Annotated in this window: 36 protein-coding genes and 8 pseudogenes (1 of these 44 only partly in view); 27 read left to right on the top strand and 17 right to left on the bottom strand. The window is 72.2% G+C overall.

The features are described 5' to 3' along the window. Together ABD363_RS11365 and ABD363_RS11370 are read right to left on the bottom strand one after the other, a co-directional pair. Nucleotides 1-625: the start of a hypothetical protein gene (locus ABD363_RS11365; protein ID WP_344602288.1), read on the bottom strand. It extends 1,955 nt beyond the left edge of the window; 625 of the gene's 2,580 nt are visible here — the first part of the coding sequence; its start codon is at nt 623-625; its stop codon lies beyond the left edge, outside the window. 110 nt (nt 626-735) lie between these two features. Beyond that, entirely contained in the window at nt 736-1,227 is a 492-nt protein-coding gene (locus ABD363_RS11370) for a hypothetical protein (protein ID WP_344602290.1), read from the bottom strand. Here ABD363_RS11370 and ABD363_RS32630 point away from each other — a divergent pair. The 4 genes and pseudogenes from ABD363_RS32630 to ABD363_RS11385 form a co-directional block, all read left to right on the top strand. Beyond that, nucleotides 1,189-1,307, top strand: a pseudogene (locus ABD363_RS32630) (IS630 family transposase); the annotation flags it as partial. The gene ABD363_RS11370 and the pseudogene ABD363_RS32630 overlap by 39 nt on opposite strands. Nucleotides 1,308-1,309: 2 nt before the next feature. Beyond that, nucleotides 1,310-1,478 (top strand): annotated as a pseudogene (locus ABD363_RS11375) (amidohydrolase); the annotation flags it as partial. Between the two features lie 535 nt (nt 1,479-2,013). Next, the gene (locus ABD363_RS11380; protein ID WP_344602292.1) at nt 2,014-3,174 is read left to right on the top strand and encodes a cytochrome P450; all 1,161 of its coding nucleotides are present in this window, start codon (nt 2,014-2,016) and stop codon (nt 3,172-3,174) included. 1,345 nt (nt 3,175-4,519) lie between these two features. Continuing rightward, nucleotides 4,520-4,882, top strand: a pseudogene (locus ABD363_RS11385) (IS6 family transposase); the annotation flags it as partial. Nucleotides 4,883-4,896: 14 nt separating this feature from the next. On the opposite strand, the gene ABD363_RS11390 reads toward ABD363_RS11385, so the two are convergent. The 3 genes from ABD363_RS11390 to ABD363_RS11400 all read right to left on the bottom strand — a co-directional run bounded on the left by ABD363_RS11390 (nt 4,897) and on the right by ABD363_RS11400 (nt 7,498). After that, nucleotides 4,897-5,696, bottom strand: a protein-coding gene (locus tag ABD363_RS11390; protein ID WP_344602354.1) for an IS5 family transposase whose coding sequence is annotated in 2 segments (ribosomal slippage) — nt 4,897-5,358 and nt 5,361-5,696 — 798 coding nt in all. Because the reading frame shifts where the segments join, the coding sequence is not laid out codon by codon here. A gap of 43 nt (nt 5,697-5,739) precedes the next feature. Next, nucleotides 5,740-5,994 (bottom strand): DUF6332 family protein, encoded by a 255-nt coding sequence (locus ABD363_RS11395; protein WP_344602294.1) that lies wholly within the window; start codon nt 5,992-5,994, stop codon nt 5,740-5,742. A gap of 670 nt (nt 5,995-6,664) precedes the next feature. Beyond that, nucleotides 6,665-7,498 carry an IS5 family transposase gene (locus ABD363_RS11400; RefSeq protein ID WP_344602356.1) on the bottom strand — a complete coding sequence of 278 codons (834 nt, stop codon included), beginning with the start codon at nt 7,496-7,498 and terminating at the stop codon, nt 6,665-6,667. 76 nt (nt 7,499-7,574) lie between these two features. Between ABD363_RS11400 and ABD363_RS11405 the strand changes: the two are divergent. From ABD363_RS11405 to ABD363_RS11425, 5 genes and pseudogenes are all read left to right on the top strand, one after another. Beyond that, nucleotides 7,575-7,751 (top strand): annotated as a pseudogene (locus ABD363_RS11405) (DDE-type integrase/transposase/recombinase); the annotation flags it as partial. Nucleotides 7,752-8,066: 315 nt separating this feature from the next. Next, a complete protein-coding gene (locus ABD363_RS11410) occupies nt 8,067-8,492 on the top strand; it encodes a hypothetical protein (protein ID WP_344602296.1) in 426 nt (141 codons plus the stop codon). 256 nt (nt 8,493-8,748) lie between these two features. Further along, a complete protein-coding gene (locus ABD363_RS11415) occupies nt 8,749-9,177 on the top strand; it encodes a hypothetical protein (protein WP_344602298.1) in 429 nt (142 codons plus the stop codon). A gap of 1,536 nt (nt 9,178-10,713) precedes the next feature. Beyond that, the gene (locus ABD363_RS11420) at nt 10,714-11,286 is read left to right on the top strand and encodes a transposase (RefSeq protein ID WP_344602300.1); all 573 of its coding nucleotides are present in this window, start codon (nt 10,714-10,716) and stop codon (nt 11,284-11,286) included. 52 nt (nt 11,287-11,338) lie between these two features. Then, the gene (locus tag ABD363_RS11425) at nt 11,339-11,680 is read left to right on the top strand and encodes a TetR family transcriptional regulator C-terminal domain-containing protein (RefSeq protein ID WP_344602357.1); all 342 of its coding nucleotides are present in this window, start codon (nt 11,339-11,341) and stop codon (nt 11,678-11,680) included. A 250-nt stretch (nt 11,681-11,930) separates the two neighbouring features. Here the strand turns inward: ABD363_RS11425 and ABD363_RS11430 are convergent, their stop codons facing one another. After that, the gene (locus ABD363_RS11430) at nt 11,931-12,563 is read right to left on the bottom strand and encodes a TetR/AcrR family transcriptional regulator (protein ID WP_344602302.1); all 633 of its coding nucleotides are present in this window, start codon (nt 12,561-12,563) and stop codon (nt 11,931-11,933) included. Between the two features lie 101 nt (nt 12,564-12,664). On the opposite strand from ABD363_RS11430, the gene ABD363_RS11435 reads away from it, so the two are divergent. From ABD363_RS11435 to ABD363_RS11450, 4 genes and pseudogenes are all read left to right on the top strand, one after another. Next, nucleotides 12,665-13,579: an NmrA/HSCARG family protein gene (locus tag ABD363_RS11435; RefSeq protein WP_344602304.1), complete on the top strand. Its 915-nt coding sequence runs from the start codon at nt 12,665-12,667 to the stop codon at nt 13,577-13,579. 41 nt (nt 13,580-13,620) lie between these two features. After that, nucleotides 13,621-14,274: pseudogene (locus tag ABD363_RS11440) on the top strand (IS5 family transposase); the annotation flags it as partial. A gap of 246 nt (nt 14,275-14,520) precedes the next feature. Continuing rightward, nucleotides 14,521-15,207 (top strand): hypothetical protein, encoded by a 687-nt coding sequence (locus ABD363_RS11445; RefSeq protein ID WP_344602358.1) that lies wholly within the window; start codon nt 14,521-14,523, stop codon nt 15,205-15,207. A 303-nt stretch (nt 15,208-15,510) separates the two neighbouring features. Further along, nucleotides 15,511-16,118 (top strand): annotated as a pseudogene (locus ABD363_RS11450) (transposase). A 9-nt stretch (nt 16,119-16,127) separates the two neighbouring features. Here ABD363_RS11450 and ABD363_RS11455 read toward each other — a convergent pair. Continuing rightward, on the bottom strand, nt 16,128-16,862 hold the full coding sequence (locus tag ABD363_RS11455) for a D-Ala-D-Ala carboxypeptidase family metallohydrolase (RefSeq protein ID WP_344602306.1): 735 nt from the start codon (nt 16,860-16,862) through the stop codon (nt 16,128-16,130). Between the two features lie 165 nt (nt 16,863-17,027). On the opposite strand from ABD363_RS11455, the pseudogene ABD363_RS11460 reads away from it, so the two are divergent. Next, a pseudogene (locus ABD363_RS11460) lies at nt 17,028-17,196 on the top strand (IS5/IS1182 family transposase); the annotation flags it as partial. A gap of 1,419 nt (nt 17,197-18,615) precedes the next feature. Continuing rightward, entirely contained in the window at nt 18,616-19,083 is a 468-nt protein-coding gene (locus tag ABD363_RS11470; RefSeq protein ID WP_344602308.1) for a hypothetical protein, read from the top strand. Between the two features lie 11 nt (nt 19,084-19,094). Here ABD363_RS11470 and istB read toward each other — a convergent pair whose 3' ends face one another. Together istB and ABD363_RS11480 are read right to left on the bottom strand one after the other, a co-directional pair. Beyond that, on the bottom strand, nt 19,095-19,889 hold the full coding sequence (gene istB / locus ABD363_RS11475) for an IS21-like element helper ATPase IstB (RefSeq protein WP_425577974.1): 795 nt from the start codon (nt 19,887-19,889) through the stop codon (nt 19,095-19,097). Nucleotides 19,890-20,201: 312 nt separating this feature from the next. Next, nucleotides 20,202-20,525: pseudogene (locus ABD363_RS11480) on the bottom strand (cysteine hydrolase family protein); the annotation flags it as partial. A 276-nt stretch (nt 20,526-20,801) separates the two neighbouring features. Between ABD363_RS11480 and ABD363_RS11485 the strand changes: the two are divergent. Beyond that, nucleotides 20,802-21,344: a GNAT family N-acetyltransferase gene (locus ABD363_RS11485; RefSeq protein ID WP_344602310.1), complete on the top strand. Its 543-nt coding sequence runs from the start codon at nt 20,802-20,804 to the stop codon at nt 21,342-21,344. A 384-nt stretch (nt 21,345-21,728) separates the two neighbouring features. Here the strand turns inward: ABD363_RS11485 and ABD363_RS11490 are convergent, their stop codons facing one another. Together ABD363_RS11490 and ABD363_RS11495 are read right to left on the bottom strand one after the other, a co-directional pair. Further along, nucleotides 21,729-22,145 (bottom strand): SDR family NAD(P)-dependent oxidoreductase, encoded by a 417-nt coding sequence (locus tag ABD363_RS11490; protein ID WP_344602312.1) that lies wholly within the window; start codon nt 22,143-22,145, stop codon nt 21,729-21,731. Nucleotides 22,146-22,258: 113 nt separating this feature from the next. Further along, entirely contained in the window at nt 22,259-23,098 is an 840-nt protein-coding gene (locus tag ABD363_RS11495; RefSeq protein WP_344602314.1) for an SDR family NAD(P)-dependent oxidoreductase, read from the bottom strand. A gap of 162 nt (nt 23,099-23,260) precedes the next feature. Here ABD363_RS11495 and ABD363_RS11500 point away from each other — a divergent pair, with 162 nt between their 5' ends. Together ABD363_RS11500 and ABD363_RS11505 are read left to right on the top strand one after the other, a co-directional pair. Beyond that, nucleotides 23,261-23,737, top strand: a complete 477-nt coding sequence (locus tag ABD363_RS11500) for a MarR family winged helix-turn-helix transcriptional regulator (protein WP_344602316.1) — start codon at nt 23,261-23,263, stop codon at nt 23,735-23,737. Nucleotides 23,738-24,085: 348 nt separating this feature from the next. Beyond that, nucleotides 24,086-24,370, top strand: a complete 285-nt coding sequence (locus tag ABD363_RS11505; RefSeq protein ID WP_344602318.1) for a hypothetical protein — start codon at nt 24,086-24,088, stop codon at nt 24,368-24,370. Between the two features lie 67 nt (nt 24,371-24,437). On the opposite strand, the gene ABD363_RS11510 is transcribed toward ABD363_RS11505, so the two are convergent. Beyond that, nucleotides 24,438-24,764, bottom strand: coding sequence for an ArsR/SmtB family transcription factor (locus ABD363_RS11510; protein ID WP_344602320.1), 327 nt, complete (start codon nt 24,762-24,764; stop codon nt 24,438-24,440). Nucleotides 24,765-24,908: 144 nt separating this feature from the next. Between ABD363_RS11510 and ABD363_RS11515 the strand changes: the two genes are divergently transcribed. The 5 genes from ABD363_RS11515 (at nt 24,909) to ABD363_RS11535 (ending at nt 40,193) form a co-directional block, all read left to right on the top strand. Beyond that, nucleotides 24,909-25,373 carry a hypothetical protein gene (locus tag ABD363_RS11515; protein ID WP_344602322.1) on the top strand — a complete coding sequence of 155 codons (465 nt, stop codon included), beginning with the start codon at nt 24,909-24,911 and terminating at the stop codon, nt 25,371-25,373. 98 nt (nt 25,374-25,471) lie between these two features. Next, complete coding sequence (locus ABD363_RS11520) at nt 25,472-25,789, top strand: GNAT family N-acetyltransferase (RefSeq protein ID WP_344602323.1); 318 nt, start codon at nt 25,472-25,474, stop codon at nt 25,787-25,789. 197 nt (nt 25,790-25,986) lie between these two features. After that, nucleotides 25,987-26,841 (top strand): helix-turn-helix transcriptional regulator, encoded by an 855-nt coding sequence (locus ABD363_RS11525; protein WP_344602324.1) that lies wholly within the window; start codon nt 25,987-25,989, stop codon nt 26,839-26,841. Nucleotides 26,842-27,192: 351 nt separating this feature from the next. Beyond that, the gene (locus ABD363_RS11530) at nt 27,193-39,396 is read left to right on the top strand and encodes a non-ribosomal peptide synthetase/type I polyketide synthase (protein WP_344602325.1); all 12,204 of its coding nucleotides are present in this window, start codon (nt 27,193-27,195) and stop codon (nt 39,394-39,396) included. Between the two features lie 164 nt (nt 39,397-39,560). Next, the gene (locus tag ABD363_RS11535) at nt 39,561-40,193 is read left to right on the top strand and encodes an alpha-L-rhamnosidase C-terminal domain-containing protein (protein ID WP_344602326.1); all 633 of its coding nucleotides are present in this window, start codon (nt 39,561-39,563) and stop codon (nt 40,191-40,193) included. Between the two features lie 87 nt (nt 40,194-40,280). On the opposite strand, the gene ABD363_RS11540 is transcribed toward ABD363_RS11535, so the two are convergent. Continuing rightward, nucleotides 40,281-41,477: a serine hydrolase domain-containing protein gene (locus ABD363_RS11540; protein WP_344602327.1), complete on the bottom strand. Its 1,197-nt coding sequence runs from the start codon at nt 41,475-41,477 to the stop codon at nt 40,281-40,283. 291 nt (nt 41,478-41,768) lie between these two features. On the opposite strand from ABD363_RS11540, the gene ABD363_RS11545 reads away from it, so the two are divergent. Beyond that, on the top strand, nt 41,769-42,056 hold the full coding sequence (locus ABD363_RS11545) for a DUF1330 domain-containing protein (protein WP_344602329.1): 288 nt from the start codon (nt 41,769-41,771) through the stop codon (nt 42,054-42,056). Here the strand turns inward: ABD363_RS11545 and ABD363_RS11550 are convergent. The 3 genes from ABD363_RS11550 to ABD363_RS11560 form a co-directional block, all read right to left on the bottom strand. After that, on the bottom strand, nt 42,011-42,610 hold the full coding sequence (locus tag ABD363_RS11550) for a cytochrome P450 family protein (protein ID WP_344602331.1): 600 nt from the start codon (nt 42,608-42,610) through the stop codon (nt 42,011-42,013). The genes ABD363_RS11545 and ABD363_RS11550 overlap by 46 nt on opposite strands. Nucleotides 42,611-42,833: 223 nt before the next feature. Then, nucleotides 42,834-43,109: a hypothetical protein gene (locus ABD363_RS11555; RefSeq protein ID WP_344602333.1), complete on the bottom strand. Its 276-nt coding sequence runs from the start codon at nt 43,107-43,109 to the stop codon at nt 42,834-42,836. 103 nt (nt 43,110-43,212) lie between these two features. Continuing rightward, on the bottom strand, nt 43,213-44,097 hold the full coding sequence (locus ABD363_RS11560) for a helix-turn-helix transcriptional regulator (RefSeq protein ID WP_344602335.1): 885 nt from the start codon (nt 44,095-44,097) through the stop codon (nt 43,213-43,215). Between the two features lie 595 nt (nt 44,098-44,692). Here ABD363_RS11560 and ABD363_RS11565 point away from each other — a divergent pair. Continuing rightward, complete coding sequence (locus ABD363_RS11565; RefSeq protein ID WP_344602337.1) at nt 44,693-44,932, top strand: hypothetical protein; 240 nt, start codon at nt 44,693-44,695, stop codon at nt 44,930-44,932. A 566-nt stretch (nt 44,933-45,498) separates the two neighbouring features. Next, on the top strand, nt 45,499-46,008 hold the full coding sequence (locus ABD363_RS11570; RefSeq protein ID WP_344602338.1) for a hypothetical protein: 510 nt from the start codon (nt 45,499-45,501) through the stop codon (nt 46,006-46,008). 499 nt (nt 46,009-46,507) lie between these two features. Here ABD363_RS11570 and ABD363_RS11575 read toward each other — a convergent pair whose 3' ends face one another. Beyond that, the gene (locus ABD363_RS11575) at nt 46,508-47,227 is read right to left on the bottom strand and encodes an IS6 family transposase (RefSeq protein WP_344602340.1); all 720 of its coding nucleotides are present in this window, start codon (nt 47,225-47,227) and stop codon (nt 46,508-46,510) included. 885 nt (nt 47,228-48,112) lie between these two features. Here ABD363_RS11575 and ABD363_RS11580 point away from each other — a divergent pair. Next, a complete protein-coding gene (locus ABD363_RS11580) occupies nt 48,113-48,448 on the top strand; it encodes a hypothetical protein (RefSeq protein ID WP_344602342.1) in 336 nt (111 codons plus the stop codon). The last annotated feature ends 804 nt before the right edge of the window (nt 48,449-49,252 follow it).

Here is a 49,252-nt window from a genome sequence, read left to right on the forward strand (position 1 = left end):
TCAGGTACCTGTCGTGGGCCGACCAGTCCTGCGAGTCGGACAGCCAGAAACCCGCGGCCAGTGCCACCATCGCGCCACCGAGGGCCCAGGCCGCCCACAGGGGCCCCTCGACCGCGAAGCGGGCGGTGAGCCAGGCGCCGCACGCCTCGGACAGGACGAAGGGAGCGATCGTGAGGATGCCGTCGGACGGGGTGTGGCCACTGGCCGATCCATAGCGGTCGCTGACGTCGGCGGTGCGCCAGGACGCCGCGCCGAGCAGCGCGAGGAACAGCCCTCCGGCCGCCCAGGCCGTCGCGTCCTCCTGTCCACGGGTCAGCCTGGCGACGATCAAGGTCAGTTCGCCCACGAAGGCCGTCGCCACGATCCCGGTCGTGTACAGGTGCAGCGTCCGCGTTTCCCCTTGGCGAGTGGACCGGCGGCTGCGCCGGACGCGGGCGACGGCCGCCTCGGCGCACCACACGGCGGCCGCCGCGATCACCGACCAGCCGCCGAACAGCCACAGACCGTGCGCCGCAGCGCCGTGCACGGGAATGAGAACGGCAGCCGCGCCAGCAAGGGCGACCAGGAACGTCGCGGCCGTCGCGAAGAGGACGAAACCTCGCGTCGTGCCCGTGCTGCCCGCCATCACGTCCCCGTCGGTCGGTTCGAGTCCGGAAACTCAACAACCAGTATGGCCAGTTGTGAGGCGGCCCGCGACGCCCCGGACAAAGGCGTTCATGGAAGTGGTACCGGGGATTACGCAGTTCTTCGGCCGGGCACGGGGGAGGCATCGCCGCCGGGCGGGGGCCTGGTTCGGGCCGGAGCGGCCTGCTTGGTCGGCGCGGCGAGCGGGGAGCACCGGCCTTTCCCCATCGTGCGCAGCTGCTCCCAGTCGACTTCGGGGCGGGCGGCGGGGATCGCGTCGACGGACGCGGTGGCGTAGAGGGCGACGTCGACGGCCCCGGCCCGGTTGGCGCCGAAACGGACCTCGATCGACTGCGGGGAGCGGATCCAGCCGAGCCGCACCATCCAGTCGATCCCGATCCTGCGCACCCTGAGCCGTGCGGCCGCCTGCTCGGGGCCGAGGGGGGTGTCGGCGGCGATCAGGGCCGCCAGGTCCTCGCGCCGGCAGACCTGGTCGACCTGGCCGGGACGGTGCAGCGTCCCGGCCGGGACCGCGCTCAGGTCGACCAGCAGGCCCCGGTCCACCAGTTGGGGGCGGAGTTGGCCAAGGGACCGGTTGCACATGGCTGGGGGGACCAGCGATGGACGCTGGAGCCGGCCAGGACGGTGATCGGCCGGCGTTCCACCTGAGCTACACGATCCAGGAGCCGCCCGCGCGGCCGACGTCCGTACGACCGTCGTCGACGGCCGCGTCCTGATGCGGGACCCCGTCCCGCTCACCCCGGACGTGCAGGCCGTCCTCAGGGAACTGACGGACCGGTTGCCCGGGCTGACCGCGCGCCCACGGACGGCGCGTCCAGGAGTACGACACCTGACCCGGTCGCCCACCGGGACCCGACTGTTGTCCGGGCTCACCGGGACTGATCGAAGCGGGCGACGACGCGGTCCCGGAGTGAGCCGCGCCGACCGCTGCCCGAACCGCTGGGCGTCGGCTCCGGCCGGTGCGGGGGTGTCGGAACGGGCAAGGCGGACCGGCGAGGGCGGGACCGACTGCTGCCACCGGACGCCGACGAACACACCGCAGACAGAGACCCCTCACGCCGGTTGCGATCGAGTACCTCGGCCAAGCAGGACGGCTGCGGGGCGCGCCCGACTGCCCGCCGGCGTCCGCCGAGTCGGCGAGCGCCGGCCATGCCTCCGCATCTCGCTTGACGTCATCTCGCTTGACGTCCTTCATGAAGGCCCGCAGCCAGGCTTCGCCTCCGGCTGGTCACTTCGGCCGGTCCCTCACTCGAGTGACAGCGTTGCCAGGTCGGTTTTCCGCCGGCGGGGGTGGGGATTTCTCGGGCGGGGGAGGGCGACGCCGGAAACGCTGTGGCCCCGGGAAGAACTCGCTGAGGAGGCGGCTCGATGAGGGTCGGGGAAAGGCGCCGATTCCTGCGCGACCCACTGGAATCCATTGACACTGCCCGCCGCCACTGCACGACGGACGTCTTCAGGCTTCCCTGGGGCGGTTACTGCGTCAGGGACGCGGACCTCGCGCAGACGCTGTTGCGAAGCCCGGAGTACAACACCGGCAAGTCGGGATTCTTCGGCGAACTGCTGCCCACGCGACAGGCACAGCTAGAAGTCGGCCACGCGGTACGGAATTTCATGCGGGCAGGCCTGCCGCGGTACCGGGCCGAGTTGACCCGTGCGGTGACCGAACTCCCCGCGGTCAGCCGATGGCCCGCCGCCGGCAACAAGCTCGTGCACCGCTGCCTGGATGACCTGCTCCTGCACCCTGACAGCTCCGCCACCACACGCGAGCGGGCCCGGCGCGCGGTGCGTGGAGGGGTGGTGTTCCACGCACCGCACACATGGCAGCGTGCGCGGGCCGAGATCCTGCGCGCCAGGCTGCTCACCGCTCTGACCGACGAGGTGCGACACCGTCGGCAGCAACCCGTCGGTGAGCCGCGTGATGTGCTGGATGCCCTGCTCGGCGTCTGCCCCAGCACCGACATGGCCGACCGGACCGTGGCCGAGCTGCACTTGATGATGTACCGGGCCATCGTGGTCCCCGTCAGCGCCTCACTCGCGTGGTCGGTCCTCCTGGCCTGCCTGCACCACAAGGCCGACTCGCCGTGGCCCTGGCCCGCCGACCAGATCGTGCGCGAGGCGCTGCGGCACCGCCCCGTCCCCTGGCTGCTCGGGCGGACCGTCTGCCGCACCGTCGAGTTCGGCGGGGTCGTCTTCCGGCCCGGGGATCTGCTCTCCGTCAGCCCGTACCTGATGCACCACGAGACGGACCGGTGGGCCGACCCTGACGTGTTCCGGCCCGAGCGCTGGGACGAGCCAGGCCGACACGGCTCCTACATGCCGTTCGGCGCGGGCCCTTACATCTGCGCCGGCGCGGTGGTCGCCCAGACGCTGCTGTCCGAGTCGCTGACCGCCCTTGTGCAAGACGCCCGCCTGACCGTTGTCGACGGTGACCCGCGTGCGGTGATGGCCGAAGGCAACGTCCCACGGCCCTTCACCCTCCACCGCACACCACGCCACGGCGGACCCGGACACGACACCGGAAGGAGGTGAGCAGCCATGGCCGCAGCGATGCGACGCATCTTCCACAGCAAGCCTTCCCGCGTCTGGTACTGGTACTGAGGAGCCGTTGTCCCTATCCGATCACGAGGACGGTACTGATCGGCCAGGGTGCCTGGCCGGGCGTCGGTCGGGTCGGTGCGTGAAGGCAGGGCCTCCGGCGCAGCGCGGAGTTCGCGATGCCAACTCGACTGCACGGAGACCCTGTCTCGGCCCGGTCTCGGCAGCCGGTTCCCCCTCCAACTCGCATCTGCCGACTGCGATCGCGGGGACACGCGGTCGGGACGGGGCGGCCGGTTCCATACCGTGCCCGGCGGACGCGCACGGAGTGCGGCAGACCAACGCCTTGCGTCACCGGCGCTCGATTCCCCGTGGCCGTCCGCGAGACCTGTCCGGTTGTCATCGGTGCCTGAGCGCCGTGCCTGCTCCGCCTGCCAGCGCCGTGCCTGATGCAACGCACCCCGTAGGCACTGTTCGGCCGAGGCCCGCTCAGCGGACGCCCGGCAGGCCTGCTCGGCGGCTCTGGAACGTGCCGCGGCTTCGGTATCCGCCTGCAGCTGGGCGCGGACGGCCGCCGGTTGCACGGATGCGCCGGCCGTCCACCACACTGTGTCGCCCAGGCCGCTATGCGGGTGCACACGCCCCTGGCGGCCGACGGCTCCGGCAGGTATTCGGCCGGCAACCGGTCGTAGGCGACGCCGTTCCGCGCGGTCACGGCCTGTTCGTCGCGTTTCCCGTCGCACGGTGCACGCCGCCGACGGCCGCACACCAGGTGAAGCCGCGCCGCCAGCGGCTGCCCAAGCCTGGGCGACGCCGGACCGGGCTCCGGCGGGCCCCGCGCTGCGCCGGCCGGCCCGCCCTCGGGGCGCCGTCCGGGCGGATGACCGTGCGCCTCGGTCGACCAGAGCACGAGGTTGCGACAAGAGGTGCGCCCGGCTGTTGCGTCGGAGGTTGTGCCAGGGGGTGCTCCTGCTGTTGCGCGACCCGACAAGCCGCCCTCGCGTTCGCGCAGGTCACCACGCTGTTTCGCCGTGGTCGGACCGCTGGCATCCCCGTTGCCGCCGCTTGGCCCATGTCCCCTGGCTCGAGTGAAGGAGCAAGGGACGGGCGGAATGGGCGGTACGGCCGCGGCCGGGGACCAGGGTGCGTTCAGACCGTTGCGCGTCGGCCGGAGCCGCTGCGCCGCACCCGCCGTCGGCCCGGCGGCCGGGCCGGGACACCAAACCGTAGGCACTCCGGTGCTGTCCTCCGGGCGCTGAGCCCCGCCAAGGGCGTTGTCACGTTGGCTGACCGGCCTGGGATGATCTTGGAGTTGATCGTGCCGGGGAGGGTTTCGCTCGTGTCGTCCGCGCCGCCGTCGTACGAGGGTCACCGGTACCCGGTGGAGATCATCTCCCACTGCGTACGGCTGTACCACCGCTTCCCCCTCAGCTTCCGCTAGGGCGGGGAACTGATGCTCGAGCGCGGCGTCATCGTCTCCCATGAGACGATGACGCCGCTGGTGCGCGAAGTTCGGGCAGGGCTACGCGAACGACCTGCGCCGACGGCGGCCCCGGCCCGGCGGACATGGCACCCGGACGAGGTCTTCATCAAGATAGGCGGAGAGCAGAAGTACCTGTGGCGGGCCGTCGACGCCGGCGGCGACGTGCTCGACATCCTCATACAGAACCGGCGGGACAAGGCTGCTGCCCGCTGCTTCTTCCTTAACAAGTCATCTCATTTGGTGAGTCGGCGGTAGCAGATGAGGGTGCAGGCGAGGCTGGTGAAGGCGAGGAAGTGTTCGGCTTTGCGTTCGTAGCGGCGGTGCAGTCGGCGGCAGCCCGCCAGCCAGGCCATGGTGCGTTCGATGGACCAGCGGTGTCGCCCGAGTCGCTGTGAGTTCTCGACGCCCTTGCGGGCGATGCGGTGCCGGATGCCTCGCGGTGACAGCCATTGCCGCAGATGGCGGTAGTCGTAGCCCTTGTCGCCGTGGAGCTTGCCGGGCTTGCGCCGGCGAGGGTCTCGACGGGACCGGATCGGGGGTATGCCCTTCACGAGCGGGATCAGGGCCTGGCTGTCGTGGACGTTGGCCCCGGAGATGCCGACGGACAGGGGCAGACCGGTCCGCTCGGTGATCAGATGGATCTTCGAGCCGTTCTTGCCCCGGTCGACAGGATTCGGACCTGTCAGGTCCCCCTTTTCAGGGCCCGCATGTTCACCGAATCGATCGCACACCGCGACCAGTCCAGGTCACCGCGGACACCGAGTTCGTCGAGGACCAGGCGGTGGAGCTTGGCCCACACCCGGGCCTTCGTCCACTCGGCGAACCGACGGTGGGCCGTCGCGCCGGACGGCCCGAACGACACCGCGGGCAACTGTTGCCACGTGCAGCCCGAGGTCGCGACGAACACGATCGCGGCCAAGACCTCGCGGTCACCGTGGCGTCGCCGGCCACCACCCTGCGGCCGCGACGGCGCCTCCGGCACCACCTGCTGGAACAACTCCCACAGCTCATCCGGCACCAGCCGCTCAACGATCCCCACGCTGAGAGGCTACCGGCCGTAAAGGAAAGGCCCGTGGTCAGCGGCCCATGCGGCGCTGCTTGTCGAACCGCAGCAGCACCCGTACAAGACGCCACACCCCGGCCACCGCTCCGAGCAGTGCGCCCCCCGCCAACACGCGTCTCTCTACCGAACCAGAGAGGTCAAGGGTCAGGGCGAGAGTCCAGGCGACGACAAAAATTAACCCAGCCAGCACGGCGGCAGTCACCAGAGCGAAGACGATCTCCACCGTCATTGCGTCCTTTTCCCATCGCGACTCACGCCCCATGTCCATGCTGCAAGTCTCACATCGCGGTTAAACCACCGTGCCTGCGCTGACCGCTGACTCACACGGGCAGCTCGACCACCAGTTGAGATGACTTCTAGCAACTCGCGCGGATAGGCGGGTGGGCTGGTAGATGCTGACGGATCACGGCCGCTGTGACGGGCTGTGACGAGGTGGCCGTCAGGTTAGTGGCAGCAAGGTGAGGGCCTGGATCCGCGACGCTGCGAAATCGCTACCGCAGCGGGGGCAGCCGTTGGTCAGTTGGTGTGCTCCGATGTGCCGTCCGAAGATCGGGAGTCCGGTGTCGGGGTAGACGGCTCGAAAGCGTGCTGTGCAGGCGTGGCAGGTCAGGGTGTGGATTTCCGCGAGGACGACTTCTTCCAGGGCATGCGGGTCCGGTGTGGCGTTCCCGGTGAGGTCGGGTGCTGGTCGGTTCGCGGGCCAGACCGCCACGTAGGGAGCTTCTGGTCGCAGGTGCGGCCGGAGGAGTGCCGGACGGAAGCGGTTCTCGAGCTGTGCGAGGGCCTCGGTGGTGGGTCGCAGGGCCGCGGGGACGGGCTCAGTGGCGGCGAACACCTCAAGTTCGCCCCAGGGCAGTGCGAATCGCCGCATGTGTTGTCCTGTCCTCCGGGGCTGTCATTGTCGCCCGAAGCCGTGGGCAGTGCCGCCAGCAGGGAGGTCACGGACGTCGGCGGGGGCGCTCGTCCCAGCGGCGGGTCGTCCAGGCTCGGCGGATGAGGCTGCGGACAGTGATGATCGTGTCTGCCAGGCCGAAGAAGGCGTCGATCACGGTGGTGCGGCGCTCGAAGCAGCGGGCAAGGCGGTGGAAGGCGTTCTGCCAGGCATGGGTGCGCTCCACGTGCCGGCGTCGGCTCGCCTGGATCGGTGTCTTCTCGCCCTCGTGGGCGATCCGGCCGCGCAGGCCTCGTCCGGCGAGGAGTGCACGGGTCCTGGTCGAGTCGTAGCCGGCGTCCAGATGCACGGTGATCTCATCGGGCAGCGGGCCGGGATCGCCCAGACGGTCCAGAGGGGGTGCCAGCAGCGGGGAGTCGTGGCGGTTCGCGCCGGCCGGAACCCGGCCAAGCGGGATGCCGTAGCCGTCGGTCGTCCCGGAGTGCTTCAGGCCCTGCTTTCCGCGGTCGACAGGCGAGCGCCCGGCCGCCTCGCCGCCGCCCGGCGCCTTGGTGATGGCGCCGTCCACCGCGATCTGCCCCAGCACGAGACCGACGATCCGGTCGTAGCCCTCGAGCGCGATCTGCTTGAACCGGCTGAGTACCCCGAGCCGGATCCATTCGTCGCGACGGCTTCGGATCGTGCTGGCCGAGCACGTGGCGTCGGCTATCGCCTCGTAGGAGCACCCGAAGCGCAGCAACTGCAGAAGCTTGTCGAACACGATCCGGTCACCAATACGCGGGCGGTGACACCGCAGCGGATGGTTCGGGTGGTACACCGGCCGCTCGGGCAGAAGCACCGAGAATTGGTCCCACAGCGGTTCGGTCAGCCATGATGGCAGGACAGGCGCAGGTCTCTCCGGTGGTCACAGACCATCGCAACTCCATGATCGCCAGGACCTGTGCCTGTTGTACGGCCGGGACACCCCAGCCCCTATCCGCGCGAGTTCTGAGCTGTTCAAGAAGACGCGTACAGTGCCCCGGGTGATCGCCACCGACAAGCTCCGCTCCTACCGAGCGGCCCACCGCGAGGTCATGCCCCGCGTCGAGCACCGGCGGTCGAAGTACCTCAACAACCGGGTGGAGAACAGCCACCAGCTCACCGGCAGCCGCAAGACGCTGTGCAGGCCCGATGTCCCGTCGACGTTCGCGCTGGGCGACCTCAATCCAGGCGACGGCGAAAACGTTCCTGGAGGACCAGATGGACGACTCGCGGCTGTCTGCCGCCCGTGCGCTCCTCATCCACAGGAACTGCCCGGCGGGGCAAGGAACCATGGAACGAGTCCGACGCGGTGATGAGCGATTTCTGCACAGGTTTCGCCGAGGCGCTGCAGAAACTCATCGACCAGCAGGTGGCGCGCCGGGCCAAGTTCCTTGCCGCGCAAAAGGCAGAGAAAAGGTAGGTGTCGCATGTTCCTGATGGGCGCGTTGCTGGCTGCAAGTCTGGCCACTGCAGTGGTGGGCATCCTGGTGATGCTCGTCCTGCTGAGCCACCCGCCGCTACCTGTGCCCAACGCCTACGCGCTTGTCGCCCTGAGCCTGGCTTCCTCGGCGGTGGCGGTGTACTGCTACGGCTGGTTCTCCGTCCGCGTGGGGGGCCCTTTTCCTGAACTGTGCACGAACCGGAACGACGCCGGCGCCGACTTGGCGGCCATCAAGCAACAGTACTGGCCCCTTCGAAACGCCTGCGTGTACTCCGACGGGCCGACCGTGGAGCACATCTCGATGTCGGTCACCGTGTTCGTATGCCTATTGGCGGGTGCCGCCCTCGTCTCGGTCGGCACCTCCGTATACCTGCGCAAGCGAGTCAGAAACCCTTCTGAAGCGATCTCATGAACACCGGTTTCTCGCGCCGCGCCCTGCTCGGAGGATTCACCGGTGTCGCCGCCGGAGCCACACTGCTCGTCACGGGGGAGGGCCTGCCCGTTCCCGGCACCGCCCAGGCCGCCGACACTTCGTGGAACGAGCCCAGGTCAGTGAACGGATAGGAGATGCCCACCGCGCGCTCGTCGGGCACTGCCACCTACGCCATACCGGGAACAAACCTCCGGGTCGTCCTGCGAGAAGGGGATGGGGGATCGTCCTGGCCCATGTGGCACAACGCTTCCATTACGACGTCACCCGGCTCGAAGCGAGCCGCGGACAGGTCATCGGGTACAGCGACGATCGGCAGGTGAAGGCGGATTTCGTATCGAACCACCTGCCGGGCACCGCGTTGGCACTGTATCCGGATAATTACCCGCTCGGCGTCAAGGGCAACTTCTTCCCTCATCAGGTCACGGCGATCCGGGACATTCTTGCTGAGCTCCGAGGTGTCGTCGGGTGGGGCGGCGACGCGCAGTCACCTAAGGAACCGGCCTTTTTCATCGACGTCCCGCCGGGTTCGGCGAAACTCGCCCTGATTACAGAAACCCTCAGGCGATGGGCCGTCACTCCTGGCAAAGGAGCCGGGACTCGGAACGTCGAGGATCCCCAGCGCGTCAGGGCCGCGAAGAAGCTCGCCAGCATGCGGGCGACCTGACACTGCGGTGGCTGCTGAATGAGATGTCGTCTTAGTGCCGGCGTCGATCTGGTCCTGCCGCACCCACTTGCGCAGTGTCTCGGTCGTGCCGATCCCGGGCTTCACGGCGACCGCTTTCATCGCGGCCCGCTCTGTATCGTAGCCGGGCCGCACCCTGGCAGCCATCCGCACCGCACGACGGCGCAACTCAAGCGGGCAAGGGAAAGGGCGTGCCATGAATCGATCCTTTCAAATGATCGAGTCCCTGCCGAACCCGGAACGGTTCGCGCAGAAAGGGCAAAAGAGATTTAATCAACCGTCAAGACGCCGACGATGATGCCGACCAGTGTCGCGATCACCCATAAAGTAATTTGCATCTTTTTGGAATTGCTCATGAGTCGATCATCCTTTTCGATGTCGATGCGTTGGATAGAGGGATGAGGAGGGCGGGATTGTCATTCCTGCCTCCTGTCGTTACCCTGATCAGTCAGGGATGAACCCTCCGGTGGGATCGGCGCAAGCCCACGGGCCCCCATTTCTTCGCTCCAATCATTGCCGTCCTCGTCCAGTATCGAATTCGTGGTGTAACAGGCGGCAACATAGCCGGGCGTCGGCTTCACCCAACGCCCCACCGTTTTCGCCCCCGACTTCAGCGTCCCATCGATGTCGTCCCACAGGAGTCCCGTGGGGCCGATATGGGCGTGCCCGCGCCATCGGTCACAGCGGTTTGCCCAAGTCAGGTGCGAATACGGGAGAGCCGGCCGCCAGCCTTCTGCTCAACATGTTCGGCATCCTGCTCGCGGCAGCGACGCTCCTGCTCCCGGCGCTCGCGTTCGTCGACTTCGGCCTGCTGCTCGGTTGCGACGGCCCGATCCTGGCAGTCCTCGCACAGGTGCGGGTGCGACTCGCGCTTGCTCCAGTCCCAGGGGACCCGACCGCCTCCCACCGGCCGTCGGTGAACTTCTGCCCGCAGTCCTTGCACACTGGCCGCGCCTCCCGCTCCGCGGCCATCCGCTCTGCGCGGCGCCGTTCCTCTTCCCGGGCGGCCTGGCGTCGGCGGGCGAGGTAGGCGTCCCGGCGGGTGTTGCCGATCGCGTCCAGCAGCGGCTGGCGGTGGTCGCGGCCGAAGCGCCAGAGGGCGGGCCCGGCCGGGCCGTGTTCGCGCAGCTGGTCCAGCGTGGTCGCCACGATCGGGAGGCAGCGGTCGTAGGAGTGGCAGCCGCCCTGGGGATGCCGCCGTCCCTGCCAGTGGTGGCGGGTGAGGTTGGCGACCCGGGCCATCTGGTTCTTGAAGCTGTTGTCCTTCCGGTCACGTACTCGCTCTTGATCGAACGGGAGCCTGGATCGGGTGAGTGGGCTCTGGTTCGCGCATGAGGAAAGGGCCTCCTGGTAGCTCACGGTTGTCGAAGCCGGAGCGGCAGGAGGCCCTGCGTCGCAGTTGTACGTGGTCGCATCCATGGAGTCCAGCTCTCGCCCACCCATGGGTGTGACTGCCTCGCCCACAGGTTCGGGAACGCGGCCGATCACCCGGACCGTGAGCCCCGGTACAGCTCGGACATGTCGGACGGCGAGTGGGCGGTGGCACGGCAGTCGTTCCCGACACCGGGGTGGATGGAGGGCCGGGGCGGCCGGCCGCAGAGCTGCTGCCGTCGCCAGATGATCGACGCGGTGCGCTACCTGGTCGACAACGGCGTCAAGCAGAGGTCACCGCCGGTCGATTTTCCGCCCGGGGACCGCGTCTACGCGTTCCTCCGCCGCTGGCGTGACGATTACCTGGTTCATGAAGTTCATGACCGGCTGTGCGCACGGGTCCGGCTATCGGAGGGCCGTGACGCCGAGCCGGGTGCCGCGGTGGTGGACTCCCAGCCGGTGCGGGCGGATGCCACCGTCAAGAGCGTCTCCCGCGGTTTCGGCGGCGGGAAGAGGATCAACGGCCGCAAGCGGCATGTGATCGTGGACTGCCTCGGTCTGCTGCTGGAGGTGCTGGTCACCCCGGCCCCGACGCCGGACCGGGACGCCGCCCGCATGATGCTTCCCACCGTCCGCGACCGTTTCCCGGCACCGCGGCACGTGTGGGCCGACGGCGGCTACACCGGCCACCTCCTCGACTGGGCCGCCCGGGAACCCTGACTCGTCGTTGAGGTCGCCAAACGCCACGGAGCCGCCGGCCCCCGCCCTCGTCATGGAGGCGATGAGCCAGGCCTGCCGCGGCCCCGAACTCGAAGCGCTGCTGAGCCGCGACGACGACGAGGAACGGTCCATCATCACCACCCTGCTGCACAACGCGGCCGCGGCAGGCCAGATCGACCCCGCCCTGGACCCAGACGGCACCGCGGCATGGGGCATGGCCCTCATCGCCGCCCTCTGCACCAGCGCCGCCACCGACCCGTCCTTCACCCCGGCCGCCCGGCTCCCCACCCTGCGCCTGATCCTTCACCGATTCCTACGGCCCAACACCCACCAGGAGGCGGAGCGATGGACGGGCACCCACAGGACCCAATACAGCGGCAGGCACACAGGGTGATCTTCCGGCCGTGTCGGCGGCGAATACGCGACACCTCGACATGCGCGCCTACCAGTCCCGAGGCCGAGGGAGTGGTCAACGCCGCCCTCGCTTCGGAGTACGAATTCAGGAGCAGGCCGCCGCCAGAGTGCTGTACGGCGACCCGCCGAACTGAGCCGAAGCTCAGGAGTTGTCACCGGCGACGCCGGATGGGCTGGCGGAGAGGACCGGTCGAGGCACGTTGGCTGTCACCGATCAGGCATTCCACTTGTCACAACCGCCCGTTCGGCAGACTTTCCGTCACCAGTACCGAAGATCCTGAGTTCCCGGGTGCCCCAGCGATGCCGTGCTCAGGGCTGAGCCCTTCCACAGCGAGGCGGAAGAGGCGGTCTGCCTGGGTCTCGGGGTCCTTGTGGTGCTCGGTGGCCAGGGCGATGCCGACGGCGAGGGTCAGCAGGTCGTGAAAGGTGACGTGCGGTGCAACCGCCTTGTCGCGAATGGCTCGCTGGAGCAGGGGAGTTCCGGCCGCTGCGATTCTGTTGCCACAGGAGTGCGGGGAGGGTTCCTCGGCGGGAGGCTCGTAGCTGAGGGTGTTGGCGAATCCGCGGGCGGAGACGGCGTAGAGGACGAGGGCGTGGAGCCACTCCAGGAGGGCAGTGCGGCCGTCCTCGGTCGCACTCAGCCGGTGGGCGCGCTCGCACAGGTCCTCGATGCGCTCCTGAAAGACGGCTTCGAGCAGGGCACGACGGGTGGGGAAGTGACGGCGCACGGTCGCCGAACCGACGCCTGCGGTGCGGGCGATCTGCTCCAGGGATGCCTCGGCGCCGTGCGCGGCGACCTCGGCTTCGGCGACGGCGAGGATGCGCTGGTAGTTGCGTCGGGCGTCCGAGCGCTGACCGGTCATGATCTCCTCATTGCTAAACGGCGGGCCCCGCCATATCTTAGCGACAGAATAAACGGCGGGCCCCACCGTTTTCGTTCTCCGGTCCGTGAGGAGCGGCAACCATGCCCGTCAACAGCGATACCGTCCTGGTCACCGGAGCCACCGGCCAGCAAGGCGGGGCCACGGCCCGCGCACTCCTGGCCGCCGAGGTGCCCGTACGTGCACTCGTACGCGATCCGCGGTCGAAGTCCGCCCAAGCGATCGAGGCGCTGGGCGCCGAGCTGGTGCGGGCGGATCTCTCCGACCGGGCCTCCCTCGGCCCAGCGGTCGAGGGAGTCCGCGCGGTGTTCTCGGTGCAAAAGCCGCCCATGACCGGGACCGGCGTGGACTTCGCGGGCGAGCTCGCCCAAGCCACCAACCTGATGGACGCGGCGAAGGCTGAGGGAGTACGGCAGTTCGTGCAGTCCTCGACCAGTGGAGTCGGTGAGCACACCCGGGTCGCCGGCTGGGCCGAGGGCCGCTGGGCGGCGATGGCGGACTACTTCCACACCAAGCAGGCGATCATGGAGGCGGTGCGGGGTGCGGGCTTTGCCCGCTGGACGGTGATCAAGCCCGCCTTCTTCATGGAGAACCTGCCCCTGCTGGCACCCAAGGGGCCGCGCGGCGGACTGCTGACGGTACTGAAGCCGGAGACCGAACTGGCCCTGGTGGCCGTGCGGGACATCGGCACGGCTGCGGCGCACGCCCTTCGAGACCCTGACCGGTTCCACCAGGTGGAACTGGAACTGGCCGGTGACCTGCGCACGATGGAGCAGATCGCGCAGACCTTGTCCGCCGCCTGGGGCGTGCCCGTGACCGCACCCTCCATGAGCCTGGAAGAGGCCCTCGACGCGGGCATGCCGACGTGGGGAGCCGGACACGAGTGGAACAACGCGGTCCTCCAGCCCGCCCGGCCCGAGTTCGCCCGGGAGTTGGGCATCCCGGTCACCACCTTCGCCGAGTGGGCGGATGCGCAGCTGACACCCGTGTCCGGCTAGGGTCTGTCATCAAATGATCTTCAGTCGGGGATCATGGCCGGGTGATACGTCGCCATGAACTGTCCGATGCCGAGTGGGCCTTCGTGGAGCCGTTGCTGCCCCGGTCCGAGCGGGGCCGTGGACGGCTGGACGACCGGACGGTCCTCAACAGGATCGTGTAAAAGTTCCGGACCGGCACGGCCTGGCGTGACGTGCCCGAGCGGTATGGCTCCTGGGCCACACTGCACACCCGCTTCCGCCGGTGGGCCAGGGACGGCACCTTCGAGCGGATGTTCCGGGCCGCCCAGGCCAGGGCCGGCGCGGCCGGGGACATCGAGTGGCTGGTGTCGGTCGACTCCACGATCGTTCGGGCCCACCAGCACGCGGCCGGGGTGCGAAAAGGGGGTTCCGCATCCCGGGAATCGGCCGGTCCGGAGGCGGCCTGACCAGCAAGATCCATCTGGCCTGCGACGCTGCGGGCCGACCGCTCGCCTTCACCGTCACCGGCGGGAACACCAACGACTGCACCCAGTTCGCGGCCGTGATGGAGGTGATCCGGGTGCCCCCGCTCGGGCCGGGACGGCCCCGGACCCGACCACGTCATCGGTGACGAGGGCTACAGCTCCAAGGCCATACGCACCTGGCTGCGGCGACGGAGCATCCGGCACACCGTCCCGGAACGGTCCGACCAGATCCGCAACCGGCTCCGACGCGGCAGCCACGGCGGACGCCCGTCGGCCTTCGACAAGCAGATCTCGAGGGGCGGGTCCGGGCGGTGCCTTCGCCTTTTCGTCAGCGCGGCGTCGCCCGGTTCCCCTGTTACCAAGTACGGACAGAACTCGGGGAACAACTTCCGCCCAGGTGTCATCTCATGGGGTGCAGGAAACAGCGGGCCCGGCCGTTTGCCCTGAAGGAGCAGGCGGCGGTGCCACATTCCGACCCGACCCAGGGGGACTTCGATGATGACCACTCACCGTGCTCGCCGTGCCGCCCGTTCCACCGGTCTGGTGGCCGTCGCCGCAGCTGCGGCGTTCGCACTGACCGCCTGCCAGAGCGGGGGCGAGGACGCCGCCGGCCCGGCGGACAAGGTTGCCGGCTCCGCATTCCGCTCCACCGGGGACGCCGGAGCGCTCAGCGGCGCCCAGGCCGGCTCGGGCAAGGCCCCGGCCGGTGTGCGGACGCAGGCGCTCGCCGCGTACCGCACCACCGCGCCGGCAGCCGCGGCCAAGGCGGCGTCCCCGGTCCGCACCCAGACCCTGGCGGACGGCAGTACGGCCAAGATCTACGAGCTCGGCGCCCAGCACTACCGCGCCGAGATCGTCCACAACGGTCAGGTCCTGGCCACGCTGGAGACCGGCGAGCACGATGCCGGGCTCGACGCCAATGACATGTTCGTCGTGCTCACGCTGGGCGGCCAGGTCCACTCCTGGATGGGCGGCGGGCACACCGGGCCGGGCACCTTCGAACTCGTCGGCGGCTGGACGGCCAAGGTCACGAAGATCGGCGACCTCCGGTACCGCGCGCAGATCATCGGCAACGAGGGCGCGGTGTACGGCACGCTGGAGGCGAACCAGCACGACGCCGGGCTCGACGCCAACGGCGTGTACATCGTGCTCAGCGCCGGCGGCGTGATCAGCGCTCACGAGTAGGCGCCTGCCCGGCCGCGCGGCAAAGCCGCCTCCGGCGGCTCCGCCGTCGCGGTGACGGAGGAGTGGGCAGGGGCGTCCTTCCGCGGTTGCGGTCTGCGTTTCCGCTGACGGGTGCAAGGGCGGCGGTCCGATGGGAGGAGGGGCCCGTCGTACTGCCGCTTCCTCGGGAGGCCGTGGACGTCGGCCAGGTCGACCGGGTCGACCTGGCCGACGTCCGGGACGCGCAGCACGGCGTTCACGTCCACGGCGGTCGCGGCCTCCTTGACACCGCGTCCTACGTGGTGAGGCGTCGTTGGACCCGGTATGGGGCGGGGTACGTGGAGTCGGATCGTTCCGGACGGGCTGTGGGAGATCGCGAAGCCGCTGATCCCACCGTCGAAGGTGCGACCGCAGGGCGACGGAACACAGGACACGCCTGATGAGACGTTGTTCGCCGCGATCATCCATGTGCTGGTCAGCGGCTGCGCCTGGCGGGCCCTGCCGCCGTGCTGCGGGATATCGAAGTCGACCGCCCACCGCCGGTTCCTGATCTGGTCCAGACCCGGCGTCTGGGGCCGCCTCCGCGAGGCCGTGCCGCGCCGGCTCGACGACGCCGACCTCATCGAGGTCATCCGCGTCGTGCTCGACACTGCCCACGTCAGGGCCAAAAAATAGGGGGCGAACACACAGCTCCGAGCCCTGTGGACCGGGGCAATCCGGGTTCCAGGATGCACATCCTGTCGGACGCGAACGGCCTGCGCCTCCTTCGATCAGGGCGGCGCCGCTGGGTCATCGAGCGCACCATCTCCTGGCTCTCCGGCTACCGTCGGCTCAGCCCCCGCTGTGAACGTGATCCCCGCAACTGCCTGGCCTTTCCCGGCCCCGCCGCAGCGCTGTGCTGCTACGAACGACTCGTCCGCCTCACCGCGTAGGACACGGTCTCAGATGCCGCAGGTGGGGGCCGACCAGTACGGTGACGGGTCGAAGGCCACGTGGGTGTGGTCGTTGTGGTCTGGGTAGCCCGGGCCGAGGATCTCCGAGAAGCCGTGCGTCCTGGACTGCTGGGCGAGGCGGCACAGGGACGGCGAGCCGACGAGGTCGGCCGCGTCGCCGTAAAGGTGACGGCTGGTGGCGGAGCCGCCGACCGCGTTGTTGCACGCGTGGGAGCGGAAGCCGCTGGAGATGGTGATCGGGACGTCGCCGAGGGCATGCCGCATCGCCTCCAGCTTCCACATGGTCTTGAGCGCGTTCGACTTGGCGGTGGCTGCGGAGACCGCGCCGCCGGACCAGTCGGAGTTGCACTTGTTGAGTTCGGCGTAGCTGAAGTGGACGGGCGTGCAGTCGGCGTCCTGGAGAGCGTAGATTTTGCTGAAGGTCGCGGGTCCGGCGACCCCGTCCGCGCTCAGTCCGTACGCGGCCTGGAACTTCTTGACGGCGGCGGCGGTCCGTGCGCCGTACTGGCCGTCGTAGGAGAGCCGCTCGCCGGAGGTCACCCAGCCGGCGATCCGGATCTGGAGCTGGGTCACGTCGCTGCCGGATGACCCCTGGGAGAGGGAGCGGTTCCAGGTGTAGCAGGAGTCGGCATGCGCGGTGCCGGCACCGACACCCACCCCGACCACCACGCCAGACATGAACATGACAAAAGAGAGAAACAGGCGTGACGCACGTCTGAACATTCCGGCCTCCCGACCGTCGGGTCGACACCAACCGGAGCCCAGGGTGCGGCAACGAGCTACGCGCGTCAATGGCGTCCTTCGAGAAACGACTCCGCCGTTCCCGCGTCCGGCGGGGACCACGCATGCCAGGGCGGGAACGGGAAACAGCCGCTGCCGTCCCCGCCCGGCGTGAACGCGCAGGTCGTGACCGGCCCCGCGGGCGGACTGCCATGGACCTCGCCCGCGCTGCCCGGCCGCACCCACGACCTCACCGCCGCCCGCACCCACCGCGTCGTCCGGATTCGCGAACGCCCACGTGCCCGTCCTCACCGGCCGCGCCTGCGTCGGAGCCGGCCCCCTTCCGACCGATGCCGACGACGCACTGGCCTGGGGCGCCGGCATCATCGGCGCTGCCCTGGCCGTTCTCCGACTCACCGCCGCGTCCCGCTCGGTGCGGAGCGACGGCGACACGGCGTGCGAGGGCCGGGCGCGGTACGCGCTGGGGCACGCCCTCGCCGAAGTGGGACGCATGGCGGAGGCGGAGGACCAGATCGACCGTGCCGCCGCCCTGTGCGAACGCAGCGGTGGCCGGCTCACCTCGGCCTACGCCCAGAACGTGCGCGGTTATCTCACCTACGCCCGGCAGGACGCCCGGGCGAGCAGGGAGAGCCTGGAGCGCGCGGTGCGCACCGCGGACGGACTGGACGAGGACAGCTGGGCCCTCGTCGCCATCATCCAGGGCAACCTCATCCAGGTGCGCGCGGGCATGGGAGACGTCGATGACGCGTTGCTGCACACGGCCGAGCGGCAGGTGGAGCTGAACCGCGCCAAGGGGCACACGCACAACGAGGCGTGGGCGCTCGACCGGCTGGGCCAGGTGCCGCATCTTCTCGGCGAGCACGACAAGGCCCTGTCGGCCTTTCGGCCGGTGCTGGCCCTCCTGCGGGGGGCCGAGCACCACCAGGCGGTGGCGCGCAGGCACACGGGCATGGCGGAGGCGTACCTGGCCCGCGGGAGTCTCGCCGAGGCCGCCCGTCACGCCCGGGTGGCGGTCGAGCTGTGCCGGGAGCACCGTCACCGGCGTCCGCTGATCAGCGCGCTGTGCGTGCTGGGTGATGTGATCCAGCGGAGCGGCCGACGGGGCGAGACACTGGCCGTGTGGCGCGAGGCGAGCGACCTGGCCGCGCGGGCGGGGGTGTCCGATCCGCAGGTGGAGGCCCGGCTCGCCACCGCGCACCCGTCCCGCTGACACACGTGGGGCACCGTGGTGTCCGGGTTCGTGGCGTGGATCGGCGTCACCGCCCCGCACGCGCCGCGGTCACGTGCGGGGAGCTCGGTGGACGCGGTGCGGCCCGCGGAGCGGGAGGTGCGCAGCTCGACGTTCCACAGACAGGACCCGATCCCGTCGGTCCCCCGGGACAAGAGCCGACGGAAGGTGCTCAGCGGCGGCCTCGCGGGTCGGGGCACCGCGCAGCAGACCCGTCACCACGGCGCGGTGGTACTTCCGCAGTCGCGGATCGCGGCCCAGGGTGTCCAGTGCCTCGGCGAGGACATCCCGCAGCGTGGCTGCGTAGGTAAGAGGCAAGAGCGGATGTCGGTGGGTTCCGACAGCAACTGACGCTGGGCTGGCACTGAAATGTTGCCGAGTTCTGAGAGCACCCCTGCTCCCGTGTCGGTTGCGTCAGGTCCAGGACGGTGCCGTTCTGGAACGTTTGATCGATAGCATCTCGTCGCGACGCTGCGGTGGTCAGTGGCCTGACGAGGTGAGGAAGCCATGAGCGATGACGTCCTGTCGATCATTCCGAGTGATCCGCAGTGGCAGCCGGACTGCGATGCGGTCGACCACGTCGTCGCGCTCGTCGAGGACCTGGCCCCTGGTGTGGCTGGCGGCGTGGAGGTGGAGATCGAGGTGACGTGGCACGACGTGGTGACGGCCGTCGACTGCGGGGCGAACCTGGAGAGGATCGGTTGCCCCTTGTGTCAGGCGGCCATCGACACGGAGTGGTGGGGCGATCTCCTTGAGGCTCACTGCGACGACGGGTTCACCACGCTCGCGGTCGAGGTCCCGTGCTGTGGAGGATCAACCACTCTCGACGTGCTGGATTACGACTGGCCCTGCGGTTTCGCCCGGTTCGAGATCGCCATCTGGAACCCCGAACGCCCCTGGTTCAGCGAGGACGAACTGACGGCTCTAGGGGACCGACTGGGCCATCCGGTGAAGCAGATCCGGGCCCACATCTGAGTCTCCGCAGCTCAGGCGATCGCCTGTTGTTCGGCGCGGGCTCGGGTGGTGGCGAGGCGGCAGGAGTCGGTGCCTGTCTCGATGATGTTGCCGCCGAAGGTGAGGCGGTCGACGATCGCAGCGCAGAGCCTGGGGTCGGTGAAGGTCTTGGCCCAGCCGGAGAGCGACTCGTTGGAGGCGATGGCGACGCTGTTCTTCTCCTCGCGCTCGGGCAGGACGTGGAAGAGGAGTTCGGCGCCGCGACGGTCTGGTTCCATGTGGCCGAGCTCGTCGATGCAGAGAAGGTCGACGCGGCCGTAGCGGGCGATGGTCTTGGTCAGCTGCTTCTCGTCGGCGGCTTCGACCAGCTCGTCGGCCAGCTTGGTCGCCAGGACGTACTCGACCCGGTGGCCGGCCATTGCGGCCTCCGTGCCGAGCGCGATCAGCAGGTGGGACCTGTCCGTGCCGGAGTCGCCGATGAGGCAGAGCGGCAGCCCCTTCTTGATCCATCCACACTTGGCGAGGGTGTGGACCATGGCCGGGTCGATGTTGGAGTTGGCGTCGAAGTCGAACTTCCGCAGCGACTTGTCGCGGGGGAAGCCGGCCGCCTTGACGCGCCGCTCGGACCGGCGGCGGGCCCGGTCGTCGCACTCGGCCAGGAGAAGCTCGGAGAGGAAGCCGAGGTAGGACATCTGCTCGCGGCTGGCGGTTTCGGCGAGCTCGGGGAACCGGGACCTGATGGTGGGCAGCCTCAGCATCCGGCATGCCTGGTCGATCGCGGCCCTGAGGTTGTCGTAGCGGACCTTCCCGGGCGGCACCCCGCTCAGCACGTTGAGAGCGTGGACGTGGCCCTCGAGGAACACCTCCTGCCCCGCCGAGGCGAAGATCCGGTGGACGGCCTTGCCCGGGCAGGACAACCGGACGCGAACAGGTAGCAGGTCACCAGCTCGCCGGCCGGCCGCACCGTCACGTCGCCGAAGTCGACCTCCGCCTCCGCTCCGGGCTTGTGCGTCTGCGGGACGAAGGCTTCCACCACGCCGCGTCCGGCCCGGACCCGGATCTCCTCACGCCGGTCGGCGACGCAGCCGCGGACCATCTGGTACGAGATCCCGTCCGCACCGTGTTCGTCCAGCAGCCGCGGTGGCGGCCACCGCGTCCACGACCCGCTGGTCCTCCCAGGTGTTGATGGCCGTCCGGTCGATCGGCGTCTGCCCGGGGAAGACGTCCTGCAGCTGGCGGATGATGTGGCCCCCGCGGTCCTCCACCACCGTGGTGAGGACGGTCGGCACGTCGAACAGCCTGGCGCCCTTGGCCAGCGCCGTGACGTTGTTGACCACCAGGTCGGCGTTCATGCTGCGCATCCCGGCGAACTGCGCGCCCTGGTGGTCGATCAGCAGCAGTACCGACTTCCCGGGCTCCAAGAGCGCGTCGAGGCCGGTGTAGGTGATGCCGTTGGCTGCCATGTCGTCTCCGTCGTCGTATCGGTGACGGCCTGGAACCGCGGCCGCCACCACCGACCCTCCCAGCCGCACCCCCACCCCGACATCGGCGACCACTACGTAGCCGAAGCCGTTGACCGGCAAGGCGGTCGAGCCGGAGCCGGCCGCACGGGAAGGTGGGGAGGAGCAGCGCCCGGCTGTTCCTCCCCACCTCCGGGACGCGGGGCGTGACGGTGCTGGGGCGTGTATCGAAAGCGCCCGGTGAGGATCGAGAGCCCATGGGTGATCCAGAATGATCGGATGGTCACACTTGAGACTCCTCGCTTGATCCTGCGTCGCTGGCGCGAGGAAGACGTGGCGCCCATGGCTGCCGTCAATTCCGACCCCGAGGTCATGCGGTGGATCCGTGACGGCAGCGTCCTTGACGAACAGCGGACTCGTAGCCGGGTCCAGGCATGGGAGAGCGAGTGGGAGTCACAGGGCTTCGGCCTGTTCGCCGTGGAGATCCGGTCCACCGGCGAGCTGGCCGGCTTCACCGGCCTTTCGGTGCCCGGCTACTTGCCGGAGGTACTGCCGGCGGTTGAGGTCGGCTGGCGGCTGGGACGTTCTTATTGGGGGCAGGGCTTGGCCACCGAGGCCGCTGCGGCCGCTGTACGGTTCGGGTTCGAGGAGCGAGGGCTGAAGCGGATCGTCAGCATCACTCAAGTGGGCAACGACGCCTCCGAACGGATCATGACCAAACTGGGGATGCGTCTGTTCCGTGAGACCCTCGATCCCACCGGTGGCCGGCGGGTACGAGTGTTCGAGTTGTGGTCGGACCAGTACGTCACGACCACTCGTTGATGGCGGCGGCGAGGACGGTAACCCCGTCGCGGACCGCGAGTTCGTCGTACCCGGTGGCCACGGCTCGATGTCTCGCGAGGCGATCGATGCCGCACCCGGCCGCGTGCCGGGCCTGATGACGACGATCATCGCAGGCGCCCTGGCGTTACAGGCGGAGGTCCGCACGGGTCGGGCGAGTCGTGACGCGAGTCTGGGCCCGTGCGGCCTGTTCCCACCCCCGATCCGGGGTCTTCCGCGCGCATTTCGACGGGTTGCTCGACGAACTCGCCCCCGAGTGGCAGGCCGCCCGTGAGCCGGCCTTGCACGAACGGCGGGGCGGGGACCGCGGGCGGGCTGTCGGTGCCGGGCCCGAGCAACACCGGGTCTTCGCCGATCGGCTCCTCGTCACGCCGGCGCACCCGCGGCCGGGGCTGCCGCACGCCGCTGCACCAGCCGACCGGCCAGGCCAACACGTCCCGAACCCGATCGCTCCCAGATCCGTAAGGCCCGCTTTCGACGCACGCCCTGGACGGCCTGGGCGGTGGGGAGGACGGTGATCTCCGTGAGGTTGACGTGGCGGGGGACGGCGGCCATGAAGGCGACGGTCTCGGCGATGCCGACGGCTACGGCGAGCGCGGTGCCGCCGGCGGCCCCGGTGTTCTTCACGATGGCGTCGAGGCGGTCCGTGCGGCGGGCCAGGACGGTCACGGAGGCGCCCCGTTCGGCGAGATGTTCGGCGGTCGCCGCGCCCATGCCGCTGGAGGCACCGGAGACGACGGCCACGTGGCCGGCCAGGGGAGTACCGGTGAGCAGTGCGGACATGACGGCACCTTGGATGCGCGTGAAGGGAACAGGGCGAGGGCCGGGCGGGATCGAGGGGCGTTCCCGCCCGGCCGGCCAGGGGTGGCGTGAGGTGGGCGTGCCGGCCTCGTGGGTCAGGCGGCGTCGTCGTGGGCGGTGGCGGCGGACTTCTCCCGCCAGGGCTCCAGGTCGTCGCGGATCTGCTGCAGCTTGACCTCGAGGCGTTCGAGGGTGTCGCGGCCCAGGTACAGGTGGGTGGGCAGCTTCTCCTCGGCGGTGACCTCGACGATCAGGGCGGCGCCCTTGACGGGGTCGCCGAGCTGGGCGTGGTTGGCCTGCTCGGCCCAGTCCAGCGTCATGTGCGCGGGCGTGCCGTCGTAGGCCGCGATCCGGCCGGCCGCCACCGACAGGGAGCTGGCGTCGAGGAAGTCGGTGCGGAACACACCGGGTTCGACCACCATGGACTGGATGCCGAACGGGGCCATCTCGGCCGACAGGGCCTCGCTGATGCCCGCGACGGCGAACTTGGACGCCGAGTACAGGCCGACTCCCGGTTCGCCCTCGAAGCCGGAGCGTGAGCCGATGTGCACCAGCTTGCCGGAGCCCTGCTCGCGCATGACGGGCAGGACGGCGCGGGTGACGTTGATGAGGCCGAAGACGTTCAGGTCGAACAGGGAGCGCGCCTCGGCGTCGGTGATCTCCTCCAGCGCGCCGAGCAGGCCCCGGCCGGCGTTGTTCACCAGGACGTCGATGCCGCCGAAGCGGTCCACCGCTGCCTCCACCGCCCGCGGAATGCTGTCGTTGTCGGTGACGTCCAGCGCGACGGGGAACACGTTCCCGGACGGCTTCAGATCGTCCGGCACACGCTCCGGGTCACGAACGGCGACCACCACCTTGTTTCCGGCGGACAAAGCGGCACGAGCGATTTCTGCGCCGATTCCGCGGGAGGCGCCGGTCACGAACCAGATGGCCATGGGATTGCCTTTCCTTTTGCTTTCCCGGACGGGGTTTCTTCCTACGGATTCGAGCCTGCCTGGCCGCCGATACGGGATGAAGGCCGCGCTTATCCTGGGTGCAGGACTCCTGGGAACCCCGCATGATTTAATGACGCATCAACAATCTGGTAGGGTCGGGGCATGCCCGAACCGCGATGGCTTGCCCCGCACGAGGCCGAGATCTGGTCGACCTACCGCCGGCTGAGCCGCGAGCTCCAGCGCGCCCAGGATCAGCAACTGCAACGGGATTCCGGCATCTCGGCGGCCGACTACGCCCTCCTCGCCCCCTTGTCGGAATCCGAGGGCGGAGTGTTGCGCGCCCGCGATCTCGGCGCGGAGGTCGGCTGGGAGCGGAGTCGGCTGTCGCACCAGATAAGCCGCATGGAAAAGCGTGGCCTGGTCGCACGGGAAGCGTGTGAGGATGACGCGCGCGGCGCGATGGTGCGGCTGACGGAGAAAGGCCGGGAGACCATCGAGGCGGCCGCTCCGGGACATGCGGAAACCGTGCGGCGGCTGTTTTTCGATCCGCTGAACCCCGACGAGGTCGGAACGCTCGGCATGTTCCTGAAGAGGATCATGGCTGCCGTGGAGGGGCGCGGCGAGAGCCCCGCTCCGTAGGAACCGCCGTCGGCTCCGGACCGACGGTCCTCGACGGCGTCCTGGGCCAGGCCCCGTCGTTCCCGGAAAGGTGCGGCCTCCATCCTCCGGGGCGCGTGTGACGGCACTCCTCAGGACGACCGCCGGCGGGCCGCCACCCCCGGCCCGCGCACGGCCGCGACGTGAGGAGCGCCGGCCTGTCCACGGCCGGCCTCCAGGCCCGCCCCTCGGACCGGGCGCACAGGCTGATCGAGCCCGGCCCTGTCGTCTTCGCCGCCACCCGGTACCGGGATGAGCGAACGCGATGACCCACGGCTTCGGCATGACGGTGCGGCGCGCCCCGCCGCTCGTCGCCTGCGCGGCCGGGCCGTGGGGTCACAGCCGCGGGCCCTCGCGGGGACCGGCGAGTGCGCGATCCCCGTCCCGCGCGCCGCCGGAGCGGAAGCCGCCATCGGCGTCGGCAACTGTTCCGGCGCCGATGCCGACGGCTTCCAGCAGCCCGGCCTCACCGCCCTGGACGGGGAGGCCGTCGAGGCGCCCCTGATCGCGGAGTGCCGCGCCGGCGTCGAGTGCGTGGTCGCGGACACCGGCCTGGTCGACATGGATGACCTGTTCCCGCTGGACGGCCGGGCCCTTCTCCGAAGGGCCGCGTGACCAGGTGGCACCACCTCCTGCGGGAGGCTCGGTGCGCGGCTCACGGGCATGGCTCGGCGGCCGGGGCTCAGGCGTGGGTGGCGTCCGGTGCGGTGCGGACGGCGTGCAGCACGCTGTCGAGCAGGCCGGGGAAGCGGGCGTCGAGGTCGTCGCGGCGCAGGTGGTGCAGGACGACGCGCCCTTCGCGGCGGGCGTACAGGACGCCGGCTTCGCGCAGGACGTGCCAGTGACGGCTCGCGGTGGAGGGGGAGACCTCGGGCAGCGCGGTGGAGCAGGTGAGTTCCTCGCCGTCGGCGAGCCGCTCGATGATGCGCAACCGGATGGGGTTGGCCATGGCGTCCAGGACGGCTTCGATGCGCAACTCGTCGCGGTGCGGGTGGGTCAGCGGCTTCATGGTGTCCATGATATGAAAGTTCACATACTTGCGAACTGTTGTGGCGGGCGTCACTCCGCCCCGGGTCACCCCGATTCCGGGCCGCCTCGCGGGCGCCGACGCCCGCACCGTCGCCGACCGTCGCATCGCCCTGGAGGCCTGACGATGCGGGCACCGAGCCGGGCCGGCCTCGCCGAGCGCCGGTCCTCGTCCACCGGAGCCGTGCTCTCGGTCCGCCTGGGCGTGGCGCTGGCGCAGTCCTCGCTGCTGTTGCTGCTGTCGGCCGCCACCCTCGAACCCGCCCCCGGCCTGTCCGCGCTGCAGCGGACGGACTTCGACGCGCAGATCCTCACCGCCGTCACCGGCACACCCTCGGTCGGCGTGCCCTGGCAGCCGGCGGCGGCGGACCGTGTTCGTCGTCCTCGTGCTGTCCTCGCCGACCAGCGCTGCCGCCGCCTGGACCGCCACCGCCCGACGGCCCGTGACGTTGCCGGCGGCACGCGAGTGAAGCCGCCGCCCGGGCGCGCGGCACTGCCCCCGCCGCCCGCGCGGCAGCCGGAACCGCGCGTGCGGGACAATCGCCGTCCAGGCTCACCCGCGCCGCCCGGGGCGGCCGAACGCCACAGGTGACCACCACCGATGCGTGCCGCGGGCATCGCCGAGCACCATTGCAGACGGTCGTCCGCCCCCGGCAAGGGGGCCGGAGCCGCCCAGGAACGGAGACAATCATGGCGGGTGCCGAATCCGACATCACCATCGTCCGCAACGATGACGACAAACGCCTCGAGGCCCACGTGGACGGACGGCTCGCGGGGATCGCCGAGTACATCCCGGCCAAGCAGGTGATCGCCTTCGTCCACACCGAGGTCGAACCCGCGTACGAGGGCCGCGGCGTGGGGTCGGCCCTCGCCAGGGCGGCGCTGGACATGGCCAGGGACGCGGACACCAAGTTCCTCGCCGTGTGTCCCTTCATCGCCGCCTGGGCCGCCCGGCACCCCGAGTACGAGCCGTGGAACTACCGGCCGACCAGCAGGGTCGTGGACTGAGCCGGCCCAGCGGCCGGCGCCGGCCCGCCCGCCGTGCCGGTGACGAGCCCGCCGGTCCCCGCCCCGGACCGGCGGGGACCGGCGGGCACGGCCATGGCCCTGAGCGCCTGGAGGGCCGGGAGGGAGCGGCGATCCCGGGTGCGATGCACCCACGCTCGGCCGGCCCTCGCGGGGCCTCTCCGCTCTAGCCTCGACGCATGGACGACTCGCAGCCCGACCCGGCCGCGGGGCTGGGCCGGTTCCTCCGCGTCCGCCGGGACCGCCTCAGCCCCGCGGAGGTGGGCATCACCAGCAGCGGACGCCGAAGGGTGCCCGGTCTTCGACGGGACGAGGTGGCCGCCCTGGCGGGCGTCAGCACCGGCTACTACGTGCGGCTCGAACAGGGCAGGGAGGCCAGTCCCTCACGCCGGGTCCTGGACGCGGTGGCGCGTGCGCTGCGGCTCGGGGCGGAGGACACCCGCCGGCTGCACGGCCTGGCCGAGCCGTCCGGACGCCGGACCAGGCCCCCCGCCCGGGTGGAGCGCGTCGCCCCGCATCTGCGGCGGCTGATCGAGAGCTGGACCGGGACACCGGCCTTCATGATCGGGCACGCCCAGGACATGCTGGCCGCGAACGCCCTGGCCGACGCGTTGTACGCCGACTTCGCCCAGCGCGACAACGTACTGCACATGCTGTTCCTGGAGCCGGCCGCCAAGACGTTCTACCGCAACACCGACCGCGCCAAGGACCGTGCCGTGGCCGACCTGCGGCACACGGCCGCGCAGACACCGGACGACCCGCGGGTACTCCGACTCGTCGGCGAACTGTCCGTACGCAGCGGCGAGTTCCGCTCGCTGTGGGCGCGTGACCACATCCGGGTCCCGCCGTACGAGGTGAAGCGGATCCACCACTCCGCGGTGGGGAACATCGAGTTGCGGCACGAGACGTTCGCAGTCCGCAGTGCGCCGGGGCAGCAACTCGTCGTTCTCCAGGCCGAGCCCGGCTCGCCTTCGGCCGACGCCCTCGCCTTGCTGGGCTCCATCAGCGCGCGGGATCGGGCCGTCGACACCTGAGCGGGGCGTCGGGCACCCGACCGTACACCGGCCCGCGGCGTCCGGGCGGACGACTCCAGCGGTCACCGGTCGCGGACGCCGTTGCTCACGATCTGCTCCCACTCCTGACCCGGCACCGTGACCAGGGGAGAAGCCGCCGTGAGCGGCCCGCCCCGATCCCTTAGGGTGGACGCGGCCGGTGAGTTGGCACACGGCGGCCGCGTCGCCTGCACCATCACCCGGCCACCGAGCCGGCGACCACTCGACGATTCGTGCCGCAGAACGCCCCGAGCACTGCCTCACGGCTTCCCCCCGCCGGCGTACGGGCGGACGGCCCGCCCGTGCCCAGGGCCCGACCTTCGAGAACGGACCATGAACCACGACACCCTGTGGAACGTCCTGCGGGAAGCCGCCCACGCGTCGCCCGAGCAGGTGACCACGCATGTGCGCGGCGACGGCGAACTCGACATCACCTACCGGGAGTTGATGAGCACCGCCCGGCGGGTGGCCGGAGGGCTGCGCGCGGCCGGAATCCGGCCCGGCACGTGCGTTCCGCTGGTCGCCGACCGCAGCGAGGACTTCCAGGTGATGTTCTGGGGCCTGCTCGGCGCGGACCTGGTTCCGGTGCCGCTCGCCGCGGACGTCCGCCGGGTCCTGCCCGTCCGGGAGCACCTGGACCGGCCGCCGGTGTTCGTGGACTCGGCGGCTGAGGACCTGGTACGGCACCTGCCGGCCGGGGCGGCCGTGGTGCGGCTGGAGGAGGTGCGCGACGGCGACGACCTGGGCGGGCCCACCGGGTGCGAGCCCGACGGCCTGGCCTTCGTGCAGTTCTCCTCGGGCAGCACCGGTGCGCCCAAGGGCGTCGAACTCACCCATGCCGCGGTGACCGCCAACCTGCGCCAGATCCTGGCCGCCTCCGACCTGGGCCCCGACGACGTGGTCGTCAGCTGGATGCCGTACTTCCACGACATGGGCCTGATCGGCACGCATCTCGCGCCGCTCGCCGCCCGCGCCAAGCAGGTCAGGATCGGGCCGCTGGCGTTCGCGCGGAGGCCCGGGATCTGGTTCGAGACGGCCACCGCCCACCGGGCCACACACCTGTCGGCCGCCAACTTCGCGCTCGCACTGGCGACACGGCGCCTGTCCGAGGAGGACATGGCCCGCTTCGACCTCACCACGGTCCGCCGCGTCGTCGTGGGCGCCGAACCCATCTCCGCGTCCGTCTGGCGCGACTTCACCCGCCGCACACGGCCCGCGGGACTGGCGCCGCACGCCCTCCAGCCGGTGTACGGCCTGGCCGAGGCCACCCTCGCCGTGACGTTCCCGCCGCCGGGCGAGATCGCCGCACCGCTGTCGCTGGACCGCACGGCGCTCGGCCGCGGACGCGCCGTGGACGCCCCGGCCGCCGACGGCTCCGCCGTCGAACTCATGGACCTCGGGCATCCCGTGCCCGGCTGTGCCGTCCGGATCGTCGACGACGCCGGCCGTGAGCTCGGCGACCGGCGCGTGGGGCACATCCAGGTGCGCGGTCCCCAGACGGCCCGCGGCTACCACCGTCTGCCCGAGGCCACCGCCGCCGCCTTCACCGCCGGGGGATGGCTGCACACCGGGGACACGGGCTTCCTGCGCGACGGGCGGCTGTGCGTCACCGGCCGGTACAAGGACGTGCTGTTCCTGAACGGGCTGAAGCACCACGCCGCCGACCTGGAGGACGTCGCCGCCGCCACACCCGGGCTGCCGCCCGGCACGGCCGCGGTCGTGGGGTCCACGGACCCGGACACCGGCGGCGAGCGCGTGGTGGTCTTCGTCTCCTGGGCGCGCCCGCCGCGCTCGGCCGACGAGGTGCTGCAACGGGTCGCCGCCCGGGTGGGGGAGGCGCTCTTCCACGACGACGTACGGGTCGTCGCCCTGCCGCCCGGCCAGTTCCCGCGCACCACCAGCGGAAAGGTGCGCCGCCATGTGCTGCGGGAGCGGTTCGAGGCGGGCCGGTACTCCCGTGTCGTCGTACGCGGCCGCGGGGCCGCTCCCTGCGCCCCGGCCGCTCCCGCCGGTCGGCCGGCTCCGGGCGGCGCCGGTGCGCCGCGGTCGCGGGCGGCCATCGAGCAGGCGGTGCGCGAGGCGTGGGCCGAAGCGCTGGGGACGGACGGCACACGGATCGACGCCCACGCGTCGTTCCGCACGCTGGGCGGCACCTCGCTGAAGGCCATGGAGGTGCTGGCCGCGCTGGAGGACGCCTTCGGCACGCCGCTGGAGGCGGCGGCTCTGCGCGGCGGGGCCGACACGGTGGCCGGGCTCGTCGACCACCTCCTGGCGCGGGCGGACGGCGGCGCGGACGTCGCGGATCGCAGCGGCTCGGACGGCACGCCCGGCCCGGCTCGTTCCGGCGGCCCGGCCCGGGAGGGCGACGGGACTCTCGCCGTCGTCGGCCTGGCCTGCCGGTTCCCCGGCGCGGACACACCGGAGGCGTACTGGCGGCTGCTCGCCGAAGGGCGGGACCTCGTCACCCCGGTGCCGCCGCACCGCTGGGACGGCGACCGGGTCCCCGCGGTCCGCCGGGGCGCCTTCCTCCAGGACCCGGCAGCCTTCGACGCGGACCGCTTCGGGCTGTCCGAGGAAGAGGCCCGCACCCTCGATCCACAGGCCCGTGTTCTGCTGGAACTGGCGCACGAGGCACTGGAACGGGCCGGATACGCCGGCCCGCGCCGCCGAGCCCACCGCGTCGGCGTCTTCACGACGGCGGGGGACAGCGGCTACCGGGAACTGCTGGACCGCACGGCCGGGGACAGCGGCACGGACCTGCCCCCCTCGGCGCTCACCGGGAACCTCCCCAACCTGCTCGCCGCACGGATCGCCCAGCACTTCGACCTCGACGGCCCGGCCCTGGCCGTGGACACCGCCTGCTCCTCCGCCCTGGTCGCCCTGCACCTCGCCCGCCGCAGTCTCACGGCGGGCGAGTGCGACATCGCCCTGGTCGGCGGCGTCAACCTGCATCTCACCCCGACCGCGCACCGGATGCTGCACGCCGCGCAGGCCCTGTCGCCGACCGGCCGCAGCCGGGCGTTCGCCGCCGACGCCGACGGGTTCGTACCGGGCGAGGGCGGCGCGGTGCTCGTGCTGCGGCGGGAGGAGGACGCCCGGCGCGCCGGCGACGACCTGCTCGCCGTGGTGCGCGGCACCGCCGTCAACAACGACGGCACCTCGCTGAGCCTGATGGCCCCCAACCCCGCCCGCCAGCGCGAGGTCATCACCGCCGCCCACAGCGCGGCGGGCGTCGACCCGGCCGAGGTGACGTACGTCGAGGCGCACGGCACCGGCACCGCCCTCGGCGACCCCGTCGAGCTGAAGTCCCTCGCCCACGCCTTCCCGCGACTCCCCGGTGGACGCCCCCGGCTGCTGGGCTCCGCCAAGACCAACATCGGCCACCTGCTGAACGCCGCCGCGCTGCCCGGCCTGGTCAAGGTTGTGCTGGCGCTGCGCCACGGCCAGGTGCCGCCCTCGCTGCACGCCGACCCGCCCTCCCCGCTCGTCGCCGAGTCCGGGTTCCGGGTGCCCGACCGGCTCGTCCCCTGGCCCGCGCCGCCCTCGCAGGGCCCACTGGTCGCGGGCATCAACGCCTTCGGCTTCGGCGGCACCAACGCGCACGCCGTCCTCCAGCAGGCCACCGCGCGCCCCGCGCACGGGCCCCGGCCGGACGACGGCCCCCATGTGCTGGCGCTCTCCGCCACCACCCGGCCCGCGCTGCACGCCCTGGTCCGCGACCTGTCGGCCCACCTGGACACCCACCCCCGGATCGCCACCGCCGACCTGTGCCTGACGGCCGGGACGTCCCGGGACGACGACCGGCACCGGCTGGTCCTCGTCTGCGACGAGGACGGCGATGTACGGGCGCGGCTGGCCGCCCTGGCCGCGGCCGGCGAACGGGCGGCGGAGGCCGACGCCGGGGCGGGCGCCGCCCCCGCGGCGGACGGTCCGCCCAGGGACACGGACGTGTTCACCGGGACCGTCCGCACGCGCCCCCGCCTCGCCTTCCTCTTCCCCGGGCAGGGCGCCCAGCGTCCGGGCATGGCGGCGCGGCTGTACGCCACCGCACCCGTGTTCCGGGACACCCTCGACGAGGCGTCCGCCGCGCTCGGCCCGTTGCGGGGCCGCACCCTCACCGACTGGTGCACCGATCCGGGCGTCGACCCGGCCGAGCTGGCCCGCACCGAGATCACCCAGCCCGTCCTGGTCGCCTTCGGCGTGGCGCTGGCCCGCCAGCTGGGTTCCTGGGGCGTCGTACCGGACGCGGTCGCCGGCCACAGCGCCGGGGAACTGGCCGCGGCCTGCGTCTCGGGCCTGCTGCCGCTGTCCGGCACGGTGCGCTTCGCCGCCGCGCGCGGTCGTGCGATCGCCGAGCTGACCGAGCGCGGCGCGATGGCCGCGGTGCTCGGCGCGGACGACGCCGCGGAGGCGCTGGTCGCCGCTTCGGGCGGCGCCCTGGCCGTCGCGGCCCGCAACGCCCCCGGCCGACTGGTGCTGTCCGGCACGGTGCGGGCGGTGGCGGACGCCGTGGCGGACCTCGCCGCGCGGGGCATCGCCACGCGCGAGCTCCCGGTCTCGCACGGCTTCCACTCACCGCTGATGGAGCCGGCCGCCCGGGCGGTGCACGACGCCGCACGCGCCCTGCCGCCCGGTACCGCCCGGATACCGCTGCTGAGCACCCTGACGGCCGACTGGGAGCCCGCCCCCGACGCCGCCCACTGGCGCGAACACGCCCTGCGCCCCGTTCAGTTCGGGGCGGCGGTGCGGCGGCTGGCCGAGGACGGGTACGACACCTTCGTGGAGATCGGGCCCGGCACCGACCTGCCGGCAGCCCTGCGCACGGCCACCGCCGGCCGGCCCGGCGCCCCCGTGACCGTGCTCTCCGCCCTGCCCGCCGGACACCGCGAAGACGGCGGTGGACGCGGCGAACTGCTGCGTACCGTGGCCCGGTTGTGGACGCTCGGCGTCGCCGTCGACCACGCCGGACTGGCGCCGACGGGACGCCGCGTGCCGCTGCCCACGTACCCCTTCCAGCGGCGTATCCACTGGCCCGGCCCGGACGCCGCCCGGTTGCTGCACCGCGTCACCTGGACGCCGGCCCCGCCCGCCCCGCCCGCCGGAGCCGCCCCCGTCACTCTCGTCACCGGGCCCGACGCCGAGGCCGTGCGGGCGTTGGCCACGTGGCTGGCCGAGCGCGGCGTGCCGATGGCGCACGCGGGCACGGCCTCCGCCCACACCGTCGTGCACCTGTCCCGGCGGGCGGGGGAGGGCACCGAGGGGCCGGCCGCGGCAGCCGACCTCCGGCACACGGTGCGGCAGTTCGACCGGGCCGGTGCGCGCCGCCTGCTGGTGCTCACCGAGGACGCCCACCACACCGGCGCCGACGGTGAGGCCCGGCCACGCCCCGAGCAGGCCCTGCTCACCGGGATCGCGCTGGCGTTCCCGCAGGAGACCGAAGGCGCTCAGCTGGTCTGCGCCGACCTGTCCTCCCGGGACACGCGGGAGCGGCGGCTGGAGGCCGTCCTCGCCGAGGTGCGGACAACGGGGAGCGGCACCCAGGTGACCGCCTGGCGGCGCGGCACCCGGCTGCTCCGGGGCGTCGAGCCGCTGCCCGCCACCGCCGTGCCGGACGCGGACTGCCCCCTGCCCGCGGACGGCGTCTACCTCATCACCGGCGGCACGGGCGGCCTCGGCGCGGCACTCGCCCGGGACCTCGCCGGACGCGGCCGCCCCACGCTCGTCCTTGCCGGCCGTTCCCCGCAGCCCCCTGCCGGACTGCTCGCGGAACTCGCCGAGCTCGGCGCCGACGCGCGCTACCGGCGGACCGACGTGACGGACGAGGCGCAGCTCGACGCCCTCCTCGCGGAGGCCCCCGCACCGGACGTCGTCCTGCACGCGGCGGGGGTGGTCCTGCCGGGGTCGTTGCGCGGCACCGGCCCGCAGGACACGGACCGTTCGCTGGCCGCCAAGGTGCACGGCACCCGGCTGCTGGCCCGGGCCCTGGAGCGCCACGGCCACCGCCCCGCGCTGTGCGTGGCCTTCTCCTCGGTGGTCTCGGTGCTTCCCGGCGCAGGGGGCGCGCTCGGCGACTACGCGGCGGCCAACGCCTTCCTCGACGCCTTCGCCGCGGCCGAACGAGCCGCCGGGTGCCGCTGGCTGGCGCTGAACTTCGGCCCCGTCGCCCGTACCGGGCTCGCCGCCGTCGGGGACGGCACGCTTCTGCGAGCCGGCGGCGTCCCCCTGGCCCCGGCCGAGGCGTTGCGCGCCCTGCGCGCGGCCTGCGCCGTCGACACGGCCGCCCAGTTGGTCATCGCCGACCTGACGGACGCGGACAGCTCCGTCCGGACCGGCGCACCCGTACGGACGGACGACAGGATCCCGGCAGAGGCGCAAGGCCCGGCAGGCCCTGCCGAACACCGCGCCCCCGCCACTCTCACCCGTCCCACCGCCCCCGCCCGTCCCACCGCCGTCTCCGGCGGCGCGTCCGGCACGCGCCTCCTGGTACGCGGCCTGCTGGCCGAGGCCCTGCACCTGCCCCCGGAGGCCGTCGACCAGGACCAGGCCTTCCTCTCGCTCGGCCTCGACTCGCTCGCAGCGGTCGACCTGGTCCGGCGGCTGGAGCGCGCACTGGGCCGGGAGCTTCCGGCCACGTTGTTCTTCGAGTACCGCACGGTGCGCGAACTCGCCGCACACCTGGACGCCCGGCCCGCCGGCGACGGCACCCGGGCCGCGGCGGCACCGCCCGGTGACGCGCCCGGCCCGGCCACCACCGCGGAAGGCGTGCCGTTCCCGCTCACGCCCGTCCAACTGGCCCTGCACACCAGCAGCGTGCTGTATCCGCGGACCCCGGCCCGCGGCTGGGTACGGCACACCGTCCGAGGGCCGCTCGACCCCGCCCTGCTGCGCCGCGCCCTCACCACGCTGGCCGGCCGGCACGGCATGCTGCGGATGCGCATCGGGCAGGACGGCGGGGTGCCGCACCAGGTCGTGACGCCGGGCGCCGCACCCGAGGTGTGGTTCGAGACGCGGTCGTGCCCAGGGGGCGCGGCGGCGCTGCAGACGCTGGAGACGGAGCTGGCCAACCGGCCGCTGGACCTCACCGCCGAGCCCCCCTTGCGGGCGCTGCTGGTGACCGAGGACGCGGAGGTGGCCCATCTGATCCTCGCCGTGCACCACGTGGCAGCCGACGGCTACAGCCTGAACGTGCTCGGCACGGAACTGTGGACGCTCTACACCGACCTCGCCCTCGGCCGCGCCCCTTCCGCGTTGCCGCCCGCACCGGACTTCGCCTCCTACGCCACCGACGCGCGACGGCCCGCCGTCCGCGCCGACGACCTCGCGTACTGGACGGCCCGGCTGGCGGACCACGTCCCCCTGCCCCTGCCCTACGACGGTCGTCCCGACGCCGAGGACGGCCCCGGCCCCCTCGTCGCCGTGCACCACGCCCTGGACGAGGATCTCGTCGCCGCGCTGCGGGAGAGGGCCGCCGGGTGGAACGTCTCCCTCTTCCATCTCCTGCTCGCCGCCTACGCCCGCTGCCTGGCCCGGTGGAGCGGGCACCGGGCCGTCGCGGTCGATGTCGCCCGGGCCGGCCGGGACGCCCGGCTGCCGGGACTCGACCGGCTGGTCGGCCCTCTCGCCGACACCCTGCCGCTGCTGCTCGACACGGACCCGGACGAGCCGTTGCCCCACCTCGCCGAACGCGTGCGCCTGGCCTGGCTGGAGAGCGAGCGGCACACCACGGTGAGCAGCCTCGACCTGGCCCGGATGATGCCGGGCGACGCCTCCGGGCCACGTGCGGTGAGCCCGGCGAGCTTCAGCTTCGCCCGCTTCCCGGCCACGCTGGGCGCGGACTGCCCGGTCGACGTGCGGCCGACCGCCGCGGGCACCGGCTCGGCCGCCACCCGGCTGAACCTGCTGGTCTGGGAGGACGGGCCCCTGCTACGGCTGTCCTGGAACGCCCCCGAGCGCCTCTTCACCGCCGCCACGACGACCCGTCACGCGGCCGATTACGAACGGGAACTGCGTGCCCTCGAAGGCGACGCCGGGTCCCCGGACACGAGGAACGGCCCCCTCGCGCCGGTGCCCGCCCGTGTTCCCCGGGCGACTGTCGTCGGCCGTCTGCTGCACCGGTTCCGTACCGTTCCCGACGCGATCGCCGTCGACGACGGCCGGTTGTCCCTGACGTACCGGGACCTGGACGCGGCCAGCCGTTCCCTCGCCCTCCGCCTGCGCGAACGGGGCGTGGCGCGGGGGGACCTGGTGGGCATGGTCACCTCCCCGGGCCCCGGCACGGTGATCGCCGTCGTCGGGATCCTGCGGGCGGGCGCCGGATGGGTGCCGCTGGACGCGGAGCACCCGGCGGCCCGGCTGGCGGAGCAGACGGCCCGGTGCGGCGTCCGCGTGGTCGTGCACGACGACCGCACCCGACCGGCCGCGCGGGCGCTCACGGCCGCGACAGCCGCACCCGTGGTCATCGACACGGAACCCGTCGCCGCCCCCGGACCCGCCGCCGGGTCACCGGACGGCTCCCCCGACGAGACCGCCGCGGACTCCGACGCGACGGCCTACGTCATCTTCACTTCCGGCTCCACCGGCCGCCCCAAGGCGGTGCCCGTCACCTTCCGCGCGATGGAGAACTACCTCGACTGGGCCGTGACCACCTTCGCCTACGGCCCCGGCGACCGGCTCGCGAACACCTCGTCCCCGTGCTTCGACGCCTCCGTACGCCAACTGCTCGCCCCGCTGCTGACCGGCGCCACGGTGGTGACCGCCGACCGTGACCTGGTGCGCGACCCGGAGCTGCTGCTGGACCACGTGGAGCGGGCGCGGATCACCGTGTGGAGTTCGGTGCCGTCGTTGTGGGAGCGGCTGCTGGCCGCGGCGGAGAACCGTCTCCGGCGCGGTGAGCGGCCGCCCGACCTGTCCGCGCTGCGCCTGGTGCACGTCGGCGGGGAGGCGCTGTGGGCGGACTGGGTGCGCCGCTGGTTCGACCTGTTCGGTCCGGAGCAGCGGATCGTGAACCTCTACGGGCCGACCGAGACGACCATCAACGCCACCTGCCACTTCGTCACCGAGCGCCCTGCCGACGAGGTCACGACGCTGCCCATCGGCCGCGCCGTCGCCGGGACGGAGCTGCTCGTGGCCGGCCCCGGCGGTGAGCAGGCCGGTCCGGGCGGCACCGGCGAGCTGCTGATCGGGGGCGTCGGCCTGTCCGCCGGTTACCTCGGCGAACCCGAGCTGACGCGGGCCGCGTTCGTGTGGCGGGACGGCCGCCGCTGGTACCGCAGCGGGGACCGGGTGGAGGTGCTGCCCGACGGCGCGCTGCGGTTCGTCGGCCGGACCGACGACCAGGTCAAGATACGGGGCCACCGCGTCGAGCCCGGAGAGGTGGAGGCCGTGCTGCGCGCCTGTCCGGACGTCGCGCAGGCAGCCGTACTGGCCGACGCCGGAAGGCTGCTGGCCTTCGTCGCGCCCGTGGCACCGGGGGTGCGGGAGGGCGTGGACGCGGTGGCGCTGCGGCGGTATCTGGCGGACTCCCTGCCGCCCTACATGGTGCCCGCCCGGATCGTCCTCCTGGACTGCCTGCCCCTGACCGGGACCGGCAAGACCGACCGGCGGGCGCTGCTCGCGCGGGTCCGGGCACCGGCCGCGGGCACGCCGCCGGTGTCGGGCCCGATGCCGGACACGACCGCCACGGAGGAGCAGCTCGGCCGCATCTGGTGCGAGGTGCTCGGCGTCGACCAGGTCGGGCGTCACGACGACTTCTTCGAACGCGGCGGCGACTCCCTGCTGGCCCTTCAGGTGTTCGACCTGCTCGCCCGGCAGAGGGGCGGCCCGCTGCCCCGGCCCACCGCCGTCTACCGGCACCGCACCCTGGCCGAACTGGCCGAAGCCGTCGACGCCGCAACCGCCGACGCCGACGCGGCGGGGGAGGAGAGGCGCCCCCACGTCTCCGCAGGCGAAGCGGAACCGCCCACCAGCGACCGCGACCCGGCGGCCCCGGCGTTCCCGGACGCCTACCCCGTCACCCCGGGCCAGCGCGGCTTCCTGCTCGCGGAGGCCCTCACCCCCGGCACCGGGGCGTCCTGGCTGGCCCGGCTGCGTCTGACCGGCCCGCTCGACCGGGACTGTTTCCAACGGGCCGTCGACACCCTGGTGGCCCGGCATCCGATGCTGCGCACGGTCTTCCCCGCCGGGGCGAGGCCGCCGGTGCAGCAGGAACTGCCCCCGTCGCTGCGGCTGCCGGTCACCTTCGAGACCGTGTCCGGACCGCAGGAGCTGGAGCAGCGGGTCGAGGACGAGCGGCGCCGCCGTTTCGAGCCATGGGCCTGGCCCCTGCTGCGGCTGAGCGTGCTCACCCTCACCCCGCGGGAGCACGTGCTCGTCGCGCACGCCCACCACCTGATCGGCGACGGCTACAGTGCCGCCCTGCTCCTTCGGGAACTGACCACCGTCCACGACGACTTGAACCGCGGCGTGGCACCCGGACTGCCCGAGCTGTGCGGTACGTTCCGCGAGCACGCGGAACGCCTCGCCGGGCGGCCCGCGCCCCCGCGACCGGAGGAAGACGGCGCGCGGCGGCGCCGAGCCGACCTGTGCGCGCCCTACAGCAAACCGGTCCTGCGGGCACGGGCCGGGGGAGCCGGGCAACGACAGCCGAACGCGTCCGGTGCCCCCGGCTCCGCCTCCGACGGCTTCCGCTCCCACGGCTTCGTCCTGGACGCCACCGTCGTGGGCGCGCTGCGCAAGATCGCCGCCGAGGCCGGTGCCACCCTGTACGCGCCGCTGCTCACCGCCTACCACCAGGCGCTCGCCACCCTCACCGGCCAGGAGGACCTGGTCATCGGGCTGGCCGTGTCCGGCCGCGACCACCCCCTGCCCGACATCCACCGCGTCTTCGGGCCGTTCGCCACCGCCGTCGCAGTCCGCCCCTTCGGACCCGGCACCCGGGCCGCCCCGCCCGGGGACGACTTCCCGCAGCGCGTGCGCAGGGTCGTCGACGAGACGATCGCCGCCCGCATCCACGAGGACATCGTCCCGCGGGACGCCGCCGGACTGCCGTTGACGTCCCAGTTCTTCTTCACCTTCCTCGACTTCGGCCCGCTGGGCCCGCGGAGCGGTGACCTCCTGGCCGTGCGGTGGGACGAGGAGGAGGACAGCGACTTCACACCGCCCGCCGCCGGCACGGACGTCTTCCTCGCGGTGCGGCCCGACGGGGACCGGCTGCGGGTCACCGTGCGCGGTGCGGCGGCCGCCTTCGACGGGCCCGCGCTCGCCGCGTTCGCCGACGGGCTGCGCGACCGGCTCGTCACCCGGACGGTGCGGCCCGTACGGCGGTTCACGCGTCCCGGTGGGCAGGACCTGGACGCCGCGCTCGTCGGCTACCTGCCCGCGCCCGTCCATCTGGCGCGGCTCGCGGGCCTGCCGGAGAGGACGGCCCGCGAGGACATCCGCCGCCTGCTGTTCCCGGACGGCGCACCCCGGCTGCTGGAGACGACCACCACCCCGCTGGGCCGGTCCGGCTTCGTCGCCCTGCCGCTGTTCGCCGACGAACTCGCCGGCGACGGCGCCCTGGCCGGGCGGACCGTCCGCGCCGTGGAGACGGCCTCGGCACTGGGCGCCCGCTGCGTCTCCCTGGCCGGGATGATCCCCTCGCTCACCGGCTACGGCTTCGACGTGCTGCGCGCCTCCCACGGCCCGGCGGCGATCACCACCGGGCACGCGGCCACGGTCGTCTCCATGGTGCGCACGGTGCACGCCGCACTGTCGGCCACCGGCCGGGACCTGGCCGGCACGGAACTGGCGGTGGTCGGGCTCGGCTCCATCGGCACCTCCTCGCTGGAGTTGCTGCTCACCCTGGCCGGGCGTCCGCCGGCCCGGCTGCTGCTCTGCGACGTGCCGGGCAGCGGCCCGCGCCTGCGTGACCTGGCGCGGACGCTGCGGGAACGCGGCCTGGCCGGAGAAGTCGCCGTGCACGTCTCGGACCCCGGCCTGCCCGACGCGGTGTACGAGGCCGGGCTGCTCGTCGCCGCGGTCGGCGGACACGGCGCCCTCGTCGACATCGACCGGCTGCGTCCCGGCACGATCGTCGTGGACGACAGCTTCCCGCACTGCTTCGACACCGGCCGGGCGCTCGCCCGCATGCGTGAGCCCGCGGACGTCCTGGTCCTGGGCGGAGGACTGCTCACGGTCGGCGCCACCCGGCGCGCCCTGGCCGAAGGACTGCCCGACCTCGTCGCGACCGGCGCGGCGGTGGCGCAGCACGGGCTCCCCGGCACGCTGGCCTCCTGCCGCACGGAGTCGCTGCTGCACGCCGCCGGCGCGGACGTGCCCCTCGTGCGGGGCCTGGTGGACGGTTCCACGGCCCTCGCCCACTGGCGCGCCCTGGAACAGGCCGGAGTCACCGCAGGTCCGCCGCACCTGCTCGGCCAGATCCTGGAACCCCTCCCGGCAGGCGTCCGCCCCCCGGCGGACGAGGTGTCCTCGCCCTCGGCGAGGCCGAGCCCGGGAACGCCGGTGCCCTCGAGTCCCAGGAGCGACCCGCATCACTGAGACGGCCTGCGGCGGGCCGGCAGGACAGGGCGCGGATCCTTCTCCACGCGCCCGTGTCCGGGCCGGTGACCCGCAGCCCTTCGCTCGGCTCCCCCGGGAGCACGCGCGGGCCGTGCACGGGCGCGTGCTCCCGGGAGCTCGGCGGTCCGGGCACCGCCGGGGACGTGGTCTCGTTGACGTTCCCGGCGGCCCGGCCTCTGCGGGGGAGGCCGCTGGACGACGCCGCGTTCGCCGCGCGGACCGGCCAGAGGGACGACGTGGGCGATGGTCTGCGGACCTGGCTGTTCGGCAGCGCCACCGGCGCTGCCGAACAGCCAGGCCCGCCGCCCGTCGGCGCAGGGCCGCACCGGGACCGCCTTCCCGGCCGCCGTGCCGGCCCCGAGGCGGCGCCTGGCCTCGCCGACGCGCTGGTCGGCCGTACGGAGGACGCCGAACAACCCGGCGCCGGGCTGCATGCGCACGCCTTCCGCCGGCGGGCCGGCGACGACCGGGTCGGGACCGAGCGTGTCGACTGGGCACGGACCTCGATCCGTACCGTGCGGGGGACCGCGGGCGCCGCCCGGGCGCGGAAGGGAGCGGCCTTCAGGACCGACGTGCAGGCGCCGGCGGGCGCCGTCGCGGAGGTCCACGTGCCCACGGCCGGCCGCGACGAGGTGAGCGCACCCGACGGTGCCCGCCACCCGCGCACGGAGTCCGGCTCCGCCGTCCGTCGGGTGACGCGCGGGACATGGCGCTTGACGAGCGTCCGGCGGGCGGCAGCCGGACGGGAGGACGGGCAGCCCGCGACGACGGCCTGACCGCGACGCGGCGGCCGGGCGTGCCGGCGGCGGCCCGCCGCCGTGAGGGCGTGCGGGCCGCTGCGCGCGGGTGACCCGCCGACTGGTTCAGTCGACGGCCGGAGCCTGCGGGCCGTAACCGGCGGTGGAGTTCTGGACCGTCGCGGCGGCGGCGGGCGGGGTGCCGCAGAACGCGGCCTCCAGGGTCCCGCCCAGTGTGCTGTTGACCGCGCCGTTGTTGGACGTGTTCGCCAGTGACGTCATGCTGCGCGAGCCGTCTTCGGTGGTGAACGCGTACGTGTAGTAGCCCTGGACGGTCCCCGTGTGGCCGTAGACGGTGACACCGCAGGAGAGCCTGCGCGCCCGCAGGCCCAGTCCGTACATCTGTGTGCCGTCCGAGGTGACCGGGGTCATCCGCATCATCTCCTCCAGCAGGTCCTCGCGGACCACCTCACCCTTCACCAGCGCCGAGGTGTAGCGGTTGAGGTCCTCGGCGTCGGAGATCACCGCACCGGCCGACTGCGCCCAGGAGACCGTCTGCTCGGTGGAGTCCACCAGCGGCAGTGAGGGGTCGTCCTGACGCAGGTAACCCCGCGCGTACGAGCCGGACAGGGTGGTGCGCGGGTGCACGTAGGACGTGTTGCGCAGACCCAGCGGCGTGAAGATGCGCTCCTGGTAGTTGGCGCCCACGGACGCGCCGGTGACGTGCTCGATCATCTGGCCGAGGACGACGAAGTTGGTGTTGGAGTAGCTGTAGGCCGTGCCGGGCGCGTTGTTGAGCGGGCGCCCGGTGGAGAGGTCGATCAGCTCCTGGTAGGTGAAGACCTTGTTCCTGACCGCCTCGAAGCCGGGGACGGTCCGCGCGAACATGTCGTTGCTGTAGTCGTACAGGCCGCTGCGGTGGCCGAGCAGGTGCCGTACGGTGATCGCGTCGCTGGGCAGGGGCTCCGGCAGGTAGAGGTTGGCCGGGGCGTCCAGGTCGATGCGGCCGTCGGCGACCAGTTGCATGACCACGACCGCGGTGAAGGTCTTGCTCACGCTTCCGACGCGGAAGCGGCGACCGGTGTCCATCCGGGTCTGGTCGCCGGTGTCGGCCACGCCGGTCACGACGCGGTAGCTCCGCCCGCTCTCGTCGACGCGGGTCAGGGCACCGGGCGCACCCAGGGAGACGGCCTTCTGCTGCACCGTGCGCAGGGCCTGGGTGTCGGGTGCGGGGAGGGCCGGGGTGGAGGCGAGGGCCGGAGCGGCCGACATCGCCACCATCGTCGCCCCGATCAGTGCGGTCGTTGCTGTCCTGATTCGCATGCGCGTCTCTCTGTGATGGTCCGTGGGGGCGGCACTCGGCGCACGCATGCGCCGAGTGCCGTTGCTCCATGCTGAGTTGCGGCGTACGCCCGGACGGCGGCGACACCTGCCTGACTTCGTCACGGTTCCGGCACGGTCCGCGGTGCCCCGCCCATGTCGTTGGTTCGCATGGATGTGAACTGTTGTGGTCCACGTCACCGGTGCCGTTGTTGTCGCCCGGGCGAGGCCTGGTGTTCAATCAAATTGTTCACAAACTAACGAACTGATGGAACGTCAGCCAAGGACTGCAGCATGAGCGCCTACATGGTCATCAGCGTCACCCCCCGGGACGAGGACAAGATGCGCGACTACGAGGCCCGCACCCTCGACGTGGTCGCCAAGTACGGAGGCAGGCCCATCGCCCGCGACACCGACTGCTTCGTTCTGGAGGCGGATCGGCGTCCCGGCATCGGCGTGATCCTCGAATTCCCCGACAAGCAGGCGGTGCGGGACTTCTACGAGTCCGAGGAGTACCGGCCCCTCAAGGAGTTCCGTCACACGTTCGCCACCGCCGGCGCGCTCGTCGTCGCAGCCGTCTGACCTCGGCGGTACGGCTGCGACGGAACCGAGGCCGGGGACGGCACGAGATGCCGGCCCCGGGCGTTGTGTGCTCGGAGGTGCACCCGTGCCCAGGACGTGGAGCGCGCGGGAAGCCGCACCGGCCCCCGCGTGATGCCGGCCGGCGGCCGCGCCACCGGTACGCCGGCGTCGGCCCGCTCCGCATCGGGCAGGCGCGACAGCGGCGCACGCAGCGCGACGGCCGCTTCGAGCCGGGCCGGCGGCGCGCCGATGCAGTGGGGGATGCCGTGACCGAAGGACGTGTGCCGGACGTTCCCGCGCAGGACGTCCAGCCGGTCGGGGTCGGCTCCGGCCTCGACCGGGGCGTCGCGGCCGGCCGAGGTCAGTGCGACGGTCACCGTCTCGGCGGGCCCGATCGACCGGCCGTCCGGCTCGGACTCCCCGGTCGTGAACCGGGCGGGGATCACCTCCAGGGGCGGGCCGCAGCGCAGCAACTCCTCGACCGCGCCGGGGATGTGCCGCGGGTTCTCCCGCAGGGCGCGCGTCTGGTCCGGTCGGTCGAGCAGGGCGACCACGGCGTTGCCCAGGAGCTGACGGTGGTCTCGTGGCCGGCGACCACCAGGACGACCGCGGCGCCCAGCAGTGCGGTGCCGGACAGCCTGCCGGAATCCTCGCCGCGTATGGCGATCGACCGGGACCGCGGATCGTCCGAGGGAGCGCGCCGCCCGGCGGCGAGGAGGTCGCGCCGGTATCCGTTGAGCGCCGGCGGACCGGCACGCCGCTGATCGGAGGGGGCGCTCAGGAAGTGGCGCGTCCACGCCGGCAGGTCCTCGCGCGCCTCCTCGGGCACCCCAGCAGCTCCAGGATCACCGTGATCGGCAGCGGCGTGGTGCAGGACGCGACGAGGCCGGTGCGGCCCTGCCCGATGAACGCGCCGATGAGATCGTGGGCCGGTTCGGTCACCCGCGGCGCCGGTCCCTCCACGGCCCGGGTGGCGAACACCGCGGACACCAGGCGGCGCAGCCGGGTGTGCTCCCGGGGTCCGCCATGTCGGCCGAGAGGCCGCTCGTCCACCAGGCCGCCTCCCCGCCGGGTGCCGCCCGCCCTCCGCTCACCCCGCCCGCCCGGCGGCGCTGCACGGGGTGACACGTGCAGCGCGAACGGCAGGCGGCCGTCCTCACCTGCGCAGGGGCTCGCCGTCAGGGGCGGCGGGGGAGGCCGTGGACGAGGACCAGGTCGCCAGCAGCCGCAACGCGGTCTCGTCCGCCGTGCCGGCGGGGGCGGTGTAGACGAACAGGGTCTGGTCCCCCTCGCCTGCCACGGACATGGCCTGGTAGGTGACCGTGAGGTCCCCGACGACGGGATGGTGGTACCCCTTGGTGCCCGCGGTGCGTTCGATCACCCGCTGGTCCGCCCACATCCGGCGGAACACGGAGCTCTGCCGGGACAGGTCGGTCACCAGCTCGCTCAGCTCCGGGTCCGTGCCGTGCCGGCCGGCGTCCATGCGGAGCATCGCCGCCGTGTCCGCCGCCACTTCCTCCCAGTCGGCGTACAGCTCCCGTGCGTACGGGTCGAGGAAGACGAAGCGGGCCTGGTTGCGTTCGTGCTGCGGCAGCGCGGCGAAGTCGGTGATCAGCGCGGTCGCCAGCCGGTTGCCCGCGAGCACGTCGGTGCGCCGGCCCAGCACGAACGCCGGGCAGTACACGGTGTCGAGCCTGGCCAGCAACTGCTCCACGACAGGGCTCACGGCCTGCCGGAGTGCGCAGGCCGGGCGGTGGACCCGCTCCGGCCGGGCCGCGAGGTTGAACAGGTGGACGCGTTCGGCGTCGTCCAGGTGGAGCGCCGAGGCCAGGGAGTCCAGGACGGCACGCGACGCGGTGCGGCTGCGTCCCTGCTCCAGGCGCGTGTAGTAGTCGACGCTCACTCCTGCCAGCTGGGCGAGTTCCTCACGTCGCAGCCCCGCCACCCGCCGTCGCGCCGTGGCCGGGAAACCGACATCGGCGGGTTTGAGGCGTGCCCGGGCGGCCCTGAGGAACTCTCCGAGAGTCACGAGACGGTCCATGCCCTCATCCTCGCCGAGGAGCACCGCCGGAACGAGGGCCCAGGGTGGCCCTGTCGCTCCCAGGATCCGGCCGGCCCGCGGTCACCGCTCGCCTCTCCGGCACGAGCCGCCCGGACGATCTCCGCGTGCCCCGGACCACGGCGACGCCCGCCCCGCCGCGGACAGACCAGGGCATGACACCAGCCGTCCGGGCCCTCGGCCGCGCCGCACGCCGCGGGACGGCCGGCCCGCTTCCCCCGACGGCTTTCGGCCCTGCCCGGGCACAGCGCGAATCCCGGCCGCCTGACACGACGAAGCCGCCGTTCGGATCCGGCCTCCCCGGGCTCCGCGGGCCGGCCGTCCCGCTCGTCGTCCTCGCCCACGCCGGTCCTCCCCGGATCGCCGGCGGACACGTCGGGGCCGGCGCGTTCTCCGTCATCCCCGCTTCCTCACCCCGTCCGGACTGCTCCACGGGGCAGCCCGGACGGGAACCGCGTCCCCGCGCCGCTTCCGCGCCCGGCGCGCCCCGCACATCCTTCCCCCGGCCGCGCTCGTCCCGCCGGCCACCCCGGCCGGCTGCCGGCTCCTCGCCTCGAAGACCCGCCACGGGGAGTTCGTGCGGGACGCATGGGCAAGCGCCTCGCACGTCGTGAACATCGACCTCGCGGTGCCCGGCACCGACCACTTGCGTGAAGGGGAGGTTCCGAGTCCCTTCCAGCCCTACCGGTCCCTGTCCGTGGAGGAGCAGTTCCACCTGCTGTGGCCCCTCCTGCCGCTGGTCGCGGCCGGGACCGCCCGGCACCCCCTGCTCAGGGCAGTGCCACCGGCCCTGCCGTGCGCCGATCCTTCCTCCTGACCGTGCAGACGACCCCCGGCCCGCCGTCCCGGGGATGCCTCGGTCCGCGCACACGCCTGCGGGAGCCGGGCCGCGGAAGCCTCCTGGCCCTCTGTGCCGGGTCCCTCACCCGCCTGCCGCGCTTCGCCGCCGCCTGCACCCGGCTCGGACCGGCCGCGATCGTCGCCTCCGCCGTGCTCCACGACGACCGCACGCCCTTCCCGGGGACCCACGCACCCCTGCCCGTCCGGGGAGCGGTCCCGGTGGTCGGCGGTGGATGCTACCCGTCCCCGCCCGCCGCCGCGCGGCTGCTCGGCCCGCGCCCCGCCGCGCGGCTCCGGGGACGTCTCCCGCGGCCGGTGGCTCCGGCGCTGGCCGTGCCCGGGCGCGGGCCGGTGTCCGGTGGGGGAGGGCGCCCTCGTCCACCGCGACGAGAGCCGCATCGCGGAGTCCTGCTCCGAGGCACCGGCAGCGTGGCTGGATCTGGTGCCCGCGCCGCTGTTTTTGTTGATGCGTCATCAAAAATGCATTAGCTTTCAATCACTCCGGTAGCCGGACTGAGACCCACGACCTTCAGGAGCCCCGTCATGAACAAGCACCACCTGGCCGTCCGCGGCGCCGCCGCTCTCATCACCGCTCTGGGCATCGCCGCCGCGGCCGGCGCGACACTTCCCGCCGCTGCCGCCGCTGCCCCGCCTCACCGCGCGGCCTCGGGGACCGCCTCCGCGCAGGCGGAACCCCACCCCGAACTCGACGGCCTGCGCATCCGGGCGGCCGGCTCGGCCGACGTCTACCTCGTCCTCGACGGCCGGCGCCACCTGGTCCCCAGCCCGGTCACGTACACCGCCCTGTTCGGCGACTCCACCGCCGTACGCCTGGTGCTGACCACGGACAACATCAGCGACGGCGGTGCTCTGACCGCCTACGCCCACCTCGCGCGCAGCACGGACAGCACCGACGTCCACCTCGTCTCCAACGGCAGCAAACGGCTGATCAGCGGTGCGGCCCTGGACAGGTACGGCTTCGACACGACGAAGGTGCGCACCACCTACCCGGACGTCCTCGCCGCTCTGCCGTCGGCCGCCCCTCTCGTATGACGCCGAGCGCACCGGCGGCCGCGCACCGGCCCGACCCTGCTGACACACGCGGACCACGGTGGGGCCCGTAGGCCCGTCCGCCGCCGTTCCCAGCACGATGTCGTACAGGTAACGGCCGCCCCCCGGAGGGCGACACGGTGAGGGTCTCGCCCGCGCCCGTCACCCGCGCCGCCCGCTCGTTGCGTTACCCCCGGGGCCCGTACCGCTGATCACCGCGACCCGGGCCGGTGCGTCGCCCGTATCGCGCGCCGTGACGCATGCGGCGACGGAGCGGGTCTCGTCGCGCCCGCGAGGGCAGTGGTGGCGGAGGTCACCGAACGAGGTGAGGCCGCACGACACCTCGGTCCGCACGGGAGGCAGACCTTCGCAGCCCCCCAACTGCACGGCCCCGTCCTCGTCGTCGGACGGTGCGGGGCCGGAGGGCGTTGTCACATTATTGGGTGCGTGGGTCTCTGACCGCGTATCGGGGCGTGGGGAGGGCCGGGTTTCGGGCCGGTGCTCAAGCCTTGGCGGGCTGGCCGGCGGCGCCGGTGATCTGATCCCAGATCGCGAAGCGGATGGCCATCTCGGCCCGGTAGCCGGGAGCGCTCATCTGGTGCCGGCGGGGTCGGAAGTGGGGTGAGATGCCGCTGAACGCGGACAGGAACCGTTGGGCTCCGCCGACGCTGTGGAAGCCTTTCATGGCGCGTTCACGCTGCCGGGTGGGCTGATGACTGTTCTCGGCCCGGTTGTTCAAGCCCTTGTGCGAGCGGTGCTCGACGGAGGGCATGACCTTGCGGTGGGCCGCGTCGTAGGAACGGAGCTTGTCGGTGACCACCACCCGCGGCACCGAGCAAGTCTTCTTGAGTAGTTCACGGAAGAAGCGCCTGGCCGCAGCGGTGTCCCGCCGGTTCTGGACCAAGATGTCGAGCACGTTGCCGTCCTGGTCGACGGCCCGCCACAGGTACCGCTGCTCGCCGTCGACCCCGACGAAGACCTCGTCCAGGTGCCACTTGTCCCCGGGCCGGGGCCGCCTGCGGCGCAGGCCGTTGGCGTAGGACTGCCCGAACTTCGCGCACCAGCGGCGGATCGTCTCGTGGGCCACCATCACGCCGCGCTCGAGCATCAGCTCCTCGACCTCGCGGAAGCTGAGCGGGAAGCGGAAGTACAGCCACACGCAGTGCGCGATCACCTCGACCGGGTATCGGTGCCCCTTGTACGACGGCGGTGCGCTGCCCACGGACGACCCCTCCCAGCACGACCAACCAGAAGATCATCCCACCCGGTCAGCCAACGTGACAGCGCCCTCGCCCGCTGGGAGCAGCGGACGGGAACTCGAGTCTTCCCTGTACCCGCCAGGGCTTCAGAGCGCCACGTTGTCGCGGGCCCACTGCTGGAGTCCCTTCTTGCCGGCCCCGCACTGGCCCGTGGCATCAACGCCCCGCCTCCGCGAAGGGGCCGCCGCCCTGAGGACCCCCGAGCTGGCCGCGTATACACGACATGACTGGGCATGCTGGCAGATCCACTACGTCCCCGAGGCCCGTACCACCCCGCAGTCTCGGCGTGGAGGACAGGCCGACAGCGCCGCACCCGTCCTTGCACCGCCACGATCGGTGGATCGGATCAGGCACCTGGCCAGCCGGTGCGGCGCACCGCCCTCGGAAGCACCGGTCGTCCCAGGCGGTGGGTGCCATCAAGCGCACGGCTGGCCGGTGTTTCTGGCATCGACCTGCTGTGCCCCCCGGTGGGCCGGACAGGGGCTGCGGCATAAGGCTCGCCGTCCAGCCCGTGCCCCGGCCGGTGCCGGACGTGACCCGTATCAGGTGGGCTGCCCGTTGCGGAGAAGGGTTACTCCGGCAACTGTAGGCCCATCGTCGGCTCGGCGTTACGAAATTCCGCGGCGGTATCTGGACGAACTCGTAGGTCAACTACCTGCTTCTTTGGATGAGTTGACGTGGTGGTCGTGCCTCTGGCATCCTAGAAATGGCACCACACGCATGTCCGCACGTACTACGGCTCCTCTTCCCCAGTGAAGATGGGCCGTCTTTGTTTTCCGAACCGCTTCCCCGAACCGCTGAGCCCCTGGGTCTTTCCCAGGGGCTTTTTTCGTCCCTGGAGGTCCACCTTGTCCACCCTGCCTGCCGCCCTGTGGGGGGCGCCTTTCTGGTTCATGGCACTGGCCGTGCTCGTCCTGTTGGCCGTGCCCGGCCTGGTCGCCTTCACGAGTTGGCTGATCACGCGGCGGGCGGCGCCGGACGATCTGCCGCAGGTCCTGTTCGGACTGAGCCACGTCATCTCCGCGTTCTGCGGCCTGTTGCCCTGGGGCAAGCCGTCGGTCCTGCCTGCACCGCTTCAGCCGGTCGCGCCGGACCCCGAGCCCAGTACGCTGCCAGCGCAGACCCTGGTGGTCATGCGGAACGACGTGGCGCTGCAACCGGAAAACGGGGGTGTAGATCGATGACAGGCCGGCACAGGGAGAGGGCTGTGGTGCGCCCCCGGGTGGAGCGCACCACGTCCTGGAGTACCGTCCTGCGCTCCATGAACCGTGAGAGGGCGGAGACGCTCTTGGCCTGCGCGTTGTACGGAACGCGGCTAGAAGAACTGGCCCACGCTAGGGGCCAGAACTGGTCCAGTGCATGGATAGCACGGACGGGAGCCGTGTCTCAGGCGCAGAGACTCAGTGTGGAGTTGCAGCTGGACAACATTCTGTTCCCTCAGAGCGGGGACACCCTCGTCATCGATGACGGCCTGCGGGCACTGATCCGTGAATGGAGGATCGAGGAGCGGTTCGCACCGCGCTGCCAGCAGTGCGATGCTCCGTTCGCCAGGCGAGCCCAGGGCGGTCGGCGACCTCGCAAGTACTGTTCCAACGCCTGCCGACAGAAGGCGTACCGGCGCCGCAATGCCGCAGCGCACAGGGCAGCAGAGCAAGGCTCCGAGTGCCACACCCCCGAGGACGTGCACCGTGCTTTGGCCGAGGGACAGAAGGTGGGGGAGGTCACAATCTGCGGGGTCTGCGCGCCTGGCTATCCCATCCGGGCCCGACTGACGAATGACGTGTAGACACCCGTCTTCGGGCGCCACCCGTTCCCGAAGTGAATCGACTGCGTCCCACCACCCCCTGGCCAGGAATGTGCATGCTCGGGGCCGGACAGTCGGCCACCAAGAGTACGAGATCCCCGGCTCCTTACTGAGGTTTTCGTTAGTTCTGTGGGGGTGGGTGGATGGTGAGTCCGGTGTGGGCGAGGAAGGACCAGGGCAGTTG

Source organism: Streptomyces glaucus (assembly GCF_039533365.1).
GTDB classification, from domain to species: Bacteria; Actinomycetota; Actinomycetes; order Streptomycetales; family Streptomycetaceae; genus Streptomyces; species Streptomyces glaucus.

Bases quoted from the DNA above. Each gene is read 5' to 3' on its own strand.
- ABD363_RS11395 (WP_344602294.1), bottom strand. From the start codon at position 5,994: ATGGACATGGGGCGTGAGTCGCGATGGGAAAAGGACGCAATGACGGTG.
- ABD363_RS11485 (WP_344602310.1), top strand. From the start codon at position 20,802: ATGGTCACACTTGAGACTCCTCGCTTGATCCTGCGTCGCTGGCGCGAG.
- ABD363_RS11500 (WP_344602316.1), top strand. From the start codon at position 23,261: ATGCCCGAACCGCGATGGCTTGCCCCGCACGAGGCCGAGATCTGGTCG.
- ABD363_RS11490 (WP_344602312.1), bottom strand. From the start codon at position 22,145: ATGTCCGCACTGCTCACCGGTACTCCCCTGGCCGGCCACGTGGCCGTC.
- ABD363_RS11435 (WP_344602304.1), top strand. From the start codon at position 12,665: ATGCCCGTCAACAGCGATACCGTCCTGGTCACCGGAGCCACCGGCCAG.
- ABD363_RS11495 (WP_344602314.1), bottom strand. From the start codon at position 23,098: ATGGCCATCTGGTTCGTGACCGGCGCCTCCCGCGGAATCGGCGCAGAA.
- ABD363_RS11530 (WP_344602325.1), top strand. From the start codon at position 27,193: ATGAACCACGACACCCTGTGGAACGTCCTGCGGGAAGCCGCCCACGCG.
- ABD363_RS11370 (WP_344602290.1), bottom strand. From the start codon at position 1,227: ATGTGCAACCGGTCCCTTGGCCAACTCCGCCCCCAACTGGTGGACCGG.
- ABD363_RS11425 (WP_344602357.1), top strand. From the start codon at position 11,339: ATGGAGGCGATGAGCCAGGCCTGCCGCGGCCCCGAACTCGAAGCGCTG.
- ABD363_RS11455 (WP_344602306.1), bottom strand. From the start codon at position 16,862: ATGTTCAGACGTGCGTCACGCCTGTTTCTCTCTTTTGTCATGTTCATG.
- ABD363_RS11520 (WP_344602323.1), top strand. From the start codon at position 25,472: ATGGCGGGTGCCGAATCCGACATCACCATCGTCCGCAACGATGACGAC.
- ABD363_RS11510 (WP_344602320.1), bottom strand. From the start codon at position 24,764: ATGAAGCCGCTGACCCACCCGCACCGCGACGAGTTGCGCATCGAAGCC.
- ABD363_RS11410 (WP_344602296.1), top strand. From the start codon at position 8,067: ATGTTCCTGATGGGCGCGTTGCTGGCTGCAAGTCTGGCCACTGCAGTG.
- ABD363_RS11445 (WP_344602358.1), top strand. From the start codon at position 14,521: ATGACCACTCACCGTGCTCGCCGTGCCGCCCGTTCCACCGGTCTGGTG.
- ABD363_RS11380 (WP_344602292.1), top strand. From the start codon at position 2,014: ATGAGGGTCGGGGAAAGGCGCCGATTCCTGCGCGACCCACTGGAATCC.
- ABD363_RS11420 (WP_344602300.1), top strand. From the start codon at position 10,714: ATGTCGGACGGCGAGTGGGCGGTGGCACGGCAGTCGTTCCCGACACCG.
- ABD363_RS11470 (WP_344602308.1), top strand. From the start codon at position 18,616: ATGAGCGATGACGTCCTGTCGATCATTCCGAGTGATCCGCAGTGGCAG.
- ABD363_RS11540 (WP_344602327.1), bottom strand. From the start codon at position 41,477: ATGCGAATCAGGACAGCAACGACCGCACTGATCGGGGCGACGATGGTG.
- ABD363_RS11570 (WP_344602338.1), top strand. From the start codon at position 45,499: ATGAACAAGCACCACCTGGCCGTCCGCGGCGCCGCCGCTCTCATCACC.
- ABD363_RS11545 (WP_344602329.1), top strand. From the start codon at position 41,769: ATGAGCGCCTACATGGTCATCAGCGTCACCCCCCGGGACGAGGACAAG.
- ABD363_RS11430 (WP_344602302.1), bottom strand. From the start codon at position 12,563: ATGACCGGTCAGCGCTCGGACGCCCGACGCAACTACCAGCGCATCCTC.
- ABD363_RS11515 (WP_344602322.1), top strand. From the start codon at position 24,909: ATGCGGGCACCGAGCCGGGCCGGCCTCGCCGAGCGCCGGTCCTCGTCC.
- ABD363_RS11560 (WP_344602335.1), bottom strand. From the start codon at position 44,097: ATGGACCGTCTCGTGACTCTCGGAGAGTTCCTCAGGGCCGCCCGGGCA.
- ABD363_RS11525 (WP_344602324.1), top strand. From the start codon at position 25,987: ATGGACGACTCGCAGCCCGACCCGGCCGCGGGGCTGGGCCGGTTCCTC.